The following is a 56,785-nucleotide window of genomic DNA, read 5'->3' as shown; positions in this document are numbered from 1 at the left end:
GTTCCGGCCAGCTCGGAGATCATCCGGGCGATGTCCGGAAGACCCGCCCCCTCGATGATGGTGCGGGTGAGCATCTCATTGACCTGGAGGGTGCTGCGCAGCAGGGCGGTCTGGCGGCGCAGCAGCTCGTCGGAGACGCCTTTGGTCAGCTCGGAGAGCTGTACCGAGGCGGGCAGCTCCAGCAAGGGCAGGCCATAGGCGTCGGCCTGCTCCACCATGAAGGACGGGATTTCCTTGAGGTACTGAGCCGGCTTGATACAGACGGCGGAGATCCCCTTTTCCGCCAGATTGGGGAGAAAGGCCCGCACCGCCTCCGGATCGTCGTGGATGGCATAGCAGGTGGTGGCCATCAGCTCCCCCTTGCTGAGCCATTTGTAATACTCCGGGGTATCGCTCAGGTTGATGCCCTCCACAGTCCGGTTCAGGCCCGCGCTTCCGCCCAGCAGCCTGGCGCCGTGGAACACTGGAAGGCTGATGACCTCGGACACCTCCGGAAAGTATGAAATTTCCTCAATCTCTGTCATGATACCCATCTCCTGTGCCGGAAAAATTCTGACAAAATTATAAAATCGCATTTGTAAAATGTCAATATAGAAGCGCCGTATGGCGACTTTTATAATGTGGATTGTAACAAAGCAAAGGAAAATCAAACTGGAAATAACCACAACCGGAGGTGATGCGCGGCGGGACTGCCGCCGGATTTTTGACTGTCGGAACCACACCGGAACGATGGGAAAGGAGGAGAGGGAATGCCGGTCAGAGCGATGAAAATCTGCGCGTCGCTGTGGGGCTCCCTGCATCAGGAGCCGGGTCCTGCATCGCTCCACTCCGCCTTTCAGCATGCCGCCAACCTGTCTGCCGGCGCCGGGATGCTCACGCTGCTTTCCCCCGGAAAGGGGCTGCAGCCGGGCTCGGCGGTGCTGGAGCGGGCGATGGATTTCTCCAGGCTGGGTGCGTATTCTCTGACCATCGGGCGGGACGGCATTTTCGCGGACGGCGCCAAGCTGATTTCGTTTCAACAGGCGCAGAGACTGGAGCTGCGGCTCGACGAGGCATTCCTGCCACCGGGGAGCGAGCGTCCCGTTCTGGATTTTCTCTCCGGGCGCCGGGGCACTGGGTTGGTCTCCCTGGCTTTTCAGGAGGCGGATAACCCCTGGACCGAATTTCTGTCTCCCCGGCTGCTTGCTTTCCGAAGGGCGGTCTGGGCAGGCGGAGCCGACGGGGCGCGCCAGGCGGCGCGCCGGATCGCCGGTTGTGGGCCCGGCCTGACCCCCTCCTCGGACGACTGGCTGTGCGGCTACCTGGCCGCCCTTCCGTCTGCTTTTCGGAGGGATGGAACGGCCGCTCTCCTGGCGGAAACGGCGGCGGAAGCCACCAACGACATCAGCGCAAACCTGCTCCGCTGGGCGGGGAAAGGGTATTTTTCCGAGGACATCCTGGCACTGAAGCGCTGTCTCTGCCATGACAGCGGGGCGGCGGAACGCCGGACCGCGATGGAGCGGGTAGCCAGCTTTGGGAGCAGCTCTGGATGTGATTTTCTGACAGGCTTCTATTTTGGACTTCTGGACACCAATACAACTGGAGGGAAACGACTTGAAGAAACTTGAGGTTCGCAAGAACACGTACTACGACTCGGTGACCCTGATGATCATCTCCAAGGAGGTCAAGACTGTGGACGGGGTCAACGAGGCGCTGGTGGGTATGGGCACCGACCTGAACCAGGAGCTGGTAAAGGCCCTGCACCTGGCAGCCCCCGGCTTTGAGGAGGTCACCGCCAACGACTTCTTCGTGGCCGCTGACTGCGACAGCGACGAGGCCTTTGCCGCTGCGGTGGCCAAGGTGGATGAGCTGCTCAGCAAGAAGGCGTCCAAGGGCAAGAGCGACTACTTCCCGCCCACGCTGGAGGGCGCGCTGAAGGTCAACCCCGATCTGAACATGGCCATCATCTCCGTGCCTGGCCGCCACGCCGCCGGCGTGGCGCAGAGCTGCCTGGACCACAACATCAATGTGATGCTGTTCAGTGACAACGTGACCATCGAGGAGGAGAAGGAACTCAAGGAGAATGCCGCGGCCAAGGAGCTGCTGATGATGGGCCCCGACTGCGGCACCGCCATCATCAATCATGTCCCCCTGGCCTTCGCCAACGTAGTCAAGAGCGGCGACATCGGCATGGTGTGCGCCTCCGGCACCGGCGCCCAGGAGGTGTCCTGTATCATCGACCAACTGGGCGGCGGTATCTCCCAGCTGCTGGGTACCGGCGGCCGGGATCTGCGCCGTGAAATCGGCGGCATCATGATGAAGCTCTGCCTGGATGCGCTCATCAACGATCCCAAGACCAAGGTCATCGCCATGGTCTCCAAGCCCCCCGCACCTGAAATCGCGGCCCAGATCCTGGATCAGGCAGCCGCCGGCGGTAAGCCTGTGGTGGTTTGCTTCATCGGCGGCGACCCCACCGAGATCGAGAAGCGGGGCCTGGTGGCGGCCTGCTCCCTGGAGGACTGCGCCCACAAGGCCGTGGCCCTCTCCAAGGGCGAAGCGCCGGAGACCTTCGACACCTTCTCCATGGGTGTCCAGCAGGCCGAGCAGATGGCAGCTGCCGAGGCGGCCAAGATGGCTCCCACCCAGAAGTACATTCGCGGCCTCTATACCGGCGGCACGCTTTGTGACGAGGCCATGAAGCTGCTCATCGGCGAGCTGGATCACATCCAGTCCAACATTCCCCTGAACCCGGAGGACAACCTGGAGAACGCCCGCACTGCTGCGTCCGTCCGCCACACCTTCTTAGATTTCGGCGACGACGCCTTCACTGTGGGCCGTCCCCACCCCATGATCGACCCCTCCCTCCGCGCCGAGCGGGTGGTGCAGGAGGCGTCTGACCCCGAGGCGGCCGTGATCCTGGTGGACTGTGTGATCGGCTACGGCTCCCATGAGGATCCCGCCGCCGACCTGGCTGACGCTATCCGGGCGGCCAAGACCGAGGCCTCCAAGAATGGCCGCCATCTGGCCATTGTGGCCTCCGTCTGCGGTACCGAGGGCGACCCCCAGAGCCGTTCCGCCACCCAGATGAAGCTGGCGGATGCCGGGGCCATCGTCCTGCCTACCAACGCCCAGGCCACCCGCTTCGCGCAGCTGATCCTGCGCAGACTGTAATCCGTCAGGAGGTTTGGAAATGAGCAAGGTTAACGAGCTGTTTGAACAAAAACTGAACGTAGTCAACTTCGGCATCGAGTCCTTCTATCAGGATCTGGTCAAGCAGGACAAGCCCGCCGTCCACGTGGACTGGAAGCCCATCGCCGGCGGAGACAAGAAGATTGCCGGCTATCTGCGCAAGCTGAAGCAGCCGGAGCTGTATGAGAAGATCCAGGCGGCCAACCAGGAGGCTCTCTCCCGCATCCTGTCCGCCCAGCCCGTGCTGGTGGGCATGTCCACCGCCGGCGAGGCCATCCCCGGCATGACCCCCACCACCATTCTCCACGCCGGCCCGCCGGTGACCTGGGAGAACATGTGCGGCCCTGTCCGGGGCGCTGTGATGGGCGGCCTGATCTACGAGGGCCTGGCCAAGGATCTGAAGGAGGCGGAGGAGCTGGCCGCCAGCGGGAAGATCACCTTCTCCCCCTGCCATCACCACAACGCGGTGGGCCCCATGGCCGGCATCGTCACCTACTCCATGCCCGTGTGGCACGTGGTGAACAAGACCTTCGGCATTGACGCCTACTGCACCATGAACGAGGGCCTGGGCAAGGTGCTCCGCTTCGGCGCCTGCGACCAGGAGGTGTTTGACCGCCTGCACCGGATGCGGGAGGTGTATTACCCCGTGCTGAAGGAGGCCCTGGAGCTCCACGGCGAGATCGACCTGAAGGTCATGATCGCCCAGGCCCTCCAGATGGGCGACGAGGGCCACAACCGGAACAAGGCCGGCACGTCCCTGCTCCTGCGGGAGATCGCCCAGGACATCTACAACACCCACTTCCCCAAGGAACAGCAGATGGCCGCCTTCAAGTTCCTCAACGACAACGACCATGTGTTCCTCAACCTGACCATGCCTGCCTGCAAGAGCACCATGGACGCCATCTTCGACATCCCCTACAGCACCGTGGTGGCCACCATGTGCCGCAACGGCACGGAGTTCGGCATCCGCATCGCCGGTCTGGGCAAGGATCAGTGGTTCACCGCCCCCTCGGAGTTCATCCGCGGCCTCTACTTCCCCGGCTTCACCGAGAAGGACGCCAACCGGGACGTGGGCGACAGCTGCATCACCGAGACTACCGGCATCGGCGGCTTCTGTATGGCCGCCTCCCCCGCCATCGTTCAGTTCGTGGGCGGGCAGGTGCAGGACGCCATCAACTATTCCTCCCAGATGTATGAGATCACCGTGGGCGAGGGCAATGCCTACAAGATCCCCGTCCTGGACTTCCGGGGCAGCGCCACCGGCATCGACATTATGAAGGTCATCGAGACCGGCATCCGTCCCATCATCAACACCGGCATCGCCCACAAGGACTACGGCGTGGGACAGATCGGCGCCGGTCTGGTCAATCCCCCCGAGGGCTGCTTCACCAAGGCCATCGCCGCCTGCGCCGAGGCCTGGGGTTGAGCATATTCCACTCATTCACAAACCAAACCGCTTAAAACAAATGGAGGTATTCTTATGAGCAAGTGGTCTGACATCAAAATGTACGATCTCACCATCCCCCTGGGCATCAATACGCCCCCCTGGCCCACCTATGAGCCCCTGCAGATGAAGTTCTTCAAGCGTCTGGCCCCCAACGGCGCCAACGGCCAGCTGATCACGCACTCCAACCACGTGGGCACCCACCTGGACGGCCCTCTGCACTTTGACACCGCCGGCCGCGACATCGCCTCCCTGGAGCTGACCAAGCTCTGCGCCCCCGGCGTGGTGGTGGATCTGCGGGATCAGATGGAGGACTTCGGCATCTACACCGCCGAGGACATTGAGAAGCGGGTGGAGGTCAAGGAGGGCGACATCCTGATCATCAACACTGGCTACCACATCTACGGCTGGGATTCCCCCACCGCCGATGAGCGCCGCTACATGCTCCGCCACCCCGGCCCCTCCCTGGACTTCATCCAGTGGGTTCGGGACAAGAAGATCAAATGGATCGGCGTGGACTGCGGCTCCGCCGACCACCCCATGAATACCAAGATCCGCGACTGGGAGCCCATGGAGGCCGAGAAGTGCGACAAGATCTTCCAGGAGCGCTACGGCAAGACCCTCAACGAGGTCTACCCCTGGCCGGAGCACTACCAGGCCATGCACATTGAGCTGTTCTGCAAGCCCTACGAGGCCATCCACGCCGAGTGCATGGGCGGCGACATCGACCAGCTGTCCAACAAGCGCGTGGTGATCGGCTGCTTCCCCTGGCGCCTGGTGGAGGGTGAGAGCTGTATCAGCCGCATTGTGGCCTTTGACGGGTTCGACGACGTGTAAGCCGGAATCCGGATAGACTGTAATACCCGAACCTCCAGAATACCATACCCAAATCCCGCATGAGGAAAGCCCAGGGCGACAGTTTCATAATGCTGTTCCCTGGGCTTTCTGCATTGCAAACGCCAGAAATTAGAGAGAAATGGAGGAAAAAACTGTGAAAAAGATCCCAACCGGATACACGCTGAACGAGTGCCCGCCCGTCGGCGAGTCCATCCCCCTCAGCCTCCAGCAGATTGTCGTTCTGGTATTCAACGTACTGCCCGTGCCCCTGCTCATTGGCAGCGGCGTGGGACTGAGCGCGTCAGAGATCACCATTCTGGTGGCCGGCTGTCTGCTGGTCACCGGTATTGCCACCATTATCCAGACTATTGGCTTCGGCCCGGTGGGCGCCCGGCTGCCCATCCCCCTGGAGTGCAGCTTCGTGTTCGTGGCCCCCGGCATCGCTTTGGGCTCTCAATATGGGCTGGCGGCTTATACCGGCGCCTGCCTGGTGGGCAGCATTGTCACCGTCGTGCTTTGGACGGTGTTCCATAAGCAGCTCTCTAATATTTTCAAGCCCTATATCACCGGTTCCGTGGTCACGGCTCTGGGCCTGAGTCTCTGCGGCGTGGGCATTGGCTATTGCGCCGGCGGGGACGGCTCCGCCGACTACGGTGATCCCATCAATCTCCTCCTGGCCGCAGGCACGATTATCATCATGCTGGTGCTGAACCACTACGGCCGGAAGAATTTCCTCTCCAAGGCATCCCCCCTGATTGCCATTGTGGTGATGTCCTGCGTGGCCGCCGCCTTTGGGAAGCTAGATCTCTCCGGCATCGCCAGTGAGCCCTGGTTCCGCGCCCCTCAGCCTCTGCACTTCGGCTTGGAATTTGAGCTTGGCCCCACGGTTACCATCACGGTGCTCTGCTTCTTCGCGCTGGTAGAGCTCATGGGCGACCAGGCCACGGCGGCCATGCTGGCACAGAACCGTCTGGCTGACAGCAAGGAGACCCGGGGCGGCATCCTGGCCCAGGGAATCAGCAGCATCCTCTCCACTCTGTTCAACAATGTGCCCGTAATCTCCGGCAGCGCCAACATCGGCCTGTGCGGCGTTTCCGGCGTCACCAGCCGCTATATTACCGCCATCGCCGGCGTCGTGGTTGCCCTGTGCGGCCTGTGCCCCAAGCTGTGTGCCGTGTTCTCCGCCATTCCTGAGCCCGTGCTGGGCGGCGTGGCCCTGACTGCTTTTGGTACCATCCTGGTGTCCGGCATGACCGTGATCATGAGCAGCAAGCTCACTCCCCGCACCACCACCATCGTGGGCGCCTCCCTGGCCGTGGGCATCGGCTTCAGTATGACCGCTAACGCCCTGGCTGCCTTCCCCTTCTGGGTGTCCACCATCCTCAGCGGCGTGCCTGGAACGGCTATCACCGCGGTCGTGCTCAGCCTGATCCTCCGGGAGGACAAGGAGGAGAAGGCAGAGACTGCCAATCAGTAAGCCAGCCGCAGCCAGCGGACAGGAGGAAAAACACAGATATGAAACGTACTTTGTATAAGAACGCAGATTGGATCATCACCATGGACGAGGCGCGTACCCGTTACCGCCACGGTGACCTGCTCATCGAGGGGAATCAGATCAAGGCCGTCGGCACGGATCTGGAAAAGAGCCTGGCCGGCACGGTAGACATCGACGAAGTGGTGGATGCCAGCGGGCGCGTGATTCTCCCCGGCTTTGTCAATACCCACCACCACACCTGGCAGACGCTGATCCGCAACATCAAGGCTACCCAGGGTCTGCGGCTGGAGCCGTGGCTCACCACCATGTACGAGATTTACAAGGATCTCAACACTGATGTGGCGCGGGCCGGTATCTATGCCAGTCTTGGCGACGGCCTGAAAACCGGCGTGACCACCTCCAACGACCTGTGGTATCCCCACCCCGTGGGGGTAACCGGCCTGGTGGACGCGGAGATTGAGGCCGCCCGGGAACTGGGTATCCGCTTCCACCCGGTGCGGGCCTACCACTCAGTGACCAGCGACATTGTTCCCCCCGAGGTGGTGGACACCACCGAGGGCGTCATGGCCGACGCCGAGCGTCTGGTCAAGAAATACCACGATCCCTCCCGCTTCTCCATGTGCCAGGTGGGCATCGGCCCCAGCATCGCCCAGTATGAGACCGAGGAGATCGTCCGGGCCACGGTAGATCTGGCGGAGAAGCTAGACATCATGGTACACGGCCACCTGGCCGAGAGCCAGCACGAGGTGGAGTACACCATCGAGCACTTCGGCTGCCGGCCAGTGGAGTGGTTCCGTCGCCACGACATGCTGGGCGACCGGTTCTACTATGCCCACTGCATCCACCTGAACGACGAGGAGGTGGAGCTGATGGCCAAGACCAACACCGGAATTTCCACCTGCCCCATCTCCAACATGTACCTCAGCTCCGGCTCCTGCCGGGTGCCCGATTTCCTGCGGGCCGGCGTCACCCGCTTCGGCATCGGCGTGGACGGTGCGGCCAGCAGCAACTCGGCCAACATGATGGAGGAGATCCGGGTATCCTACCTGCTCAACCGTCTGAGCTGGGGAGACAGCTCCGCCAACGCCGAGGACGTGCTCTATCTGGCCACCGCCGGCGGAGCCAGGGTGCTCAACCGCGACGACATCGGCTACCTGGCCCCCGGCATGGCCGCCGACTTCACCCTCATGAACTGGAGCCAGCTCCAGTACGCCGGCGGCTGCAACGACCCGGTGGACTGCATTGTGCTCAGCGGCGACGCCCGCATGGTGGAGGAGGTTGTGGTCAACGGTGAGCTGGTGGTGCATAAGGGACACCTGACCAAGGTTGATGAGGAGGAGAAGCGGCAGTACGTCACCCAGGTGGGCCGCGAGCTGCTGACCCGCGCCTCCGCGCGCATTGAGGGCCTGAAGGCGGATCTCTGCTGACAGACCCGGAACGAGGAGAAAGAAAGAGAAAGGAGACGTGTATCCTATGGCAACCAAGCAAGCCGGCCCCCGGCTGAACGACCCCATTGAAGATGCTTCCACCCTTCCCGTACCAAAGCGGCTTTTGCTGGGCCTGCAGCACCTGTTCACCATGTTCGGCTCCACCGTGCTGGTCCCCCTGACCACCGGATTGGATGTGGCCACGGTGCTCCTGATGGGCGGCGTCGGAACCCTGATCTGCCATCTCTGCACGAAGGGCAAGGTGCCGGTCTACCTGGGCTCCTCCTTTGCCTACATCACGCCCGTCATCATGGCGGCACAGATCATGGGAGGCGGCGCCGACGGCTTGGCTTATGCCAGAGGCGGAGTTTTCCTGGTGGGTATCGCTTATATCGTAATCTCCCTTCTGGTTATGGCCGTGGGGGCCGACCGGGTGCGGGCCGTGTTCCCGCCTGTGGTCACCGGCTCTATTATCACAAGCCTCGGCCTGATGCTGGCCCCCACTGCCATAGACATGGCATCGGAGAACTGGGCGCTGGCCATCGTGGGCATGGCGACCGTTATCATCGTCACCATGTTCTTCAAGGGCTTTGTCCAGGTGATCCCCGTGCTGATCGCCATGATCGTGGGCTATCTCGTCTCCCTGGCCGCGGGGCAGGTAGATCTGACAGCGGTGAAGGAGGCGGCTTGGATCGGCCTGCCGTCCTTCGCGGCTCCCAAATTCTCCCCCGTCGCCATCGCCCTGGTCACGCCGGTATGCATTGCCACCATTGTGGAGTGCTTTGGCGATGTGGCGGCCATCGGTGAAACGGTGCGCAAGGATTTCTACAAGGATCCCGGCGTCCACCGGGTCATGCTGGGCGACGGCATTGCCACCGCACTCTCCGCCGCTGTGGGCGGCTGCGCCCTGACCACCTACTCAGAGAACACCGGTGTGCTTGCCCTCACAAAGGTATGGGATCCCCTGGTGATGCGCATTGCCGCCGTGTTTGCCATCCTGCTGGGCTTCTGCCCCAAGGTCTCCGCATTGCTCCAGACCATGCCCGGCTCTGTGGTGGGCGGCATCTCCATCATTCTGTTCGGCTTCGTGGCGGGCACGGGCCTGCGCACCCTGCATCCGGTGAATTTCGGCAATTCCAGGAACCAGATCATCTTTGCGGCCGTCCTGATTCTCTGTATCGGCGGAGCCGCCGTGTCCTTCACCATCGGCGAGGTGGCCATCAGCTTCGGCGGTGTGGCCCTGGCCGCTGTGGTGGGTTTGGTGCTGAACCTGGTTCTGCCCAAATTCGGGGATGAGATGCTGGAGGAGGACGGCAAAGCCTCCTCCGACAACTGAATCAACTATAACTATAAAAAGTAAGGAGACGAGATCATGACCTATGACATTCTGATTACCAATGCCAAGACCCGCGCCTCCGGCAAGGAGACCGTGGACATCGGCATCCGGGCGGGTAAGATCGCCGACATCGGAAAGAACCTCTCCACCGACGCGGCCCAGACCATCGACGCCAAGGGCTGCCTGGTGACGGAGTCCTTTGTCAACGGCCACCTGCACCTGGACAAGGTGTTCACCCTGGAGATGGCCGGGCAGGAGGCCCTGGGCGAGTACCACACCGGCGGCATGGGCGGCGCCATGACCGCCATCGAGCGGGCCGCCGACTTCAAGGCCTGCTACGACGAGAAGTGGATCATCGAGAACGTGCGCAAGGTGTGCCAGATGGCGCTCAAGCACGGCAACACCCACATCCGCGCTTTTGCCGATGTGGATTCCAAGGCCCGGCTGGAGGGCGTGAAGGCCCTGCTGAAGGCCCGGGAGGAGTTCAAGGGCAAGGTGGAACTGCAGGTGGTGGCTTTCCCGCAGGACGGCGTCATCCGGGAGCCCGGCACCGAGGAACTGGTGCGGCAGGCGGCTGAGATGGGGGTGGACGTGATTGGCGGCATCCCCTGGATGGAGTATACCGAGGATCTGGAGCAGTCCCACGTGGACAAGATGTGCGCCATCGCCAAGGAATTCGACAAGAACATCTCCATGCTGCTGGATGACGTGGGCGACCCCGGTGAGCGCACCCTGGAAATGCTGTGCAAGAAGTCCATTGAGATGGGCTGGCAGGGCCGGGTGACCGCCCAACACTGCCGCGCCATGGAACTCTACAACGAAAACTACTTCCGCAAGCTGGTGGCCCTCATGAAGCAGGCGGGTGTCGGCCTGGTGTCCGACCCCCACACCGGTCCGCTCCACGCCCGTGTCCGGGATCTGCTGGCCGCCGGCGTCCCCGTGGCCCTGGGCCAGGATGACGTGGCCGACGCCTACTACCCCTTCGGTGAGTGCAACATGCTGCAGATTGCCTTCCTAGCCAGCCACCTGCTCTGGATGACCACCTTTACCGACATGGAGCTGCTCTACGACATGGTGACCACCAGCGCCGCCAAAGTGCTGGGCATGCAGGGCCACAAGTTGGAGGTGGGCGGCAACGCAGACCTGGTGGTTCTGGACGAGGAGGACGTTTACCACGCTATCTGGCACCACCGTCCTCCGGTCTACGTCATCAAGGACGGCGTGGACGTTACCCTGAAAGATTGATTCCATCCAACCGCATGTATCGGCGGCCCGCCCGGGAACAGCCCGTCCCCGCCGGCGGGCCGCCGCCGTTCATCATCCGATATTCTGACAGGAGGAACCAAAATGGGAAAACGAATTGTCATCGCCCTGGGCGGCAACGCTCTGGGGAATAACTACCAGGAGCAGCGGGTGGCGGTGCGCAACACCGCCAAGGCCATCGTGGATCTGGCTGCAGAGGGCCACGAGGTAATCGTCGCCCACGGAAACGGCCCCCAGGTGGGCATGATCCAGAAGGCCATGACTGCCCTTCATAAGCAGGAGCCGGACAAGTACACCCTCTGCCCTCTGTCCATTTGCTGTGCCATGAGCCAGGGCTACATCGGCCACGATCTGCAGATCGCCATCCGGGACGAGCTGGCCCAGCGGGGGCTTGTCAAGGAGGTCAGCACCCTGTTGACTCATGTAGTGGTGGACCAGGCTGACCAGGCATTCCAGAATCCCACCAAGCCCATCGGTACCTACGTGAGCCGGGAGGAGGCAGACCGCCTCACCGCGGAGCGAGGCTTTACCTATGCAGAGGATGCCGGCAGGGGCCTTCGCCGGGTAGTACCCTCCCCCCAGCCCGTCTCCATTGTAGAGCTGCCCGCCATCCGCGACTTGGTGCAGGCGGGGCAGATTGTGATCGCCTGCGGCGGCGGTGGGATCCCGGTGGTTCGGACAGAGGAGGGCAACCTGGAGGGTGTGGAGGCTATCATTGACAAGGACTTCGCCTCCTGCCGCCTGGCCCAGGAGCTGGAGGCCGACTTCCTGGTAATCCTTACGGCAGTGGAGAAGGTGGCCATCCACTTCGGCACCCCCCAGGAGAAGTGGCTGGATTCCATGACTCCGGATGAGGCCAGAACCTATATCGCCGAGGGGCACTTCGCCCCAGGCTCCATGCTGCCCAAGGTGGAGGCCGCCCTCCAGTTCGCCGAGTCCGGCCAGGGACGCAGTGCCCTGATCACTCTGTTGGAAAAGGCCAAGGACGGAATCCAGGGCAAGACCGGAACCAGAATTGGGAGTTGAGTGATATGACCACATTTCCCATCATGGAATGTACCATCCGCCAGGTTCAGCAGGCCATGCTGGAGGGAAAGCTGACCTGCCGAGAACTGACAGAGGCCTATCTGGCGCGCATGGAGGCCTATGATCAACAGGGCCCCGCCCTCAACGCCATCATTGCCGTCAACCCACGGGCGCTGGATGAGGCGGATCGGCTGGACCAGGTGCTCCAGGAGACCGGGGCCCTCTCCGGCCCACTGCACGGCGTCCCCGTCCTGCTGAAGGACAACGTGGGCACCTGCGATATGCCTACCACGGCGGGCTCCCGCGCCCTGGAGGGCTTTGTCCCCCATGAGGACGCCTTCCTCACCAAGCGCCTGCGCCAGTCCGGGGCCCTGATCCTTGCTAAGACCAACCTGCACGAGTTCGCCATCTGGGGGGAGACCGTCAGCTCCATCCTGGGGCAGACCCGAAATCCCTACGACCTGACCCGGACGCCAGGCGGTTCCTCCGGAGGTACTGGGGCGGCCATTGCCGCCAATATGGGTCTCATCGGCATTGGTACCGACACCATCAACTCCATCCGCAGCCCATCTTCCGCCAACAGCTTGGTGGGCATCCGGCCTACCATGGGGTTGGTCAGCCGGGATGGCATCGTGCCATACAGCATGACCCAGGACACCGCCGGCCCCATCTGCCGTACAGTGGAGGATGCCGTCCGTACGCTGGATGTGATCGCGGGCTATGACCATGCGGACCTCAAAACTGCCTGGTGTGTGGATCGTAAGCCGGAGAGCTACCTCTCCTTCCTGGATCCGGACGGAATGCGGGGGAAGCGCATCGGCGTGCTGGAGAGCTTCTTCGGCACCCAGCCCGCCAATGAGGCGGTCAACCGGGTGGTCCGGCCCGCCCTCCGCTATTTTGAAGAGGGGGGCGCGGAGCTGATCTCCATCCTGGAACCCATCGACTCCGCCTGGCTGACCGGGCATGTCAGCGTCCACCTGGACGACTTCAAGCATGATCTGAACCATTACCTGGCCCAGCAGGGGGATTCCGCACCCATCCACTCCCTGGAGGACGTGGTAGCCAGCGGCAAGTATCACCCGGCCCTCCGGCAGCATTTGCTGGAGGCAGAGGAGAAGGAAGTCGGCACACCGGAATACAACCAGAAGCGGCTGCTCCAGATCAGGGTGCAGGACCAGGTAATGAGCCTCATGGCGGAGCTGGGACTGGACGCCATCGTGTATCCCCACCAGCAGCAGCTGGTGTGCAAAATAGGTGAATCCCAGCAGCAGCGCAACGGCGTGCTCTGCTCGGTGACCGGGTTTCCCTCTGTTGTGGTGCCCGCCGGGTTTGCCCCCAGCGAAGATGCCCCCATCGGTGTGCCGGTGGGCATGGAGATTATCGGCCGGCCTTTCAGTGAGCCCGTCCTGATTGCCATCGCTTATTCCTTCGAGCAGGCATCTCGGCTCCGCCGGCCGCCACAATCGGTACCGGAACTTCCTTGATTTCCTGTCTGCGGTGAGCCTCCGCCACTTCCTGTCCGCGGTATACAGATAAAGGAGAGAAGAACATGTATCAGCCAGAACAACCGATCTTTGAAGAACAGCCGGAGTCTAATATTGAAGTGACCATCGGGATTGAAGATGTACCGAAGCCGTGGTGGAAAAGCTGGTATTTTGCCCTGCAGATCACACTGGTGGATTTCACACCGTTTATGTGGGTCAGCGGGTTCGCGTCCCTTGCGGGTATTCAGTCCGCCAGCTTTACCGCCACGATGCTGAGTGCCTGTTTCTTCTGCATGGGTATCTGCACCTTCCTTCAAACCACCATTGGAAACCGCCTTCCGATTGTACAGGGCACCTCATCCTCCCTGATGTCCTCCATGGGCAGTATTGCCGGCGTGTACGGGCTTCCGGCCACCTGGGGCTCCATCCTGGTGGGCGGCTTCCTGGAGTTCTTGCTGGGTGCCACCCGGATTATCAGCAAGATTCGGAAATTTCTGCCGCCGGTGGTACTGGGTACGGTGGTCACATCCATCGGGTTTGTGGCTGCCCGAATTGCGGTGCAGTGGACCTTCTCCAACACTGAGCCGGTCTATATGGTGTTGGCGGTCATCGCATTTATCTTGGCCCTGCTGCTGAAGTTCTTGGGCAAGGGAATTGTATCTCAGGGATTTATCCTGATCAGCGTCGTGCTGGTGGGCGTGGTGGGATCCTCCGCCTTGGGCCTGTTTGATTGGCAGGCTGTCAAGGAAGCCCCCTGGTTTGCGCTCCCGCAGCTCTTCCCGTTCCGGGATATGCCCAACCCCTCCGGCGAGTCCGGCCAGCTGATCGCCTTCGTAGGCGCGGCCATTCTGGGTGGATTTTCCGGATATATCGGCTCTATCTTTGAGTCGGTAGGCGATTACGGTGCCACTTGTGCCGCCTGCAAGGAGGTCTACCGGGTCAAGCACATTGACCGCGGCATCATGGCCGAGGGCCTGGGATGTATGATCACCGCATTCTTCGGTGCGCTGCCCTGCACCTCCTATACCCAGAACATCGGCATCGTGGCGGCCACCGGTGTGGCCTCCCGCCGTGTGACACAGGTTGCGGGAATCCTGTTTCTGCTGTACGGCCTGTGCCCCAAGATGGCGTATGTACTGGCGGGGATCCCCAAGCCAGTCATCGGCGCGGTTTTCCTAATTACAGCAGCCTCCATCATGTTCTCCGGTATCGACACAATCGTGTCCTCCCCCAGAACACTGCGAAACACGATCATTGCTGGAACCACGCTTTCAGTGGCGGTCATGCTTCCATATCACTGCAGTTCCACATATGCGGAGTGGGCCAGTTCCCTACCTCCCTTCCTAAATATGGTATGCACTTCCAATGTATTTTTGGCGGTGATCTTTGGTGTCGGTTTGAATATCATTCTGAACATCATTTTAAAAGATAAAAGTACAAATATTCCCCAAAATGAAGGTTAAACAAAACTACCGCCACTGACGCTAACCACCAATCTATAGCCAGGATATCAAAAGGCATAATGCGACACAGCTACTAGCAGTGTCGCATTATGCCTTTCAGCGAAAATAGAAATCATGTTATCTGCTGACGTTTACAAGAATTATCTGTTACAGTTCAGCAAGTTAACCCACATTAGCGAGTTCACTTGCTATATTAGGTAATAAGTGTTAGATGTGCAACTACCATTATTTCGAAATCTATGCTGTACATTTATTCGTTTTTGACGGACCAATTCCGCCAAGGCCCGCTTTATACTGGAGCGAGAGAGGCTTAGTTCCCTGGCCATGGTGTTGATGGCGTACCAGCTTTCACCCTTCTGGTTGGCACGGTCATGTAAGTAGAGCAGCACCATTTTAGCTTTGCTGCTCAGTTCAGGGTCACCGTAGATTTCATTGAAGTAACTCATAGTGTCATCTGTCCCTTCTTGGGGTATGATAGCCTTTCTGCCGCGAGTTTTCTGCGATAGCTGGGAATTCCGGTAAGACCGTGTGTAGGAACTCCTTTTTGTCTGCATAGTACACCTTCCGGGCAGCCTTTTCCGGCACATGGTACGGTTTTCCAAAGGTGATACCCCACTCCAGGAACAACCGCAGCCGGGTACGCATGGGGTGAGTGCCGGTTTTCATGACAATGAAGTGACCCTTGGGAAGTGATTTGAGTTCGTCCGGCGTCATGAGAGGGCGTTGGATCATCTGCAGTGATTGGCCGGACTCGCTCTTGCCTCTGGAGATGGTTCCGCTCATAACCGTGCGGTTGCCCAGGGCTTTGGAAAGAGCCTCGGCGGTTTTGCTGTTGGGGGCAAAGCCGCCGAAGATGGTGTCCTGCACATTGTCCTGGATGATCTCCGCTCCCTCTTTCCCGTAGTTCTTCTCCAGCTGTGCCAAGGACTGAATGATGGGCACCAGGGTGAGCCGGCGGGAGCGGCCGGCGGAGAAGAGGGGCAGGATGTCAAAGGCGGGCATGGTACCTAGCTCGTCACAGAAGAACACCACCCGGTTCTGAAGCTTTCCGTCGTGCTCGTCCGCCACGGAGAACAGTTCCCGGCTCAATGTCTGTATCATCAGCCCGGCCATGAAGTTCTTGGTGGTGTCCTCCTCGGGCAGAATCAAGAAGATGGCGGATTTCCTTGATGCAAAGCTCTCCGCGTCCATGGCGCTGTCAAAGCACAGCACCTGCTCCAGCTCGCTGTCCAGGAAGGTGTTGAGCCGGGCCAGGACGGTGGACATGACGGAGGCCATGGACTGTTCCGCAGCGTTAAGGGCGGAGCCGGAGAACCACTTGGCCTTGTGTTCCTCCGGCAGGTGGTCCATGAGGAATTGAAACTCATTTCTCCCCGGCACCATGCTGGGAGCCAGCAGTTCCTGCACCAGCTTGAACACGGACACGATGTGCCTCCGCTCCCGAAGTTCTCCGTCAATCTCCTTGGGCGGCAGGTATTCGGCCAGCAGCAGGATGACTGCGGTGAGCACACCCTCGGCGGCGTCGTAGAAATACTGGTTCTGGGCAAAGCTCTCCCCCTCGGGATTGATGATGGTCTTGGATAAAATCTTGGCGTACTTCTCCGACCTGGCCCGGGCCGCCAGATTGTCCGGCTTCTGCCTGCACACGTCCATGTAGTGGTTGATGAGGGTGAGCAGGTTGTAGCCGTCTGAGCGGGTGGGGTTGCGCAGATCCACCACCGCCACCTGGTAGCCGTAGTATTTGGTGGCAATGGCGCCGTAGTTTCTGGCCAGATCCCCCTTGGTATCCAGGGCCAGAAAGCTCATGCCGCTGGCACAGGCATATTCCATGTTGGGGTACAGAAAGTAGGCCGTCTTGCCCACACCGGAGGCGCCGATCATCAGGCAGTGGATGTCATCGCAGTCCACCAGAGCGGCCAGCCTGTCCTTTTTTCCAATGCAGCCCAGCACCAGGCCCTGGGCCTCTGGGAGCTGCTCTCCCTTTCTCCACAGGGCCGGCCGGAAGGGTATCCGCCGGTAGCTCTTGCGGATCTCCTTCTCGGTGGCCCAGCGGGCAGTTCCGTACTGGCCGTCACCCACCGTCTTGTTCTTGATGCTGTTCAGGCTGCCCCGGTTGGAGAGGGCAGCTATCGCAACCAGAGCTCCAAATACCAGGGCCAGCAGTCCAATCAACATCCAGTTTTCGTCTATCATGGTTCGGTCTCCTTTCTCGTTCTCTGTATTTGAGCCCTCTTCCAGTGTGACCTTCTGGGTGGTCCACGGTGAACCGACCCCCGGTCCAGGAAAAGGGCATACTTCTCCCTTGGCGGAGGCTGTCATGGTTCCGGCTCATAAGCTCTGGACCGCAGTCATGGACAGGGATGCTGTAAGCGCACCAGCCACCAGGTCTTCGTTCCAGTCTTTATATACGGGAAGGAGGATACCACAGTGGTATCCTCCTTCCTGCAATTCTGTCTGGAGCCGTCTGGCGGCAGACTGTCCCGGCCCGTCACTGTCCAGGCAGAGCACCACGTCCCGCAGGTGTTGATTCTGCTCCAGCATCCAGTGCATGGCCTGCCCTCCGGTGCCGCACAGGGCCACATAGTGGAAGCCATCCTGCTCAAAGTCTGAGCGTGGAATGCCCGCCGGGTCATCCTCCGGCCCCAGGTCGTAGATCTTCTTCAGCTCCGTACCGTCCTCACTGCGGGTGATGGAGGTGGGGTAGCACACCTGGGCGGAAGCACCGGCACCCATCGATTCCGCTGCCAGGGCTGCGGGGCATATCATACTTCCACTGTGTCACAGCTCCGGCGATTTGGGTCTCAAAGCAATCCTGATGAAACGTGGTACTGCTGAACTCCGTGCCGGGCAGCGCCCGCCGCCGGGCAATATAGCCGTTCAGCCAATCCTGCTTCCACTGTACTACCAGCAGAAAAACGATCACCACTCCGTTGGTACCCACATACCAGGGATCGTCCCAGGACGCATAGATGGACAGCAGGCAAATACCAATCAAAACGGCACAGACGACTTTAAGCCATAGATTCATCTTGACCCGGACTGTTTTCCGCAGTGCTCTGGCCATGGCGGTCAGGGTCTTTTGGGAATATCGGGTGCTGCATACAAACTCCATAACAGCCCTCCTCCATCCTGCAATTCTGATGTAAGCAGTATATCAGATGGCAGGCAGGGATACAGAAAGGTTTTCTGAAGGCTGTCTTAACAATCCTAAAGGTTGCCCCTCCTGTGCCGTTCCCCATTCTTGCACCGCTGTAGAAACTATGGTATCATACCATTTCACAGGAGGGATCGCCATGCCAGACTCCACCATTACCAAAAAAGCGCTGGCTCAGGCGCTGAAGGAGCTCATGCGGGAAATGCCCATTGAAAAAATCAACGTGGCCTTTATCTGCCAGCGGTGCGGCATGAAACGGCAGAGCTTCTATTACCATTTCCGGGATAAATACCACCTTATTAACTGGATCTTTGATTCTGAAATAGGCGCGGTACTACGGGACAGTCCTGACGCCGCTCAGGAAGATCCCTGGGATAAGTTCCAACAGCTATGCGACTATTTCTATGAAAACCGGGTCTTTTATCGCTCCGCGCTGCAAGTGAAGGGGCAGGACTCCTTTCTCGTTCATTTTCAACGAAGCGTCTTTTCCATTTTCAAACACTACTTCTCCTTCCTGCCGGCAGACGGAAAATGTGACGAATTTACCGCCAACTTTTTTGCTGACGCTATTGTCTGCTGCATTGCACGGTGGATCCTGTCAAGAAACGGGATGCTACCCGAAGAATTCACCCGGAACGTAAAGCAGCTGGGCGCCGTGATCCGCTTTGCGGAACAGCGTTCCTCATTTCCCGCCGAATCTTTTGATTTGTAATGTTTATAGAGAAACTGCAACAAAATCGGGATATGTCAAAATTTTTGACATATCCCGATTTTGTCTCATGACAGTCTCTGCCGGTTCCCGTTATAATGGCAGAAAACTGTGATGCAGTACGGAAAGGATGAATTATATGAGCAATCCCGTAAAAGACGCCATGCAGCGGTTTGCCATCAATCAGGTCCTTCGTTATCTGGACGGCAATCCGGAGGAAAACATCCCCAAGCTCATGGAGCTGTTTGACAAATATACCCCGTCCGACTGGTACCGGCCTCAGCGGGATGCCTTCCGCAAGGCTATTCAGGAAAAGAACAACTGGTATCAGCTGATCCTGCGGTTCTTCCAGCTGGATGTGGGGGTGCGGAAGGCCTTTGCTGAGAACTTCCTGCTCAATGCCAGTCTGAAGGGCAGCGCCATTCAGGAGGAGATCAGCAAGCGGGAGGACTGCAACATCCCCTGGGCCATCCTGCTGGACCCCACCTCCGCCTGCAATATGCACTGCACCGGCTGCTGGGCGGCGGAATACGGTCACCAACTCAACCTGAGCCTGGAGGATCTGGACTCTATCATCACCCAGGGCAAAAAGCTGGGCACCTATATGTACATTTACACCGGCGGCGAGCCGCTGGTACGCAAAGGGGACATCATAAAGCTCTGCGAAATGCACCCGGACTGTATGTTCCTGTCCTTTACCAACGGCACTCTGATCGACGAGGCTTTCTGTCAGGAGATGCTGCGGGTGAAAAACTTTGTCCCCGCCATCTCCCTGGAGGGCTTTGAGGCCGCAAACGACTCCCGGCGGGGAGAGGGTGTCTATCAGAAGGTCCACGCGGTCATGGCTCTGCTGAACTCCCACAATCTGCCCTTCGGCATCTCCACCTGCTATACCAGCCGCAATGTGGACGACGTAAGCAGCGAACGGTACTTTGACCAGCTCATTGACAGCGGTGCCCTGTTCGCCTGGTTCTTCCACTATATGCCCGTGGGCAACGACGCCGCCGTGGAGCTGCTGCCCTCCCCGGAGCAGCGGTCCAAAATGTACCATGCCATCCGCGCCTTCCGCTCCACCAAGGCCATCTTCACCCTGGACTTCCAGAACGACGGCGAATATGTGGGCGGCTGCATCGCCGGCGGCCGGCGGTATTTCCACATCAACGCCAAAGGCGATGTGGAGCCCTGTGTGTTTATCCACTATTCCAACGTAAATATCCACGATGTAAGTTTGCTGGACGCCCTGAAATCTCCTCTCTTCCAGGCCTATCACCGCAGTCAGCCCTTCAACAATAATATGCTCCGCCCCTGCCCTATGCTGGAAAACCCGGAGTTCTTACCCAAAATGGTAGCCGAAACTGGGGCTGTCAACACCGACTACCAAAGTCCGGAAAGCCCGGAGCATCTGTGCGAAAAGACGATTCCTTATGCCCAACGGTGGAAACCGGTAGCCGATGCGCTCTGGCAGGAATCTCATTCCCAACAGCCTTCATAATCCATATCCAGCCCTTCTCTCCAAAACGATCCCCCCAGCGCGTCTGCAAACAGCCGCGTTGGGGGGATCGCCGCGTTACGTGGTAACCGTGCCCCTCACTCTTTTGCCCGATACAGGCGGCAGGGGCGGCCGCCTGTATCGTAATTGATGGTGCTGAAGGCCTCTCCCCGCTCCACCAGGTAGTTGGCATAGCGGCGCACCGTCACCACCGACAAATTGGTCTGTTTGGAGAGGGCCTCGCTGGGCAGTCCCTGGGGCGGCGCGGCCCGGAGACAGGATCGGATGAGCCGCAGGGTGCTCTCCTGGAGGCCCTTGGGGGCGCTGTGCTCCCCGGATTCCGGCGGGGCAAACAGTTTATCCAGCTCTCCCTGAGTCACTTCCTCCCCCATGACCGCCTCCCGGTGGCGGCAAAAGGTATCCAGCGCCTGCTGGAATCGCTCGTATGTAAAGGGCTTGACCAGATAGTCCACCACTCCCATTTTAAGCAGCTGGTCCACGGTGGCGGCATCGTTGGCGGCAGTGACCATGATAGCGTCTACAGGGATGGCCCTCTCCCGGAGGGCGTGAAGGAGCTCCACCCCGGTAAACAGCGGCATATAGACATCCAGCACCACCAGATCCGCCGGATTCTGAGCCAACCACTCCAGGGCGGCCCGTCCGTCCTGAAAGGTCTGGATCACCCGAAACCGTGGGTCTTTCTCTGTAAAAGTCCGGTCCAGCAACGAAACCATGGGATCGTCTTCCACAATCACAACGCGATACATCCAAACTCACTCTCCGTCCTCCGGGACCTCCTCCCGGCAAAAGCTCACAAAAAACGATGTGCCCACTCCCGGCTCCGATTCCACCCGGATCTGCCCGTGATAGGCCTCCACCACCTCCTGGACCAATGCCAGGCCGGTACCCCGGCTGCGGCCCTTGGTGGATACCCCCCGCTGAAACAGAGTCTGACGCAGGGCCGGGGAGATGCCGGGCCCGGTGTCCTCCACGCACAGCAGCAGACTGTCCTCGCTCTCCCGGATGCTCACCGACACCTCTTTGATGGCACGGCGGGACTGGTTGAGCACCTCGATGGCGTTTTCGATCAGATTGCCCAGAATGGTCACATAGGCCTCCGGCGGCAGCCAGAGGCTCTCCTCACTGAGGGTGCTCTCCCGGTCCAACCGCAGATGGATACCCAGTTCGTTGGCCCGGCTGGTCTTACCTACCAGCAGCGCCCCCACCGAGGGCTGGCGAATCTGGTTCATAATGCGGCTCACCGCCACCCGCTGGGTCCGGGTGGTATCCATAATGTACTCCTGGGCCTTTTCCGGCTCTCCGATCTGGAGCAGACCCAGGATCACATGGAGCTTATTCATAAATTCATGGGTATAGGCCCGCATAGCCTCCACCATATGCTGCACACCCGTCAGATCATCCGCCATACGGGTCAGCTCGGTGCGGTTGCGGAAGATGCTCACCGCACCGGCCAGCGTTCCATTCTCATACAGCGGCATCCGGTCAGCCAGCACCCGGATCTCCTTCAGGGAGTTCATACTCACGTTGTACTCCGACTGGCCGGTGCGGAGGATGCGGTCCAGAGTGGAACGGGGATAGACCTCATGGAGGGGCCGGCCTACGGCAGTCTGCCGTTCAATGGAGAGCATCTCCGCCGCCGCCTTGTTGAGAAAAATCACCTTCTGCTCTGCATCGATGGCCAGGATACCCTCCTCAAGCGCGTCCAGGATATCCTCCCTCTGGTGGAACCGGCGGGCAAAGGCGTCCGGCTCATAACCCATCAGGGACTGCTTGATGCTGCGGGACAGGCGCATGGCCAGCAGAGAACCCAGCACTGCCGCCACCACACCCACCGCCAGCAGGCGAAGCACCGTGTGCAGACCCACCAGAGCCACGCTGCGGAAGTAGACTCCTACAATGACGAAGCCGATCACTTCCCCCGCCTCGTCCCGCACAGGGGCATAGGCGGAGTGGTCCGAGCCCATGGGCCCGGTCTCATTGGAGGTATAGGGGGCCGCACCGGCCAGCGCCGCCTGCTGGGCCGTCCCCACATAGGAGGTGCCGATCAGGGTGCTGTCCGGCACATAGAGCAATTTGGACTGGGTGTCTCCCACCAGGATCAGGTCAATATCGGAAGTACGGCTGGTGGTTTCGTCCAGATAATCGGACAGCTCCTCTATGGTACGCTCCCCCTGCAGGGCCTCTTGGATCATAGGTACCTGGGACAGAATGGACGCGGAATTGAGCAGATTGTTGTCCAGAGCCGTCTGCTCACTGCGCAGGGTAAAATAGAGGGTCCCTCCTATGGAAAGAGCAATGGATACGATGACAATCACCAGGTTCATCCGCATCAGCCGTGCACGGATGGAGGATCTGGCCTGTGTGGACATAGACACCCGCCTCCTTTGTTACCAGTATAGGAAAAACCGCGAAGCCTGTCAAACAAAAGCCGGCAGCCGTCCCAGGCATACTTTTGCGCCAAAGCGCAAATGATGCGGATAAGCCCTGACAGCGCCTGCTGTGGAACCATAGCATCTTTTTCCATTCTTTTGCGCTTTCCTTTTGGTAACTCTCATTAAAAGCTTATTTTCCGTGTATTTTCATTACTTTTTTTACTTTCAAAAGGGTTACAGAAATTTGGACCAGGTAGTAAGATAAGGCCTGCGAAAACGAGGTGATGTGTTTGGATGCATTCAAGGAATCCCTGGTGGAGGAGTTGGGAAACCACACCGCTTTCACCATCCCGCTGTTCGGAGGCATTCCGGTGGCGGAGTCGGTGGTGGTGACCTGGATCGTCATGGCTGTACTGGTCATTGCGGCGCTGCTGCTGACCCGGAACCTGAGCGTACGCAATCCCGGCAAGGTCCAGATCGCCCTGGAGAGCGCGGTGCAGTTCCTCAACGGCTTCGTCAAGACCAACATCGGCAGTCACTGGCGGCCCTTTGCCCCCTATCTGGGCACGGTGGCGCTGTATATCGGTTTTGCCAATATTATTGGCATCTTTGGTCTGACGCCGCCTACGAAGGACATCAGCGTGACCACCGCCCTGGCCCTGATGAGTATGCTGCTCATCTATGGCTCCCAGTTCCGGTACAACGGTCTGCTGGGCGGACTGAAGAAGTTCGCCGCGCCCATGCCGCTGCTGCTCCCCATCAATCTGATGGAGGTCATCATCCGGCCCCTGGCGCTGTGTATGCGTCTGTTCGGCAATGTATTGGGCGCATTCATCATCATGGAGATGCTCAAATTTGTGGTCCCGGTATTTCTGCCGGCGGTATTCAGCATCTACTTCGACCTGTTTGACGGGTTGATCCAAATGGTCGTCTTTGTGTTCCTGACCACACTGTTCACCGGCGAGGGCATTAAAGAGGAAGAGTAAGGCACATTCATCCAAGAAACATTTGATTTACAGGAGGAAATTATCATGTCTATGGCTATCATTGCTGCCGCAATCGCAGTCTTCACCGGCATCGGCGCCGGTATCGGCATCGGCTTCGCCACCGGCAAGGCCAGCGAGGCCATTGCCCGTCAGCCCGAGGCCTCCGGCAAGATCAACAGCGCTCTGCTGCTGGGCTGCGCCCTGGCAGAAGGTACCGCCATCTTCGGCTTCATCACCGCTCTGCTCATCATCTTCGTCGGTTAAAGGGGGCGCCCCCAATGCTGGAGTTCCATCTTTCCACCATTCTCTTCACCATTATCAACCTGCTGGTGCTCTTCTTCCTGCTGAAGAAGTTCCTCTTCGGCCGGGTCAACGCCGTGCTGGAACAGCGGGCCGCTCTGGTGAAGGGCGAGATCTCCTCCGCGGAGGAAAATAACCGTCAGGCCGAAGCGCTGAAGGCCCAGTACGAGGGCAAGCTGACCGACGCCCGGCATGAGGCCGCCAAGATCGTGGCCGACGCCCAGAACCGGGCCCAGCGGGTCTATGAGGGCAAGATGGCCGAAGCGGAGACCGACGCCAAGCGTCTGCGCAGCGAGGCTGAGGCCCAGATCGCCGAGCAGCGGGACGCCATGCTGCGGGGCGCCCGGAACGAGGTGGCCTCCCTGGCCCTGCTGGCCGCTGCCAAAGTGGCCCAGCGGTCTATGGACAGCGACGACGACAAGGCCTTTGTGGATACATTCCTGTCGGAAGTGGGTGAGCAGGCATGAATGAGTTGGCCCGCCGCTATGCAGAGGCGCTTTATGCCGTCTCCCCCGACGAGGAGACCCTGCAAGCCACCGCTCAGGCCATGATGGCGGACGCCCCTCTGTGGGAGGCCCTGTGCTCCCCCGCCGTCCAGGCCTGGGAAAAGGAGCGTGTTCTGGACCGGCTGCCCATTCTGGACGGCCACGGTCTGCTGATGCGTTTTTACCGCCTGCTGGCGGAAAAGGGCCGTATGACTCTGCTGCCCGACATTCTGGAAGCCTTCCATGACAAGGCCCTGGCTCAGCGGGGGGCGGTCCGCTGCCGCCTGACCTGCGTCCGTGTCCCCGATGAAGCGGAGCAGGAAAAGCTGAAACAGGCCCTGTGCCGGCTCCACCACAAGGCTGATGTGGTCTTTGAGATCCGCATGGATCCGTCTCTGCTGGGCGGATTCACGCTGGAGCTGGAGGGCGTAACCTATGACAAGAGCGTCCGGGGCGCGCTGGCCGGTCTGAGCCGGCAACTGGAAGAGAGGCGAATGGCATGAAAACCAATCCCGAAGAAATCGTCTCCATCCTGCGGGAGGAGATTCAAGGGTATGATACCCGCGTACGGCGGGATGAGACCGGCACCGTGCTGGAAGTAGGCGACGGCATTGCCACCGTCTACGGCCTGGACAAGGCGGTATACGGCGAACTGGTAGAGCTGGACACCGGCGTAAATGGCATGGTCATGAACCTGGCCCGGGACAGCGTGGGCGTGGTACTGCTGGGCAGCGACGCCGGTGTCCGGGAGGGCACCGTGGTACGCCGCACCGGCCACCCTGCCGACGTGCCCGTGGGCGACGGCCTGATCGGCCGCGTCGTGGACGTGCTGGGCCAGCCCATCGACGGTCTGGGCCCCATTGAGGCCACCGAAACCCGCCCCATTGAGCATGAGGCCAGCGGCGTGGTCAGCCGTGAGCCGGTGAACGTTCCCCTTCAGACCGGTATCCTGGCCATCGACGCCATGGTACCCATCGGCCGGGGCCAGCGTGAGCTCATCATCGGCGACCGGCAGACCGGCAAGACCGCCATCGCCGTGGACACCATTCTGAACCAGAAGGGTCAGGATGTGATCTGCATCTATGTGGCCATCGGCCAGAAGGCCTCCACCGTGGCCCGTATTCAGGATACCCTGAAGAAGCACGGCGCCATGGACTACTCCATCATCGTCTCCTCCACCGCCAGTGAGTCCGCCCCCCTCCAGTACATCGCCCCCTATTCCGGCGCGGCCATGGGCGAGTACTTCATGAGCAAAGGCAAGGACGTGCTCATCGTCTACGACGATCTGAGCAAGCACGCGGTGGCCTACCGTACCCTCTCCCTGCTGCTCAAGCGGTCCCCCGGCCGTGAGGCCTATCCCGGCGACGTGTTCTACCTCCACTCCCGGCTACTGGAGCGGGCCTGCCGCCTTACCAAGGAATACGGCGGCGGCTCTATGACTGCCCTGCCTATCATCGAGACCCAGGCCGGTGATGTGTCGGCCTATATCCCCACCAATGTCATTTCCATCACCGACGGCCAGATCTATCTGGAGAGCGACCTGTTCTTTGCCGGCCAGCGGCCCGCCGTCAACGTAGGCCTGTCGGTATCCCGTGTAGGCGGCTCCGCCCAGACCCGGGCCATCAAAAAGACCGCCGGTACCCTGCGTATCGACCTGGCCCGGTTCCGTGAGCTGGAGGTCTTTACTCAGTTTGCCTCCGATCTGGACCCCGCCACCCAGCAGGCTCTGGACCACGGCCGCCGCCTGCTGGAGCTGCTGAAGCAGCCTCTGTACAACCCCATGTCGGTAAGCCGTCAGGCCATTATCCTCTATACCGCCACCAACGGACTGCTGGACGACGTGCCTCTGGACAAGGTACGCTCCTTCGTGCTGGACTTTGCCCAGGAGATGGAGCAGGAACACGCCGGCGTGGTGGACGAGATCCAGTCCACCGGCAACCTGAGCGGCCCGGCCATTGAGACCATCCGCTCGGTGCTGGACAACGCCAAGAAACGGGTGAGCGCCACATGGCAAGCATAAAAGAGATCCGCACCCACATCAAAAGCGTGGAGCAGACCCTGAAGATCACCAACGCCATGTATCTCATCTCCTCCTCCAATCTTCAGAAGGCCCGGAAACAGCTCACCGATGTGGAGCCCTACTTTCAGAAGATCGAGACCACCATCTCCGACATTCTCCACCACTCCCCTGAGATCAGCCACGTCTTTTTTGACAAGCGCCCCGACGTCCAGCCGGAGGACCGCAAGATCGGCTATATCGTCATCACCGGCGACAAGGGCCTGGCAGGCGCCTACAACCACAACATTCTGAAGCTGGCCGAGCAGAAGATGAGCCAGCATCCCCATACCAGTCTCTTCGTGGTGGGTCAGGTGGGCCGCTCCTACTTTCAGGAACACGGCATCCCCATCGATGTGGAGTTTCTCTATACCGCCCAGGACCCCAACATGGGCCGGGCCCGGGATATGGCCGAGCTGATGATCGACCTCTATCTGGAGGAACAGCTGGACGAGGTCTATATCCTCTTCACCCGTATGGTAAATACCTTCCGCATGGAGCCCACCGTCCACAAGCTGCTGCCTCTGGACCCAGACGTCTTTCCCGACTATGAGAAAAACCGGGACACCTACAATCGGGACGTGGTATACGTCCCCTCCGTCAAGGCGGTTATGGACCGCCTTGTGCCCGGCTATGTGAAGGGCGACATCTTCGGCGCTCTGGTGGAATCCTACTGCTCGGAGCAGAACGCCCGTATGACAGCCATGAAGTCCTCCAGCGACAATGCCCGGGCCATGCTGCAAAATTTGAATCTGTCTTATAACCGGGCCCGCCAGGCCGCCATCACCCAGGAGATCACCGAGGTGGTGGGCGGCGCCCAGGCCGCACTGTAAAAAGTCCAAGGGAGATTACGATATGAAGGAAAACAAGGGAACCATTGTACAGGTCATGGGACCTGTTGTGGACGTTGCCTTTGACCAGGGCAGCCTGCCCGAGATCAAGGAGGCCCTGGAGGTCCAGCTGAACGGTCAGCGCCAGGTCATGGAAGTGGCGCAGCATATGGGCGGCGACACCGTCCGCTGCATCATGCTCTCCCCCAGCGAGGGCCTGGGCCGCGGCATGGAGGTCATCGCTACCGGCGCTCCCATCTCCATCCCCGTGGGCGAAGGCGTGCTGGGCCGGATGTTCAACGTCCTGGGTGACGCCATTGATGAGAAGGGGCCGGTGAAGGCCAAGGAAAAATGGTCCATCCATCGCCAGCCCCCCGCCTTTGAAAACCAGCGTCCCGTGGTGGACATTTTTGAGACCGGCATCAAAGTCATCGATCTGCTGGCCCCCTACGCCAAGGGCGGCAAGATCGGTCTGTTCGGTGGCGCCGGCGTGGGTAAGACCGTGCTCATTCAGGAGCTGATCCACAACATTGCCACCGAGCACGGCGGCTACTCCATCTTTACCGGCGTGGGCGAGCGTACCCGTGAGGGCAACGACCTGTGGCGGGAGATGACTGAGTCCGGCGTCATTGAAAAGACTGCCCTGGTCTTCGGCCAGATGAACGAGCCCCCCGGAGCCCGTATGCGGGTGGCCCTTACCGGCCTGACCATGGCCGAGTACTTCCGGGATCAGGAGAAGCAGAATGTGCTGCTCTTCATCGACAACATTTTCCGTTACGTTCAGGCCGGCTCCGAGGTGTCCGCCCTGATGGGCCGGATGCCCTCCGCCGTGGGCTACCAGCCCACCCTGGCCAACGAGATGGGCGCTCTCCAGGAGCGCATCACCTCCACCAAGGACGGTTCCATCACCTCGGTGCAGGCCGTCTACGTCCCCGCCGACGACCTGACCGACCCCGCCCCTGCCACCACCTTTGCCCACCTGGACGCCACCACCGTTCTCTCCCGTAAGATCGTGGAGCAGGGCATCTACCCCGCGGTGGACCCCCTGGAGTCCACCTCCCGTATTCTGGAGCCCGACGTGGTGGGTCAGCGGCACTATAAGATCGCCCGCGGCACCCAGGAGCTGCTCCAGCGCTACCGGGAGCTTCAGGACATCATCGCCATCCTGGGCATGGAGGAGCTGAGCGAGGACGACCGGCGCACCGTGGAGCGGGCCCGCCGCATCCAGCAGTTCTTCTCCCAGCCCTTCTCTGTGGCCGAGCAGTTCACCGGCCTGGAGGGCCGTTATGTAAAGCTGGAGGACACCCTCCGCTCCTTTGAGACCATCCTGGGCGGCGAGCTGGACAAATACCCCGAAGCCGCCTTCAGCAACGTGGGCAACGTGGACGAGGTCATTGCCAAGGCCAAGAAGATGGGGGCGGTATAAATGGCCCAAACCGGTACCTTTACCCTGGAGATCATTACCCCCGAGCGCCAGTTCTACATCGGCCCCGCCGAAGCCCTGGTTCTTCCCGCTGTGGACGGCCAGATGGGCATCTACCCCGGCCACGAACCGGTGGTCACCGCCGTGGAGCCGGGGGAGCTGCGCTACAAGGTGGAGAACAAGTGGGAGCCTGCCGCGGTGGGAGCCGGCTTTGCCGAGATCAAGCCGGACTATGTGATCCTGCTGGTGGGTTTCGCCGAACATCCCGAGGAGATCGACCGGAAGCGGGCCGAGGCCGCCAAGCTGCGTGCCGAGGAGCGCCTACGCCAGAAGCAGAGCGTCCACGAGTATTACCATTCCAAAGCCGCCCTGGCCCGGGCCATGGCCCGCCTGAAAACCAGACGCTGAGATACCCCTCTCTATTTTGCTTTGACAAAAATCCTGTAACCCATAAGGTTACAGGATTTTTGTCATCTCTTTTCCCTGTTCTATTCTTTTTTAACAATCTTGCATATTGCACATTGGGTAAACTTTATATAAAATGGGACTATAGAAGAAATCCTTCGTATCAAATCATTTTATCCCATATTGTTACTTCAGATTGCTTGCGCGATGCCGCTCCATATCAAGATAGAGAGAGAGGCTGTATTTTATGGAAAAAAGAAGGAACAGATTGCTGAAGCAGCTCTGGGCAGAGCAGGACAAGGCCTATGCCTTGATGGAGGAATATGATTCCCTTCCCCACCACTACGGCAACTACATCCTTTTTCAGGCGGAGGGCGACATCATCAGTCTGATTGCCGCCTATCCCGGCATTACGGTCACGGATCTTTCCAATATTCTGAAAAAGACCACCAGCGCCTGCTCCCAGAGCGTACGCAAGCTGTGCGACAAGGGCCTGGTGGAACAGCGGCGCAATTCCGCCAACAAGCGGCTTTACAACCTGTTCCTCACCGCCGAGGGAGAGGAGCTCAGCAAAGCCCATCAGAAGTTCAACCGCACCAGCCAGAAGATTACCTTTGACCTGCTGTCTGATTTTACAGAAGAGGAACTGGAACATCACATTGCCGTCCAGAAGAAGCTGAATGAGGCATACCAGGGTGATATTCAGCGCAGTCGGGAAAATTTCTTTGTCTACCGGAAAGAGGAGGATTGACCTCTTTCCTTGATCGCCATGTTCCAAATACTCCCTGCTGCATGGCAGCGGGGCCTTTATAGCTGCAATAGGACGGGACCGGATCAAATAATGATCCGGTCCCCTTTTATTATGTCATAAAAATATGGATGCCCCATTGAATATTACCAGCATTGGTTTATAATGGACTTAAACATTAAGCAGCTTTATAATATATAGGGAAGGTGTCTCTCCATGACATATGACTTTACATCCATTATGGACCGGCATAACCTGGACGCAAGCGCGGTGGACTGCATCGGGGATGATTACTACGGCATGGAGCCTTCGCTGCCCAAGGAAGGCTTCGACGCCATTCCCATGTGGATCGCGGACATGAATTTTCCCGCCTGTCCCTCCATTGTAAATGCCCTGATGGAGCGGGTCAAACACCCCGCCTTCGGCTACTTTGTACCCAGACAGGCCTACTTTGATGAGATCATCCAGTGGCACCAGCGCCGCAATGGGGTTTCCGGGCTGAAGGCAGAGCACATCGGCTACGAAAACGGTGTACTGGGCGGGGTCATCAGTGCTCTGAACGTACTGTGCTCCAAAGGGGATCATGTGCTGGTCCACGCCCCCACCTACATCGGCTTTACCATGTGCCTGGAGAACAACGGCTACCATATTGTCCACTCTCACCTGGTGAAAGATGAAAACAGGGTATGGCGCATGGACTTTGAGGATATGGAGCGCAAAATTATAGAGAACCAAATTCACGCCATGATCCTGTGCAGTCCCCACAACCCCTGCGGCCGGGTGTGGGAGCGCTGGGAGCTGGAACGTGCCATGGCCATCTTTGAAAAGCATCATGTCTATGTCATTGCCGACGAGATCTGGTCCGACCTGCTGCTGGACGGACACAGACATATCCCCACCCAGTCCGTCAACGACTATGCCCGGCTCCACACCGCCGCCTTTTACGCCCCCTCCAAAACCTTCAATCTGGCCGGTCTGGTGGGGGGCTACCACATCATCTACGATCCCTGGCTCCATGACCGCGTTCTGAAAGAGTCCTCCCTCTCCCACTATAACGAGATGAACGTACTGTCCATGCACGGATTGATCGGGGCCTATCAGCCCGAGGGCTACGCCTGGGTGGATGAGCTGTGCCAGGTGCTCTCGCAAAATATGCATTACGCAGTGTCCTTCATTCACGATCGCTTCCCCGGTCTGGACATTACCATGCCGGAGGGCACCCATATGCTCTTCATCGACTGCTCCCAGTGGTGCGAGGCCCACGGAAAAACCCTTGACGATGTGCTCCACGCCTGTTGGGATGTGGGGGTGGCGCTTCAGGATGGCCGGATGTTTCATGGCCCCTGTCATATCCGCATGAATCTGGCTCTTCCCTTCTCCCGCGTTCAGGAGGCCTTCGACCGACTGGCACACTATGTATTTCTGCCCTGAAAAACCATCCGGGCCAGTGGGATACCCCCACCGGCCCGGATGGTTTCTTATGCCGCGGCCCGCTCAGCCAGCAGTTTACAGATCCTGCGCAGTCCTTCCTCCAGTATAGATTTGGGACAGGCCAGATTCAGGCGAATAAAGCCGTCGGAATTGGTCACAAACATATCGCCGCCTTCCAGCAGCACACCTGCCTCCCGGGCAAACAACATGGGCAGATCCTCGTCGGGCGACACATAGGCCGACACATCCACCCAGCCCAGATAGGTGGCCTCGGAGATCCGGTACTTGGCTAGCGGCAGATTCTGGGCCAGGTATTGGCCCACAAACCGGAAGTTCTCATCCAGATAGAGCTTCAGCTGGGTCAGCCAGTCCTCGCCGTACTGATAAGCTGCCTTGACCGCCTCCACACTCAGAGGATTCTGCCAGTCGTAGTGCCGCTCCTTCCAGACTTTCATCACCTTCAGATTGGGAATAACGATGTTGGCCAGCATAAAGCCCGCCATATTGAAGGTCTTGCTGGGGGCCATACAGGTGATAATCTGATCACTGTCGGGATACAGCTTGGCCAGCGGCGTGTGCTTCAGCCCTGTGCGGATCAGATCGCAGTGGATCTCATCGGAGACGATGAGCACGCCGTGGTCAAAGCAGATCTCCGCCACCCGTCTCAGCTCCTCCTCCGTCCAGATGCGGCCGGAGGGATTGTGGGGATTACAGAAGAAGAGGAGCTTCACCGCAGGGTCTGCCGCCTTGGCCTCCAGATCCTCAAAATCTATGGTGTAGTAGTTATCCCGATTGATCAGGTTGCTGCACACCAGTTCAATGCCGTGATAGTCCGCCGCGTGCTTGAAATAGCTGTAGGCCGGGGTAAGGGTGAGAATCTTCTCCCCCGGCTTGCAGACATACTCCGCCAGCTCATACAGAGCCGGGACCACACCGGCGGCGGTAAACAGATGCTCCTTTTTGCAGGACCAACCGTACATCTTTTGGGTCCACCCCGCAAAGGCCTCATAATATTCCGGGTCAAACACCTTGGTATAGCCGAAGATCCGCTTGTCCAGGCGATCTTTGACGGCGTCAATAATGACCTGGGGGGTAGCAAACTCCATGTCGGCGATCCACATCCGGATAAACTGGTCGTCCGGGAAGGGGAACTTCAGGCTTTGATCGGCGTGGAAAATATACTCCCGGAACCCTTCCAGATTCATGGCGTTGGTATTCCGCCGGTCAATGATCTCATCAAAATTATATTTCATGGGTCAGATACACCTTTCAATCTCAATCGAGCTGGTTTGAATCTGGACCGTCAAGTTTCTTCCAGATAGCGTCTCAGGTTATCAAGTACTTTTTCCCGCAGCAGCTGCCCGGACTGCACCGACTCGCCGGCGATCCGGTCGGGGCAGATCACATTTGGCAGGGAGAAAATGGGGCCGTCCACTCCGCCTATGGCGCCGGCGGTATCTCCGATGTAGAAGTTCCCCGGCTGCTTTAGCCAATGCTCCAACGCCTCCAGCGGATAGGGCAGTGTAAAGGTGGTATTGATCAGCACCTTGCCGTTGCCCAGTCTGGCCAGCGCCTGCTCATCCATCAGCACCGTGTGCTTATGCAGGTGGGTGGTCACCACGTCACAGCGTTCCAGCAAGTCAGGCAGCGGAAGATAGCAGATTCCTCTGGCCTCTGCCTCCGGTTTTCGGGTACGGCTGAAGTAGCAGACATCTGCGTGGAAGAAGCGCAGGGCATCCGCTACCAGGCTTCCCACATCGCCCATGCCGATCACGCCTACCCGCGCCCCGGCAAGCTCCATGGGCTCCGGCCGGAACTGCACGCCGCCAAATCCGTGGAACAGGCGAACCAGCTCGCTGATGATAAATTCCGGTACGCCCTGATCCCCATAGCGACGTATCCCTGTAACCGTGATGCCTCTGGCATGGGCCGCCTGAATATCCACATTGGCGCTCTCTGGTGTGTACAAACTGCAGCACATTCCGATGTAGCGCAGGTTGGGGCAGCGTTCCATGACCCAGGCCCCGATGGTGCTGGTGTAAAAGACCAGCACCCCATCCGCATCGCCGATCCGGCGAAGTATTTCCTCCTGACTGGCCGGGCTGTCCTGGTAACAGATCACCTCGTCCGCCACCTGAGAAAGCTTCTGCACCGCCTGCCGGTCAAACCGGATGGGTTCCACCGCCACCAGTTTGCGAAACTTGTTGGCCATGGTTCTCACCCCTGCTTCTTCAGGGTAAGGGCCTTGGTATACAGGCGGATAAAGTCCTCTTTGGTGGTCATACGGGCATTATTAGGCCGGTCGCCGCCCTTCATGGCCTCATCGGCCAGCTGATCCAGAGACTGGAGAGTGACCCCCCAATGCTCCAGAGGCTGAATGGGCAGGTCCTCCACCAGGCGGTAGACACACTCCACGCCTTTGCGGGCCCCGTCCAGCACGGACAGGCCAGACACATCCTCACCGAAGAAGGTGGCAATGTCCGCGTAGCGCTCAGGCCAGGCGCCCATATTGAACTCCATCACCATCGGCAGGCAGATGGCGTTGCCCACACCGTGGGGCACATGATACATAGCACCCAGAGGGTGGGCCATGCAGCGGGAGATACCCAGGCTGGCCGAAGTAAAGGCATAGCCGGCCAGCATAATGGGAGATTCGATGGAGGGAATACGGTAGAACTGGGTCACCAGTCTGGCCCGTTCCACCGAAATGGACGGATTTGTGTTGCGCAGACGCGCCTTTAAAAATTCCACTCGTTCAGATGCCATGACAGATTCCTCCTTTGAAAAGCAGTTTTATCTTGAAGGATCACCGGAGCGATCCAGCTATCCCATTGCCAGACTTACTCATCGTAGTCGTTGTTCAGGTTATAAAAGCATTTCTTCCCTGCCGGAGCCAGCACCTCGTTGGCCACGTCCACCAGATGGAACATATGCTCTGCCGTCGGCTCCTGAATCTCCTCCAGCAGATAGGGCTTGCCCAGCAATTTGTATTTGTTGACGCCCAGTTTATGGTAAGCCAGCAGCTCATACTTCTGGACCGACGCCAGGGGCAGGATGAACCGGGCGGTCTCCCGGATATTCTCTTCTGAATCGTTGATACCCGGAATCACCGGTGTACGGACGATGATCTCATTGCCGTGTTGGCTGATCCGGCGGAGATTTTCCAGAATACGCTCGTTGCGCTGACCCGTCCATTTCAGGTGCTGCTCACTGTCCATATGCTTCAGATCAAAGTAGATAAAATCGATGTAATCCAGGCAGGGGGCAAATTTCTCATAGTCGCCGCAGCCACAGGTCTCAATGGCCACGTTGACGCCATATTCCCTGCACTTTTTGCTGATCGCCAGCAGGAACTCCGGCTGCATCAGCGCCTCTCCGCCGGTAAAGGTCACGCCGCCGCCGGAATGCTGAAAGTAAAACCGATCCTGATAGATCCGTTTGAACAGCTGCTCCACCGTATAGTCCTGGCCGTTCAGCTTTCTGGCTTCGGTAGGACACAGGTCCGCGCACCGTCCGCAGCTGGTGCACTGGTCCCGCTGGTATACCGGCGCCCCATTCTCATCCAGCCGGGAAGCACCCGTGGGGCAATTTCGCATACACCCGTTGCAGGCGATGCAGTTCTGAGGATTCAGCGTGATTTCCGGTTCAAAGGAAATTCCTTCCGGGTTGGCACACCAGAGGCAGTGCAGGCCGCAGCCCTTGAAAAAGACCGATGTACGCATCCCTCGTCCATCACGAATGGAGCACTTCTGAATGTTAAAAATCCTTCCGGTTTTCATGCGCAGCCCCCCTTTTCTCTCTTATTTGCCTCGCCTCAAAAAAGTCATTTTACGCTGTTATTTTTTCCGTATTTGAAACCGCCAAATATTTCTTTTTTCTCAAATCTTCAATAAATATTGACACGTTTTTCTTTTTGTCTTATTATTAAATAGACAGGCTTATTAACAATCATCTTAACAATCAAGTCGCAAAACCTTTGTTTCTTTGTCACAAATATTAGCACAGAGTTTGCCCAAAATCTAGCGAATATTTCCGATAGTTCCCATCAAAGATTTTCATACTTTACCGTATGAGCACGTCAGGAGGCGCAAGCTGTGGAAACCGACAAATACAAGGTATTTTTAAAGGTCGTTGAGTGCGAAAGTTTCTCCCGTGCCGCTGCAGAACTGGGCCATACCCAGTCTGCTGTCTCCCACTGTATCTATAGTCTGGAGCAGGCCCTGGGCTTTCGCCTGCTGACTCGGGAAGGACGAAAAACCAGATTGACCAGCGCAGGCCAGGAAGCTATGCCGTTTATCATCAAGATCGTAAACAGTCAGACCACGCTGGATCAATGGGCCTCCTTCTACCTGGGTGTAGGCGCCGGTAAGCTCTGCATTGCCTCCATCCCCAGCCTGGCCATCCATACCTTTCCGGATATGGTCAAGCGCTTCAATGACCGCTGCCCCAATATTCAAATTCAGCTGCTCCATGGCAACTACAGCGACGTGGAACGGCTTTTGGCCAGCGGCACCGTGGAGTTCGGTTTTCTCTCCGTCTCTTCCCAAACCCCATTTCCCTTTGTGAATCTCTATCGGGAAAAGCTGGCCGCCATCCTGCCTCCAGGCCACCCGTTGGCAGAAAAGGAACGTCTTTCCCTGAAAGATCTGGAACCGGAGTCTTTTATCATGCCGGGAGAAGGACCGCGGCATCAGGTAGGTGAACTGATTAAGAACTACAACCTCAACCTGAACGTTAAATATTGCATCAGTGACGATGACATCACCATCTCCATGGTTTCCCGGGGACTTGGTGTGACCATCCTGCCGGAGATGTCCTATCGGGACTACCTGAACTTTGAATTTGAAGTCCGGGATCTTACAGAGGCCCCCTACCGGGATATCGGCATCGCTTACACCGCCTGGGATAATATCTCCCCCATCGGAAAAGCATTTATCAAACTGGCAAAAGAGTCCTTTGCTCCGCTCACTCCTTAAGGTCTCAATCATCTTCTACATAGAAAAAACCACTGGAAATTCTAGTGAATTTCCAGTGGTTTTTTCTTTTTTGATTTGTCCGCTTATCCAGCCCGCTTCTTTTTCTTCCCCAGCAGCAGGGAGGCAAACAGGGAAACCAGCGGCACGGTCAAGATAATGCCCACCGAGCCGGGGTCATCTTGGCCGTGTTCCTGAAGCGGCGCTCCAAAAAATAGTCCCGTCCGCAAAAACGCGGCGCTGCCGGTGGGCAGCGCCGCGTTCGTTACAGGTCGTACAGCTGTGAGAAGCTGTCTCTGAGGGCGGGATAGAGTTCCGTATACAGCCGGTAGAAGGGCTCATACCGGGCGCTGTCCCCGCTGTTGGGGGCGCAGGACTGATCGGGATGAACGATGGCGTCGCAGGCAGCGGGCACGTCGGGATACACCCCGGCGCACACACCTGCCAGGATGGCAGCACCTAGGGCGGGACCCTCCTGGGCCGCTTTAGCGGTCTGGACGGTGCAGCCCAGCACATCAGCCAGCATCTGCCGCCAGAAGGAACTGCGTCCGCCGCCGCCGCAGGCCATGATGTGGTCGGGGGCCACTCCCATCTCCCTTAAAATGTCCAGACACTGGCGCTGGGAGTAGGACACGCCCTCCATCACCGCTCGGATCAAATCTCCCCGGCCGTGCATGGCGGACAGGCCGATAAAAGCGCCTCTGGCCTTCTCGTCCAGCAATGGGGACCGCTCACCCATCAGATAGGGCAGGTAGAGCAGCCGGTTGGCCCCAATGGGGGACTGGGAGGCCTCCCGGGTCATGATGTCGTAGGGGTCCACCCCCTCTGCCTCCGCCTGCCGCCGCTCCTCGGCGCAGAACTGGTTGCGGAACCACTGGAGGGACAGACCGGCGGCCAGGGTACAGCTCATGACTGTCCACGCCCCGGGCACGGCGGCGCAGAAGGTATGGACCCGTCCGCCGGGGTCGATGCTCACCTGATCGGCGTGGGCAAATACCACGCCGGAGGTGCCCAGCGTGACAAAGGCGCGCCCCGACCGCACCACGCCGGTGCCCACCGCGGCCGCGGCGTTGTCTCCCGCGCCGCCCGCCACCGGTGTGCCGGGCGCCAGGCCGGTAGCAGCAGAGGCAGCCGCCGTCACCGTGCCGGTCAGATCAACAGATTCATACAGCTTACCCAGCAGGGCCGGGTCGATATCCAGCTTGTCCAGCACCTCCCGGCTCCAGCAGCGGTGTGCCACGTCCAGCAGGTTCATGCCGGAGGCGTCGGATACCTCGGTAGCAAACTCTCCCGTCAGCTTATAGCGCAGGTAGTCCTTGGGCAGCAAGATGTGACGGCACTTGGCGTACAGCTCCGGCTCATGGCGGCGCACCCACAGGATCTTACCGGCGGTAAAGCCGGTGAGGGCCGGGTTGGCGGTGAGCTGGATGAGCCGCTCCTTCCCTATCAGTTCCGTGATCTCTTGGCACTCCCGGCCGGTGCGGCCGTCGCACCACAGGATGGAGGGGCGCAACACCCTCCCCTCCCCGTCCAGCATGACCAGACCGTGCATCTGGCCGGACAGGCCCACGCCTTTTACTTCGCTGGGTGAGACACCGCTCTGGTCCAGTACACCCCGGATGGTCTCGCAGGCAGCCTGCCACCAGGCTTCCGGGTCCTGCTCCGCCCAGCCGTTATGGGGTTGGTCCAGCGGATAGGTGGCGGTGCAGGAGGCCACCGTACGGCCTGTCTCATCAAACAGGGCGGTCTTGGTACCGGAGGTACCCAGGTCCACGCCCATCAGATATGCCATAGCCCTTCTCCTTTCCAAAAACAAAAGGGGCGTGCCGAGTATGGCGCGCCCCTCCGCGCACAAGCGCTCAGCGGAACATTACGTTGTTGACAATGGTCTCCAGATACTCCTGCCGGCCGCTGGGCACATCGATCTTCTCCAGGCCCATGGCATAGTCGGACAGGGATTCCAGGGTGGCGGTACCATCCACGATGGTCCTGCCCACGCCGCTGCGGTAGCTGGCGTACCGGTCGGCCACAAACTGGTCCAGTCGGCCGTCGGCCTGGAGGGCCAGGGCCTTCCGCAGGCCCAAGGCGAAGGAGTCCATACCGGCGATGTAGGCCAGCAGGATGTCCTCCAGAGTGTTGGAGGGACGACGGGTCTTGGCGTCGAAGTTCAGGCCGCCGTTGGTGAAGCCGCCGGCTTTCAGCACTTCCATCATGCAGTAAGTGGTGTTGTACACGTCGGTGGGGAACTGGTCGGTATCCCAGCCCAGGAACAGGTCGCCCTGGTTGGCGTCGATGGAGCCAAAGGAGTCGTTGACAATGGCGGTGCGCAGCTCATGCTGGAAGGTGTGGCCCGCCAGGGTGGCGTGGTTGGCTTCAATGTTCATCTTGAAGTCGCCGGTGAGGCCGTACTTCCGCAGGAAGTTCATGCAGGTAGCCACATCGAAGTCGTACTGATGCTTGGTGGGCTCCTTGGGCTTGGGCTCGATGTAGAAGTCGCCCGTAAAACCGTGGGCACGGCCATAGTCCCGGGCCATGGTGAGGAAGCGGGCCAGATTATCCAGCTCCAGCCCCATGTCGGTGTTCAGCAGGGTCTCATAGCCTTCACGGCCACCCCAGAACACATAGCCGGTGGCTCCCAGCTCGATGGCGGCATCCATGCAGGCCTTCACCTTGGCGGCGGCCACGGCATACACATCGGCACAGCAGGAGGTGGCGGCGCCCGCCATGAATTTCTTGTCGCCGAAGTTGTTGGCAGTGACCCACAGGCACTTTTTATGGTGCTTCTCCTGGAGCTGCTTCAGGTAGCCCACCATGACCTTGAAGTTCTCGATGCTCTCCTTCACAGTGGCGCCCTCGGGGGCAATGTCTACATCGTGGAAGCAGTAGTAATCCAGGTCCAGCTTATCCATCAGTCCGAAGGCAAAGTCTGCTTTGGCCCGGAACTTGGCCATAGGATCGCTCTGGCCGAAACTCTTATCCATGGTGCCGCTGCCGAACATATCCACACCCTCGGCACAGATGGTATGCCAGTAGCTCATGGCGAACTTCAGGTGCTCCCGCATGGGCTTGCCCGCCAGCACCTCGTCCGGGTTGTAGTATTTGAAGGCAAAGGGCTCGTTGCTGTCCGGCCCCTCATAGACAATTTTGTCGATCTCCTCGTAGGTTTTCATAGCGATACCCTCCCTTTTCCATTTTGATTATGCTGTGCGCGCCTTGCGCAGTTTCTGAGTGATGGCGGGCAGCATCTGCACAGCGATGGCCAGCAGCAGGATGGCGCCCTTGATGGTGTCGTTGATCAGCGGGTTGAGGCCCAGAGCGGTGATGATTTTATCGATGATGGTAAAGGACATGGAACCAAACACCACGCCCAGGATACGGCCTCTGCCGCCGCTCATGCTGATGCCGCCGATGACCACGCCGGCGATGGAGTACAGCTCATAGTTCTTGCCGCTGGTGGCCGGGTCCACGGAGCCCACGTTAGCCACATAGAGGAAGGATGCGATGCCCATCAGCACGCCGGCGATGACAAAGACCAGCACCCGGGTCATGCTTACATTGATACCGGAGAGCTGAGCGGCCCGCTCGTTACTGCCCAGAGCGTATACCCGCTTGCCAAACTTGGTGCTGGTGGACAGGTAGGTCATAATGGCCACTACCACCACCAGGATGAGCACCAGAATGGGGATCTGGAACACCGACTGATTGCCGATGACCCACAGAGGCTGCCACTGGGACAGACCGGCGTCCAGCTGATAGATGGTCCAGTTGTTGCTGTTCATCACGGTCTGGGCGATGGAGCGGTACATCAGCATGGTGGCCAGGGTGACGATGAAGGCGGGCATTTTCACAAGGCCGATGAGCACGCCGTTGATGAGGCCCAGGATCACGCCCATAAAGACGGCGAACAGAAAGGAAAGGGCGATGTTGTTGGTGTTATTGAACACCATGACGGTAAGACCGCCCACCAGCGCCAGCTGGGAGCCCACCGACAGATCGATGTCGCCGGTCAGGATGATCAGGCCCATACCCAGGGCAATGATGCCGATGACCGTGGAGTGACGGGGAATATTCATCAGGGTGGTCATGGTGGTGGCGCCGTGGTTGATGATAAGGAATACCACCAGGATGGCCAGGAAGATCAGGATGAAGTTATATTTGTGCCAGATACTTTTGACCAGAGCGGCCGCTTTGTTCTTCTCTTTCATGGTCTCACACCTCTTGTCCCTGCTCCGCACGGATGGCGGATGCGTTGGTAGCCAGGAGCATGACCCGCTCCTCAGTGATCTCGCTGCGCTCCAGCACGGCTTGCACGCCGCCGTGGTAGAACACCACGCAGCGGTCGGCCACCTTTTGGATCTCCGGGATCTCCAGGGTATTGACGATGACGGTTTTGCCCGCCTTGGCCAGTTCCTGGATCAGCTTGTAGATCTCGGTCTTGGCGCCCACATCGATGCCCTGGGTGGGATTGTCCAGCAGCAGGATCTCCGCCTCGGTGTTGAGCCACCGGGCCAGGATCACCTTCTGTTGGTTACCGCCGGAGAGGCTGACGATCAGGTCCTCATGGCTCTCCGCCTTGATGTTGAGCATCTGCTTGAGCTTGTTGTACTTGGCCACCTCCCGCTTCACATGGATATGGGGATGACGGCCGCTGAGGGTGTGCTCAGCGCAATATGTATTCTCTAGAAGCGTCATATCAGGAATGACGGAGTTTTCCTTCCGATTGGCGGCCAGCATGGCCACCTTGTCCTTCATGGCCTTATGGATGGTACCGGAGGCTACCGGTTTGCCCCATACCTTCAGCTTGCCGGCAGTAAAGGGAATGGCCCCAAAGACAGCCTGCATCAATTCGCTGCTGCCGGCGCCTTTCAGGCCGGTAAAGCCCAGCACTTCGCCTTTGTGGACGGACAGGGTCACGTCGTGGAAGCCCTTGCCGGTCAGTCCTTCCAGCTCCAGGATGGGCTCACCCAGCTTGCGGGCCTCATAAACCTCCTGGTTTACATAGCCCTCACCCACCATCTGCCGGGTCACTTCCTCCGGCGTGATGTCGGCGATGCGGCCTGAGGAGATGAAAGAGCCATTGCGCAGGATGGTATAGCGGTCGGCGATCTCAAAAATTTCCGGCATCTTGTGGGAGATGAAGATAAAGGACTTCCCCTCCCCTCTCAGCCGGCGCACGATGCCGAAGAGATGTTCGATCTCCTCGGTGTTCAGAGCCGTGGTAGGCTCATCCAGGATAAACAGCTTGGCCTCGGCGTGGAGTGCCTTGGCGATCTCCAGCAGCTGCTTGCGGCTGGTGTCCAGGCTGCCCACCATATCGGTGGGGTTGATGTCCACGCCCAGCCGGTTGAACAGTTCCTGGGACTGGCGGATCATCTCTCTTTTATTCAGGTGACGGAACTTGCCCAGGATCTCCTTGTTCAAAAACAGATTCTCGTAGACGGTCAGGTCGTTGATGACGTTCAGTTCCTGGTGGACGAAGGCGATCCCTGCCTCGTCCGCCGATTTGACTGTGATGGAATCCATCTGCTTCCCGCAGAACTCCACGGTGCCTCCGTCCCGCTGGTGGACGCCGCCCAGGATGTTCATCAGGGTGGACTTGCCGGCGCCGTTTTCGCCCAGCAGTGCGTGTACCTCCCCCTCCTCCACGTCAAAGCTGACCTTGTCCAGCACGGTGACGCCGAAGAAGCGTTTGGTAATATCGGTCATCTGTAATATTTTCATGGTCAGGCACCCTCTTTAAGGAACGGCGGTCCCCACAGGCGGCACAGCGCCCGCGGGGACCGCCGCTCGGTCTGGTTTAGAAGCCCTCGTAATCGGCCACGTTGGTGGAATCGACTACGTCGACGGTGATGGTATGATCCTTTTCCACGGTCTCGCCGTTGAGATGGCTGATCATGTCATCCACGGCGTTCTGGATCATCTTGGGAGGATAGGTGACGGAGAACAGGTCGAAGTTGGCCACGATGTCGGGATAGGCGGTGTTGGCGTGGGTGCCGGACAGAACCTCATACATCTCGCCCAGGCCGGAGGAGGAGCCGATGGAGTTGATGGCCTCCAGGAAAGCGTCCTTCTTGGCCTGCTCGATCTCGGTGCCGCTCAGAGCTTCCAGGATGCCCATGCCGATCTCGTCGTCGTGGGTGAAGATGTAGTGATACTCGCCCAGCTCCTCAACGGTCTTGCTGTTGATCCAGTCGATGAACAGCTGCTTGCCGGTGGAACGGCTCCAGCCGGTGGCGGCGGAGTACTCGATGGTGGCCAGCTGTTCCTCGGTCCAGCCGTTGGCAGCCAGAGTCTCAGTGAAGCCCTTGTTGCGCATCTCGGGCACGGAGGAGGTGTCGCCGATCATGACGTACAGCTTGTCGCCGGGCTGCAGGCCGTCAGCGATGAAGCGCTCGGCAGTGGCCTTGCCGATACCCTCGTTATCGCCCTTCACGTTGGCAACTACCTTCTCCTGCACCACGGGGTTGTCAATGATGCGGTCCACCATGATGAAGGGGATGTCGGTGGCGGCGATGTTGTTCATGGAGGATTCCATGGTGTTGTCATAGGGCAGGATCACGATGCCGGCGGGAGGAGTTGCAGCGGCCAGAAGGTCGTCGATCTGCTCCTGCTGGTTCTTGGCGTCGGTAGCGGCCTGCACGATCACATTGTAGTTGCCCTCGGCGTTGACTTCCTCAGCCTTCTGCTGCGCGTAGGTCAGCACAGCGCCGGTCCAGCCGTGGTCGGCGTTGGGAACCAGGACGTAGATGTCGCCGCCGGAAGCGGTCTGGCCGCCGCTCTGGGTCTCACCGCCGCCGCTGGGGCTCTCGGTGCCGCCGCCTCCGCCGCCGCAGGCGACCAGGCTCAGGGACATGACGATGGCAAGAATGAGCGCAAGATACTTTTTCATGTTCATTGTCCTCCTTGTCAATTTATTTTCCGCAGCTTCTACTGCAAAAAATGCCATATGTTGGTTACAGCTCCACCCAAGCGGAGTCCTTCTCGGCGCTCTCCACCACCGCGTGGACAAACTTCACGCCGTCCACGCCGGCGTCCACCATGGTAATGGAGCTGGTGTCATAGGGCCGGCCCGCCTTCTTCTCAATGAGCGCGGTGACATAGTCCCGATAGATGTTGGCGAAGGCCACATACAGGCCCTCGGGATGGCCCACAGGCAGACGGCTGTAGCCGCCGGCGGGCTGGTCGATGCCGTTGCCGCCCCGGGTAAGTACCTGCATGGCCTGACCCTTGGGGGTGTAATACAGATAGTCGGGCTGCTCCTGACGCCACTCCAGAGCACCCTGGTCGCCGAAGACCCGGACCACCAGGCCGTTGTAGTGGCCGGCAGCGATCTGGGAGCACCAGTAGGCGCCGTTGACGCCGTTGTCGTACTCCACCAGGATGTTGGCGTTCAGGTCCAGAGCGTGGCCGTACTTATTGGTGGTGGCGGCCAGGCGCTTGATCTTCAGACCGGTGACGTAGTTCACATAGGCCTCGATGTGGGTGCCGATGTCGCCCACGCAGTTGGAAATGCCGGAGAATTTGGGGTCCTTCCGCCAGACGGACAGGTTCTCCTTGGCTCCCTCCTGGGGCTCCAGCTCGTTGATGAGCCAGTCCTGCACATACTCGGCGTTGACGGCGGCGATCTTGCCGATCTTGCCGGCGGCGATCATGTCCTTCATAACCCGGCTCATGGTGTAGCCGGGATAGGTATAGGTCACGGCAAAGAGCAGATCCTTCTCCTTGGCCAGGGCCTCCAGCTCCTCCGCCTGAGCCACCTCGAAGCACAGGGGCTTCTCACACACCACGTTGATGCCCGCCAGCAGGAACTCCTTGGCGATCTCATAGTGGAGGAAGTTGGGGGTGCAGATGGAGACGAAGTCGATGCCGTCCTCCCGGGCGGCCTCCGCCTTGGCCATCTCCTTGTAGTCGGCATACATCCGGCCGGGATCGATGCCGTAGGCCTTGGCAGTATCCTCGTTCTCCGACGGGATGTTGGAGAAGCAGCCGCACACCAGCTCCGCCCGGGGATCAAAGGCGATGGCCTTGCGATGCACTTCGCCGATGAAGGCGTACACGCTGCCGCCCACCATGCCGTATCTCAGTTCTTTTGCCATGCTTTCAGACCTGCCTTTCCTCAGCCATTGGAGATGGCGTCGTCAAACTTGATATCAGACTTCTTGAAGTCCACCTTGCGGACAAAGGCGGCGGCCTCGGTGGCGCCGTCGATGCGGTCCATACCGCTGTCCTCCCACTCCACCGACAGGGGACCGTCGTAGCCCATGTCGTTGAGCACCCGGATAATCTCCTCGAAGTTCACGTCGCCGTGGCCCAGGGAGCGGAAGTTCCAGCCCCGGCGCAGGTCGCCGAAATCAATGTGGGAGCCCAGCAAACCGCTGCGGCCGTCCAGAGTGACGGCGGCGTCCTTCATGTGAACGTGGTAGATGCGGTCACGGAAGTCGGAGAGGAACAGGTGGGGCTTGATGCCCTGCCAGATCAAATGGCTGGGATCGAAGTTGATGCCGAACTCCAGCCGGTCGGAGAACTTCTCCAGCAGGCGCTTGGTGGAGTAGTAGTCAAAAGCGATCTCGCCGGGATGGACCTCCAGCGCAAACTTCACATCGTTCTTCTTGAACTCGTTGAGGATGGGGGTCCACAGCTCCACGATCTTGTTGTAGCCGTCCTCGATCATCTCCTCGGTGGTCTGGGGGAAGGAGTAGAGGTAGCGCCAGATGGGGGAGCCGGTAAAGCCGGTGATGATCTTGATACCCATCTTGTTGGCCACCACGGCGGCCTTCTTCATGGTATCGATGCCCCACTGGCGGATGGCGTCGGGCTGATCGGCCAGAGCGGCGGGCGCAAAGTTATTCAGCCGGGGATCGGGCGCGTCGCCCACACACTGGCCGATGATGTGGGTAGCCAGGGCCTTGCAGATCAGGTTGTGCTTCTTCAGGGTCTCCTGCACCCAGGGGATGTAGCTCTCGTCTTCCAGGGCCCGGTCCAGATCCAGATTGCTGCCCCAGCAGGCGATCTCCAGGCCATCATAGCCCATCTTCTCCGCCAGCGCACACAATTCGTCCAGAGGCAGGTCCGCCCACTGACAGGTACACAGAGTAACAGGTCGCTTGCCCATAGCTGGTTCCTCCTTTTCCTTATCACCGTTACGCTATAGTAAATCTATTTTATAAAATAGATTTACTAAAGTTCTTGCCATTAGATTACACTCTCAAATATGAAAAGTCAATCCCCTTTTTGACATTTCTCCCAATTGCCTAAAAGATTGTATAAAGTGCTATGTGCCATTTGCCAAAAAGGGACGCCCGGCAGCACTGCTGCCGGGCGTCCCTTTTTTCTTATTTCATTAAAAGGAATCCAAGAAGCGGTTCACATCGTGCAGGGCCGTGCCCACACAGGCGCTGTGAGATTTGAACCGGTCCAAGGTCAGAAATGCGCCATCTTCGTCAAAGAGGGTCTTTTGGCATACCTCCTGCCGGATCAGATCCAGCTGGTCCTCCAGATAGGCCGCCAGCATTCCGCCCAGCACAATATCACAGTCCATGCCCATCCGAATGATGGCCAGGCCGTCGGTCAGGTGATGGCGATATTGCTCCCAGGTCAGGGCAATCTGGTAGTTGCCGCACTTCAGCATGGAGAAAAACTCCTCCAGGGTAATGCCCAGATCATCGCTGAGCCGGGATGTGGAGCAGTAGGCTTCCAGGCAGCCCCGCTTGCCGCACCGGCAGGGTCTGCCGTCAGGCACAATGCAGATATGGCCGAATTCGCCGCTGCGGCCGTTGTCCCCGACATAGGGCTTGTTCCCCATCAGGATGGCGCCGCCCACGCCGCGCTCCAGAGAGAGATAAATCAAATTTCTGCTCTCGCTTCTTGCCCAGCTCTCCGCATATCCGCTGGCATTGGCGTCGTTTTCTACGCGAACCGCGTAGGAAAAGGCCCCTGTGATTTCAGCCAGAGGGATATCCCGCAGTTCCAGCGTGGGGGCAAACACCAGCCGCTCCCGCTCCGCATCCACAATGCCCGGAACGGTGATCCCCACACCCAGCAGTCTTTTTCGATCCAGCCCCAGCGCGTCCAGGAAGTGCTCCAGCAGCTGGGCCACCTCCTGATAGTAGCGGGGACCATGATTGAATTTCTTATAGATCTTTTGGTATCCCAACTCCTGAGCCCGGATGTTGATGGCCACCAGCCGCACCGCGTCATCCATAACGGAGATGCCCACAGAAAACCGCGCGTCCGCCACCAGGGAGATGGTCCTGGGCTTCCGCCCGCCTGTGGAGGCCTGGGTGCCGGAATAGGACAGCAGGCCCTCCTCCAGAAAATCGTTCAGATTACCGGATACCGTAGGCAAACTCAGCCCCAGGGCCCCGGCAATCTCCTGCTTGGTCACCGGCTCCCCATTTTGATAAATATATTGATAGATTCTTCGCCGATTGGTTTGTTTCAGGGCCGCAGACGTCAACGCTTTTTGCATACGCCACCCCTTCTTTTATAAAAGTATTTTCTATTACTATCAACCTATCATATTCTGGTCTAAAATGCAAGGGGCACCTGAAAGAATTTTTCAGCTTGTGAAGGAAAGGGCACCTCCTCCTGCTTTCCCCAGCCGCCGGCTCTATTAACTATTTAGTTAATATCTTCTTGACTTCCCGTTCGAGATGCGCTATAGTCTTATTAGACAAATAGTTAATGGGGGTGTGGTATGGAACGCAGTGTATCTCTTTCTCACAGCGAGTGGCTCATCATGCAGGAGATCTGGAAACGAGGGACTGCTACCTTTCGGGAGATCTGTGACGGTGTTGCGGCCCAGAACTGGAGCAAGCCGGCGGTAGCCGCCTTCCTGAAGCGTATGGAGAAGAAGGGGGCCATCTCCTGTGAAGAGGCCAAGCCGGTAAAGCTCTACCGGCCACTGATTCAGAAGGAAGCAGCGGTACAGGAGGAGACCCGGCAGATTTTGGACCGGGTATACGGCGGGGACGTGGCCCTGCTGGCCCATTCTCTGGTGAGCTCGGAGGCGCTGGACAGCGCAGAGGTAGAAGAGCTGATCACGCTTTTGCGGAAAGGCAGGGAAGGCTCATGACGCAGCTGCTGCAAATGACCGTACAGGGGACTTTACTCATCGCCGTGCTGCTGCTCCTGCGCGCACTCTTCCGCAGGCGCATCTCCCCTGTGATCCTCTACGCCCTGTGGCTGCTGCCTGCCGCCCGGCTGCTGATTCCAGGCAGCGTGGAGAGCGCCTTTTCCCTGCAAAACTTCGTTCCTGCCCCGGCGGAGCAAGGGATGGCAACCGTACTTGGGCAGGGATCAGCCCAAGTACCTCAGCTGTCCCAGGCACAGACCACTCTCCCACCTGCTGCGGCAGACCTTGCACAACAGGCTGCCATACCCAGTGGTGCTGCTCTGGACGTAGGGACTCTACTTACAGTCAGTATGTATTATGATGGCGGTCAGGAGGACACGCTGTCCTGTGTCTTTGTCACCGGCGACGGCGGCAGAACCTGGGCGGCCATCACCAGCGGCGGACCGCTCCAGCCGGACCGATCCCAAACATAAAAGGGCCCCCGGAACAATGTTCCGGGGGCCCAAACGTTTGGCGTTGGATTAGTACATACCGCCCATGTCGGGGGCAGCGGGAGCAGCAGGAGCGGCCTCCTTCTTGTCGGCCCTCCCCACGGAATCCGCAATTCCGCGGGGACCCCCATTTTATCTGCTGGGGCGGAATGAATCCGCCCGGCATCAAGGTTTTGCCTCCGGCAAAACGCTTGTACTGGTGTCCGACAAGAAAAGGCCCCCGGAACAATATTCCGGGGGCCCCAATGTTTGGCGTTGGATTAGTACATACCGCCCATGTCGGGGGCAGCGGGAGCAGCGGGAGCGGGCTCCTTCTTGTCGGCCACCAGAGCCTCAGTGGTCAGCAGGGTGGCAGCGATGGAAGCAGCGTTCTCCAGAGCGGAACGGGTCACCTTGGTGGGATCCACAATACCGGCGGAGATCATGTCCACATAGGTCTCGTTGTAGGCGTCGAAGCCGTAGCCGGTCTTGTCGGCCTTCTTCACGTTCTCCAGCACCACGGAGCCGTCGATGCCGGCGTTGGTGGCGATCTGGCGCATGGGCTCGGTCAGAGCCTTGGCGATGATGCGGACACCGGTCTTCTCGTCGCCCTCGGTCTCATTCAGCAGCTTCTCCACAGCGGAGACAGCGTTCACATAAGCGGTACCGCCGCCGGCCACAATGCCTTCCTCAACAGCGGCGCGGGTGGCGTTCAGAGCGTCCTCGATGCGGAGCTTCTTCTCCTTCATCTCCACCTCGGTGGCAGCGCCCACGCGGATGATGGCCACGCCGCCGGCCATCTTGGCCAGACGCTCCTGGAGCTTCTCGCGGTCATAGTCGGAAGTGGTGGTCTCAATCTGGCTGCGGATCTGGTTGGTGCGGTTCTTGATGGCCTCGGAGGAGCCGGCGCCATCCACGATGATGGTGTTCTCCTTGGAGACCTTCACCTGGCGGGCCTTGCCCAGCATATCCATGGTGGCTTCCTTCAGCTCATAGCCCATGTCGGCAGTGATGACGGTACCGCCAGTCAGAACGGCGATATCCTCCAGCATCTCCTTGCGGCGGTCGCCGAAGCCGGGGGCCTTGACGCACACCACGTTCAGGGTGCCGCGCAGCTTGTTGACGATGAGGGTGGACAGAGCCTCGCCCTCCACGTCCTCGGCGATGACCAGCAGCTTCTTGCCGGACTGCACCACCTGCTCCAGGATGGGCAGCAGCTCCTGAATGTTGGAGATCTTCTTATCGGTGATGAGGATGAGGGCGTCGTCCAGAACGGCCTCCATCTTCTCGGTATCGGTGACCATATAGGGGGTGATATAGCCGCGGTCGAACTGCATACCTTCCACGACCTCGCTGTAGGTCTCAGCGGTCTTGGACTCCTCAACGGTGATAACGCCGTCGTTGGAAACCTTCTCCATGGCCTCGGCAATCAGCTTGCCCACGGTCTCGTCGCCGGAGGACACGGTGCCCACGCGGGCGATATCGTCGGAGCCGTTGACCTTCTTGGAGTTGGCCTTGATGGCCTCCACGGCGGTGGCGGTAGCCTTGGCAATGCCCTTCTTCATGACCATGGGATTGGCACCGGCAGCCAGGTTCTTCAGGCCCTCACGGATGATGGCCTGGGCCAGCAGGGTGGCGGTGGTGGTGCCGTCGCCGGCCACGTCGTTGGTCTTGGTGGAAACTTCCTTCACCAGCTGAGCGCCCATGTTCTCAAAGGGATCGTCCAGCTCGATCTCCTTAGCGATGGTCACGCCGTCGTTGGTGATCAGGGGAGCGCCGAACTTCTTGTCCAGCACCACGTTGCGGCCCTTGGGGCCCATGGTGATCTTAACGGTATCGGCCAGCTGATTGACGCCGCGCTCCAGAGCGTGACGGGCTTCCTCACCGTAGCAAATGATCTTAGCCATAATGAATTACCTCCATGCAAATTCCGCCTGAGCGGAATTAAAATCAAAATTTGTCCGGAGCAGGACACGCGCCTGCGCAGGACACCTATGCTTGCTCCGCCACCGGCGGGCAACCGCCTTTGTGTACAAAGGCGAGGGGGGTATCGAAACCGCTGTGCCGCCTGCGGCGCGGCGGTTTCGTATCTAGGGGGGATGCAATCCCCCCTGGACGTTCTTTACTCCACGATAGCCAGGATATCGGACTGACGAACGATGGTGTACTCCTCGCCGTCGATCTTCACCTCAGTACCGGCATACTTGCTGGTGATGACCTTGTCGCCCACCTTCACGGTCATGGTGACTTCCTTGCCGTCCACCAGGCCGCCGGGGCCCACCTCGATGACCTGAGCCACTTCGGGCTTCTCCTTGGCAGAACCAGTCAGGATGATGCCGCTCTTGGTCTTTTCTTCGGCCTCAACCAGCTTGATGACCACACGGTCGGCGAGAGGCTTGAGTTTCATAATGGGTTCCTCCTTATATGATTCATTTTCTTATTAACCAATCCAATCTGTTAGCACTCATTTTACCGGAGTGCTAACCACGTGTATGATAATACCTCTCTCCGCACAAAAAATCAACCCCCTTTTTTGAAAAAAGGGGGTCAGTTTTGGAAAAATTCAAGTTTTGTTCACAAACTCACAGCAGGAGTGCTAATCCATGCTCTCACATCTGGCTCCAGTAATGCTTGGAACGCTCCAATTCCTGGGTAATCCTGATCTCCTTATTCTTTTCGTCCAGGTCCATGCCCTGACCCACCGTGCGGCAGGCTTTGCTGTTGATGGCGCACACAAAGACAGTGACCGCCACAAAAACCGCATAGAGCAGCCACGCCAGCAGACTCGTACGCAGGGCAGTCAAAAATGGGACCAGAAAGACGCAGGGAAGATAGAGGACGCTCAAAATAATCATGGTCCACTTGACGATTCTGTACATAATACCCTCCTTTTGAGCGGATAGGCCTATATTTGTACATCTCTATTTTACCATACACGCTTTCTCTTTACAAGCTCGCGCCCCCTGCCATGTGGCCCCGGCGGGATAGAAAAACTGCACCTTCTGATCGGACAGGCGGATGGACAGGTCGGTCCCTTCCACCAGTTCGCCGTCCACATTGACTGCGGTGAGCCGGTCGCACCGCACATTCATAGTCCGGCCCCGGCGCAGAATGGCCTGCGGGATGTCCCCGATCTCCCCCCGGGCAAATTTTTTGATGAGTGCCAGGACCGTAAAACGGGACACTGCCGGGATTACAATGAAGTCCAGCATCCCGTCGTCGGGCATAGCCGTGGGACTTGGATTGAAACCGCCGCCGTAGTACCGGCCATTGCAGGCGCACAACAGGGTGAACCGGTCGCCGGGCATAGGTTCGCCATCGATTGACACCTGATAGGGCAGGTGAATCCCCCGGATGATGGTGCGCAGGGCGGACATCTGATAGGCCGCCGTGCCGCTGACCAGAGGCAGCTTCTTGAAGTCAGCCGCTCCAAAACCGATGCGGGCGTCAAAGCCCACCGAACACACATTCAGGGAGTATCGCCCGTTGCATTCGATTAAGTCCATGGCGGTCTGCGGCCCATCCAGCAGCTGCTCCAGCTGCCAGAACCGGGCTGCATCCTGGCCGAATATGCGCAGAAAGTCATTGCCCGAACCCATGGGGCAGTGGGTCACCGCTACATGGGCCTGTCCCGCGGCTCCGTTGACCACCTCATTGAGGGTACCATCTCCGCCGCAGGCATATACCCGCAGCGGGTCTCCCTGTTGGGCGGCCTCCTGCACCAAACGGGTGGCGTGGCCGCTTCCCTCCGTCCGCACCGCCGACCACTCCGACCGGCGGCCAGCCATAATGTGGCGTATCTTCTCCAGCATCTCCTGGCTGCGGTCAAACTTCCCCGCATGGGGGTTCATCACGAACAGGTGCCGCACAGGCACCCTCCTCTCTCTCTTTCAATCTGCTCCAACTCATGCGGCAAGGACATTGGGATTAAATGTCCCCCAGAGGGTCAGCCGCTGCTCCGCCCTAGCCATACGGGCCACAATGGCCGCCGCCTCCGCCCGGGTCACCGTTCCCTTGGGGTTAAAGGTCAGTTTGCTGTCCACACCGGTGAGCACGCCCTTGGCATACAGGCTGTAAATGGCGTCCGCGCCAGGATCGCCCGGCTTGACGTCGGGCACGGAGACCTTGATCCTGGACAGATCGTTGATGTTCTTCATGTGCTTGGCCTGGCTGGTAGCCGCAAAGATCTGGGCGATCTCCCGCCGGGTAGCCGGGCGCAGGTAGTCCTTTTGGCTGAAGGTGCCGCTCTGAATGATGCCGCTGGCCAGACAGTAGTTCACCGCGCCGGAGTACCAGTAGGGTCCGGTGGAACTGCTGGTATGGAAGCTGTCATCTTTATAGCGGCTTTCCATGGTGGCGGCCAGCTTGAGCACCTCAGCCACCGTCAGGGTCTGCTCCGGCGCATACCGGTTGCCGCCCACACCGGAGGTCAGCCCCACATTGTAGGCGATATCCACCCATACCGCAAACCAGTCCCTGGGAGACACATCGCTGAAATCGGGCAGCTTGCCCCGGGTCAGAGAAAACCGGGCGGAGGGCACCCCCTTCTCCACCAGGATGCGGGGCAGCTCAAAGACCGGGATCTTGGTGACCTCTCCATCGCGGGTCAAGGTAAGGACCCGGGTCCCTCCCTGCTCCGTGATGGTGGCACTGTCATAGATCAGGTCGTACAGCAGATTGGTGGTCCCCTCCTGGCCGTCGGAGAAAGGCAGGATACTGGCCACACCCCAGCGGGTACCCTTCTGCACCACATAGAGGCCGCAGTCCAGGGGCAGCAGCGTGCCGTACTCCGGCTGGATCAGGTAGGTGCCGTCCGGCCGGATCACACCCAACTTTCCATCCAGATTGACGGCGGCCAAGCCCATGGAGAAGGATACCACACTGTTGTATTTCAGGGGGATGACTACCCGCTTCTGAGCGTCCACAAAGCCCCACTTGCCGTTATACTCACACTGGGCCAGTCCCTCGCTGTAGCCCCACACTGTAGCTCCCTCGGGTGCGGCCAGAGCCTGTCCACCCAGCACGAGGCAGAGCGCCAGCATCAAACAGGACAATCGCAGTGTCCGCTCCTTTTTCATATCCTACCTCCGTCTGTCAAGGCCATACTGGAACAGGTCGCATTTCAGCATACCGTTATACAGCTTCCGTTTCTTGTCCGCCGTCCGGCCAAAGGTCCGCTCAAACTCGGTATGGGAGGAGAGTACGCTCACCTTCCACCCCTCCGGCAGGGTGCGCACTGCCTTGCCGAAGGCCCGGTACAGGTCCTCCGCCTCCCGCTTCTCCAGAATGCGTTCACCGTAGGGGGGATTGGTGACCACCCGGCCCACGGGGGCGTCCCGGTGGAATTTGGTGGCGTCGGCCACCTCAAAGCGGACCACATCCTCCACATCGGCCTTTACCGCATTGTCCCGGGCAACGGCTACCGCCTTGGGGTCGATGTCCCCGCCCCAGATGTCGTAGTCACCATGGAACTCCTTGTCCATGGCCTCGTCGGCGGCCTGGAGCCACAGCCCGCTGTCCAGCCACTTCCAACGCTGGGCGGAGAAGGCCCGGTTCAGTCCGGGGGCCCGGTTCTTGGCGATGAGAGCGGCCTCAATGGCGATGGTGCCCGAGCCGCAGAAGGGATCGCAGAAGGGATCTTTCCCCCGGTAGCGGGAGAGGAGCACCATAGCGGCGGCCAGGGTCTCCCGCAGAGGCGCCACCACGCCCACCGCACGGTAGCCCCGCTTGTGGAGCCCCGCCCCGGTGGTATCCAGCATCAGGGTGACCTCATCGTGCATCAGAGAGAACTGGACCTGATAGAGGGCGCCGGTCTCCGGCAGGGTATCCAGGCCGTACTTCTGCCCCAGCCGGGCAGCCAGAGCCTTTTTCAGCACAGACTGGATGGCAGGCAGGGCATGGAGCTGGGAGTTGAGGGAATAGCCCTTCACCGGGAAGGCCCCCTCCCGAGGGATAAAGTTCTCCCAGGGCAGGGCTTTGGCCCCTTCAAACAGGGCCTCAAAGTCGGCAGCATGGTACCGCCCCACCACCAGCAGCACCCGCTCGCCGGTACGCAGGTTCAGATTCACCCGGGGGATGTCCGCCGGCCGGGCCTTGCAGCCCACCCGGCCGTTCTCTGCCTTCACCTCCGGCAGACCCAGCCGGCGCAGCTCCTCGGCACACAGGCCCTCCAGGCCAAACAGCGTGGGGATCAGCAATTCCAGTTCTTTCATGTCAGGCTCCTTGTCACAGCAATCGTTTGGTCCAGTATACCCTATTTCGCTCCGCTTGGCAAACTGTAACGGAATGTCACTTCCCTTTTTTATGGAACTATGCTAGGATAAGCGTAAGAAAGGAGGTCCGTCTATGCCAATACCCAGTATTTGCTGGCTGGTGGCGCTGGTGGTTCTGGCCGTTCTGGAGGGAGTGACTGTGACTCTGGTCTCCCTGTGGTTCGCGCTGGGCGCACTGGCCGCACTGATCACGTCCTTTTTTGTGGATAACATCTGGATTCAATTTGCGGTATTCCTGGTGGTCTCTCTGGTCACCCTATTGGTGATCCGTCCCCTGGCCCAGCGCTATGTGACCCCCAAGCAGGTGGCCACCAACGCCGACCGGGCGGTGGGCGCCGAAGGTGTGGTCACCCAGGCCATCGACAACCGGGCCGCCAAGGGTCAGGTCACCGTAAGCGGCGCCGTCTGGACCGCACGTTCCGAGTCGGAAGAGCCCATCCCCGAAGGTACCCCTGTGCGGGTCCTGCGGATCGAAGGGGTTAAGCTCATTGTAACCCCCTCGAAAGAACGCTGTGTTTCTCATTAGTAATAAGGAGGAATGGAGTATGTTTGACAATATCCCCATCATCCCTATCATTGTTATCATTTTGGTGGTATTGATTATCCTGCTGCTGGCCGCCAACCTGAAGATCGTCCAGCAATCCAAGGCCTATGTCATTGAGCGTATGGGCGCTTTTCACGCCGTATGGGGCGTGGGCGTCCACTTCAAGCTGCCCTTCGTGGAGCGGGTGGCCAAGGTGGTCTCCCTCAAGGAGCAGGTGGTGGATTTTGCCCCCCAGCCCGTTATCACCAAGGACAACGTCACCATGCAGATCGACACGGTGCTCTACTTCCAGATCACTGACGCCAAGCTGTATACCTACGGCGTGGAGCACCCCATGAGCGCCATTGAGAACCTGACCGCCACCACCCTGCGCAACATCATCGGTGAGCTGGAGCTGGACCAATCCCTCACCAGCCGCGACATCATCAACTCCAAGATGCGCTCCATTCTGGACGAGGCTACCGACCCCTGGGGCATCAAGGTCAACCGGGTGGAGCTGAAGAACATTATCCCGCCCAGAGAGATCCAGGACGCCATGGAGAAGCAGATGAAGGCCGAGCGGGAGCGCCGGGAATCCATCCTCCAGGCCGAGGGCCAGAAGCAGAGCCAGATCCTGGTGGCTGAGGGCGAAAAACAGTCCCTCATCCTCCGGGCCGACGCCGCTAAGCAGGCCGCCATCATGAAGGCCGAGGGTGAGGCTGAGGCCATTTTGAAGGTGCAGCAGGCCACCGCCGAGGCCCTGAAGCTCCTCAACGAGGCCAGCCCCACCGACCAGGTACTGAAGATCAAGGCCTTGGAGGCCTTCCAGGCCGCGGCCAACGGCCAGGCCACCAAGCTCATTATTCCCTCGGAGATCCAGGGACTGGCAGGCCTGTGCGCCTCCGCCAAGGCGGTGTTCGAGTCCTCCGCCGACGCCCCCAAGAAGTCTTAACATCCCTTTTTATGAAAAAGAACGGGACGCCCGCAGGCGTCCCGTTCTTTTTCAGTCGCACCATGTAATGTTGTCGTTTTTCCGATCCGGAGCGGTTGGATGCTCCCCGGCGGCATAGCCCAGGGCTACACCGATCAGGGGCTCGTAGCCCTCCGGCAGGCCCAGTCTGGCACGCAGAGCCGGGTCGCTGAAGGCAATCATGGGACCCATGAGGAAGCAGGAGCCCAGCCCCAGCTCGGTGGCGGCCAGCATCATATTCTCCGCCGCGCAGGACACATTGGCCATGTTGAAGCCCTTTTCGTCATTTCCGCCCGGGGCGGAGAGCACCACCAGGGCCGCCGCGCCATAGAGGGGATGGAAGCCCTCCTGGGCGGCCAGATCCTCCAGGAAAGGCACACCGGAGTGGGCCATCCCCTCCACCGCCGCGGTGTCCACGGCACTGATCTGCTCCGGCCCCACAAACACACTCATATGGAACTGCCCGAAGATGGGCGCCTGATTGCCCGTGCGGAGCACCGCCTCCAGCTTCTCCCGCTCTACGGGCCGGGCCTCATAGGCGCGGATACTCCGGCGGGTCTCGATCGCCTGCTGTACATTCATTGAGAAATACCCCTTTCTTTTTTCGTGCTTGTGGCTATAATTATAAATATCGTCTAAAAATGCGCAAGTACGCAATTTTTCTTTACTCAGTAAGAAAAAACTTAGTGAGGAGGGGTATTGATGGAGGGCTGTCCCGTCAAATTCGCCCTGGGACTGGTCAGCGGAAAGTGGAAGCTACGCATCCTCTGGGAGCTGAACCAACAGGAGATCATCCGTTTTAACGAGCTTCAGCGCAGGCTTTCCGGCATTTCCAGCGTCATGCTCTCCAAATCCCTGGAGGAGCTGGAGCAGTGCAAGCTGGTCCACCGGGAGCAGTACCCGGAAATTCCGCCCAAGGTGGAGTATTCTTTAACCGAGCTGGGCCGTTCCATTGACCCCGCCCTCCGGGCGCTGGGAGAATGGGGAACGCACGCCTACGAGGAGATCCATGCCAACTGAATGCAAAAGAACCCCCGGAACCAGTGGTTCCGGGGGTTCTTTTGTAAAGGAATATAATGGGTTATTTCTTTCTGCTAGGCGGGGGAACCACCGGCGAGTCGTGCTCGAAGGCGTCGAAGTAGTCCTCGTTC

General features: G+C 59.3%; 56 protein-coding genes (2 of these 56 only partly in view). 29 read left to right on the top strand and 27 right to left on the bottom strand.

The genetic code is table 11. The annotated features are described in order from the left end of the window. Window positions 1-524 carry the 5' portion of a PucR family transcriptional regulator gene (locus tag B5E56_RS04415; RefSeq protein WP_158098665.1) on the bottom strand. 1,099 nt of this gene lie to the left of the window's left edge, so the window shows 524 of its 1,623 coding nt (coding positions 1-524); the start codon lies at window positions 522-524; its stop codon lies off the left edge, out of view. Window positions 525-749: 225 nt separating this feature from the next. On the opposite strand from B5E56_RS04415, the gene B5E56_RS04410 reads away from it, so the two are divergent. The 11 genes from B5E56_RS04410 (at window position 750) to B5E56_RS04360 (ending at window position 14,943) form a co-directional block, all read left to right on the top strand. Then, window positions 750-1,607 carry a DUF2877 domain-containing protein gene (locus B5E56_RS04410; protein WP_087388823.1) on the top strand — a complete coding sequence of 286 codons (858 nt, stop codon included), beginning with the start codon at window positions 750-752 and terminating at the stop codon, window positions 1,605-1,607. Beyond that, entirely contained in the window at window positions 1,594-3,150 is a 1,557-nt protein-coding gene (gene fdrA, locus B5E56_RS04405) for an acyl-CoA synthetase FdrA (protein WP_242958763.1), read from the top strand. Before B5E56_RS04410 ends, fdrA begins: the two co-directional genes overlap by 14 nt. A 19-nt stretch (window positions 3,151-3,169) precedes the next feature. After that, window positions 3,170-4,594, top strand: coding sequence for a DUF1116 domain-containing protein (locus B5E56_RS04400; RefSeq protein ID WP_087238033.1), 1,425 nt, complete (start codon window positions 3,170-3,172; stop codon window positions 4,592-4,594). Between the two features lie 54 nt (window positions 4,595-4,648). Next, a complete protein-coding gene (locus tag B5E56_RS04395; RefSeq protein ID WP_087388801.1) occupies window positions 4,649-5,449 on the top strand; it encodes a cyclase family protein in 801 nt (266 codons plus the stop codon). A gap of 154 nt (window positions 5,450-5,603) precedes the next feature. Next, a complete protein-coding gene (locus B5E56_RS04390; protein ID WP_158098664.1) occupies window positions 5,604-6,926 on the top strand; it encodes a uracil-xanthine permease family protein in 1,323 nt (440 codons plus the stop codon). A 38-nt stretch (window positions 6,927-6,964) separates the two neighbouring features. Then, window positions 6,965-8,371: an amidohydrolase family protein gene (locus B5E56_RS04385; protein WP_087388799.1), complete on the top strand. Its 1,407-nt coding sequence runs from the start codon at window positions 6,965-6,967 to the stop codon at window positions 8,369-8,371. Window positions 8,372-8,417: 46 nt separating this feature from the next. Then, the gene (locus tag B5E56_RS04380) at window positions 8,418-9,707 is read left to right on the top strand and encodes a uracil-xanthine permease family protein (RefSeq protein ID WP_087388798.1); all 1,290 of its coding nucleotides are present in this window, start codon (window positions 8,418-8,420) and stop codon (window positions 9,705-9,707) included. 36 nt (window positions 9,708-9,743) lie between these two features. Further along, the gene (locus tag B5E56_RS04375) at window positions 9,744-10,952 is read left to right on the top strand and encodes an amidohydrolase family protein (RefSeq protein WP_087388797.1); all 1,209 of its coding nucleotides are present in this window, start codon (window positions 9,744-9,746) and stop codon (window positions 10,950-10,952) included. A 102-nt stretch (window positions 10,953-11,054) separates the two neighbouring features. Further along, a complete protein-coding gene (arcC, locus tag B5E56_RS04370; protein ID WP_087388796.1) occupies window positions 11,055-11,996 on the top strand; it encodes a carbamate kinase in 942 nt (313 codons plus the stop codon). A gap of 5 nt (window positions 11,997-12,001) precedes the next feature. Next, entirely contained in the window at window positions 12,002-13,480 is a 1,479-nt protein-coding gene (locus tag B5E56_RS04365; protein ID WP_087388795.1) for an amidase family protein, read from the top strand. A 65-nt stretch (window positions 13,481-13,545) separates the two neighbouring features. After that, window positions 13,546-14,943 (top strand): uracil-xanthine permease family protein, encoded by a 1,398-nt coding sequence (locus B5E56_RS04360; RefSeq protein WP_087388794.1) that lies wholly within the window; start codon window positions 13,546-13,548, stop codon window positions 14,941-14,943. Window positions 14,944-15,131: 188 nt separating this feature from the next. Here the strand turns inward: B5E56_RS04360 and B5E56_RS04355 are convergent, their stop codons facing one another. From B5E56_RS04355 to B5E56_RS14380, 4 genes are all read right to left on the bottom strand, one after another. Next, on the bottom strand, window positions 15,132-15,389 hold the full coding sequence (locus B5E56_RS04355; RefSeq protein ID WP_087388793.1) for a helix-turn-helix domain-containing protein: 258 nt from the start codon (window positions 15,387-15,389) through the stop codon (window positions 15,132-15,134). A 4-nt stretch (window positions 15,390-15,393) separates the two neighbouring features. Continuing rightward, the gene (locus B5E56_RS04350; protein WP_087388792.1) at window positions 15,394-17,136 is read right to left on the bottom strand and encodes a type IV secretory system conjugative DNA transfer family protein; all 1,743 of its coding nucleotides are present in this window, start codon (window positions 17,134-17,136) and stop codon (window positions 15,394-15,396) included. Between the two features lie 135 nt (window positions 17,137-17,271). Beyond that, window positions 17,272-17,676: a toprim domain-containing protein gene (locus B5E56_RS04345; protein ID WP_242958761.1), complete on the bottom strand. Its 405-nt coding sequence runs from the start codon at window positions 17,674-17,676 to the stop codon at window positions 17,272-17,274. Beyond that, entirely contained in the window at window positions 17,621-18,055 is a 435-nt protein-coding gene (locus B5E56_RS14380; protein WP_143383130.1) for a hypothetical protein, read from the bottom strand. The genes B5E56_RS04345 and B5E56_RS14380 overlap by 56 nt, the downstream gene beginning before the upstream one ends. 46 nt (window positions 18,056-18,101) lie before the next feature. Between B5E56_RS14380 and B5E56_RS04340 the strand changes: the two genes are divergently transcribed. Beyond that, window positions 18,102-18,809 (top strand): TetR/AcrR family transcriptional regulator C-terminal domain-containing protein, encoded by a 708-nt coding sequence (locus B5E56_RS04340; RefSeq protein WP_087188624.1) that lies wholly within the window; start codon window positions 18,102-18,104, stop codon window positions 18,807-18,809. A gap of 136 nt (window positions 18,810-18,945) precedes the next feature. Further along, window positions 18,946-20,298: a radical SAM protein gene (locus B5E56_RS04335; RefSeq protein ID WP_087388790.1), complete on the top strand. Its 1,353-nt coding sequence runs from the start codon at window positions 18,946-18,948 to the stop codon at window positions 20,296-20,298. Between the two features lie 95 nt (window positions 20,299-20,393). Here B5E56_RS04335 and B5E56_RS04330 read toward each other — a convergent pair whose 3' ends face one another. Together B5E56_RS04330 and B5E56_RS04325 are read right to left on the bottom strand one after the other, a co-directional pair. Then, window positions 20,394-21,062 carry a response regulator gene (locus B5E56_RS04330; protein ID WP_087188623.1) on the bottom strand — a complete coding sequence of 223 codons (669 nt, stop codon included), beginning with the start codon at window positions 21,060-21,062 and terminating at the stop codon, window positions 20,394-20,396. Window positions 21,063-21,068: 6 nt separating this feature from the next. After that, the gene (locus B5E56_RS04325; RefSeq protein WP_087388789.1) at window positions 21,069-22,685 is read right to left on the bottom strand and encodes an ATP-binding protein; all 1,617 of its coding nucleotides are present in this window, start codon (window positions 22,683-22,685) and stop codon (window positions 21,069-21,071) included. 287 nt (window positions 22,686-22,972) lie between these two features. Here B5E56_RS04325 and B5E56_RS04320 point away from each other — a divergent pair, with 287 nt between their 5' ends. The 10 genes from B5E56_RS04320 (at window position 22,973) to B5E56_RS04275 (ending at window position 31,352) form a co-directional block, all read left to right on the top strand. Beyond that, window positions 22,973-23,674, top strand: coding sequence for a F0F1 ATP synthase subunit A (locus B5E56_RS04320; RefSeq protein ID WP_191434088.1), 702 nt, complete (start codon window positions 22,973-22,975; stop codon window positions 23,672-23,674). A 45-nt stretch (window positions 23,675-23,719) separates the two neighbouring features. After that, complete coding sequence (gene atpE / locus B5E56_RS04315) at window positions 23,720-23,938, top strand: ATP synthase F0 subunit C (protein WP_207752835.1); 219 nt, start codon at window positions 23,720-23,722, stop codon at window positions 23,936-23,938. A gap of 14 nt (window positions 23,939-23,952) precedes the next feature. After that, a complete protein-coding gene (atpF, locus tag B5E56_RS04310) occupies window positions 23,953-24,441 on the top strand; it encodes a F0F1 ATP synthase subunit B (RefSeq protein WP_087388788.1) in 489 nt (162 codons plus the stop codon). Further along, the gene (gene atpH / locus B5E56_RS04305; protein WP_087188618.1) at window positions 24,438-24,962 is read left to right on the top strand and encodes an ATP synthase F1 subunit delta; all 525 of its coding nucleotides are present in this window, start codon (window positions 24,438-24,440) and stop codon (window positions 24,960-24,962) included. The genes atpF and atpH overlap by 4 nt, the downstream gene beginning before the upstream one ends. Beyond that, window positions 24,959-26,479 carry a F0F1 ATP synthase subunit alpha gene (atpA, locus tag B5E56_RS04300; RefSeq protein ID WP_087388787.1) on the top strand — a complete coding sequence of 507 codons (1,521 nt, stop codon included), beginning with the start codon at window positions 24,959-24,961 and terminating at the stop codon, window positions 26,477-26,479. The genes atpH and atpA overlap by 4 nt, the downstream gene beginning before the upstream one ends. Continuing rightward, window positions 26,467-27,348, top strand: a complete 882-nt coding sequence (gene atpG, locus B5E56_RS04295; protein WP_087388786.1) for an ATP synthase F1 subunit gamma — start codon at window positions 26,467-26,469, stop codon at window positions 27,346-27,348. Before atpA ends, atpG begins: the two co-directional genes overlap by 13 nt. Window positions 27,349-27,370: 22 nt before the next feature. Further along, on the top strand, window positions 27,371-28,771 hold the full coding sequence (atpD, locus tag B5E56_RS04290; protein ID WP_087268044.1) for a F0F1 ATP synthase subunit beta: 1,401 nt from the start codon (window positions 27,371-27,373) through the stop codon (window positions 28,769-28,771). Then, complete coding sequence (gene atpC, locus B5E56_RS04285) at window positions 28,772-29,176, top strand: ATP synthase F1 subunit epsilon (protein ID WP_087188614.1); 405 nt, start codon at window positions 28,772-28,774, stop codon at window positions 29,174-29,176. It abuts the gene before it with no gap. Window positions 29,177-29,420: 244 nt separating this feature from the next. Continuing rightward, window positions 29,421-29,924 (top strand): MarR family winged helix-turn-helix transcriptional regulator, encoded by a 504-nt coding sequence (locus B5E56_RS04280; RefSeq protein WP_087388785.1) that lies wholly within the window; start codon window positions 29,421-29,423, stop codon window positions 29,922-29,924. Between the two features lie 213 nt (window positions 29,925-30,137). After that, on the top strand, window positions 30,138-31,352 hold the full coding sequence (locus B5E56_RS04275) for a MalY/PatB family protein (RefSeq protein ID WP_087388784.1): 1,215 nt from the start codon (window positions 30,138-30,140) through the stop codon (window positions 31,350-31,352). A 47-nt stretch (window positions 31,353-31,399) separates the two neighbouring features. Here the strand turns inward: B5E56_RS04275 and B5E56_RS04270 are convergent, their stop codons facing one another. The 4 genes from B5E56_RS04270 to B5E56_RS04255 all read right to left on the bottom strand — a co-directional run bounded on the left by B5E56_RS04270 (window position 31,400) and on the right by B5E56_RS04255 (window position 35,131). Further along, entirely contained in the window at window positions 31,400-32,605 is a 1,206-nt protein-coding gene (locus tag B5E56_RS04270; RefSeq protein ID WP_087388783.1) for a MalY/PatB family protein, read from the bottom strand. 50 nt (window positions 32,606-32,655) lie between these two features. Beyond that, on the bottom strand, window positions 32,656-33,564 hold the full coding sequence (locus B5E56_RS04265) for an NAD(P)-dependent oxidoreductase (protein WP_087388782.1): 909 nt from the start codon (window positions 33,562-33,564) through the stop codon (window positions 32,656-32,658). A gap of 5 nt (window positions 33,565-33,569) precedes the next feature. Then, window positions 33,570-34,118, bottom strand: coding sequence for an iron-containing alcohol dehydrogenase (locus tag B5E56_RS04260; protein ID WP_087388781.1), 549 nt, complete (start codon window positions 34,116-34,118; stop codon window positions 33,570-33,572). A gap of 74 nt (window positions 34,119-34,192) precedes the next feature. Further along, entirely contained in the window at window positions 34,193-35,131 is a 939-nt protein-coding gene (locus tag B5E56_RS04255; protein WP_087388780.1) for a glycyl-radical enzyme activating protein, read from the bottom strand. Window positions 35,132-35,446: 315 nt separating this feature from the next. Between B5E56_RS04255 and B5E56_RS04250 the strand changes: the two genes are divergently transcribed. Further along, entirely contained in the window at window positions 35,447-36,328 is an 882-nt protein-coding gene (locus B5E56_RS04250) for a LysR family transcriptional regulator (RefSeq protein ID WP_087388779.1), read from the top strand. Window positions 36,329-36,590: 262 nt separating this feature from the next. On the opposite strand, the gene xylB is transcribed toward B5E56_RS04250, so the two are convergent. The 8 genes from xylB to B5E56_RS04210 form a co-directional block, all read right to left on the bottom strand. After that, window positions 36,591-38,117: a xylulokinase gene (gene xylB, locus B5E56_RS04245; protein ID WP_087388778.1), complete on the bottom strand. Its 1,527-nt coding sequence runs from the start codon at window positions 38,115-38,117 to the stop codon at window positions 36,591-36,593. 67 nt (window positions 38,118-38,184) lie between these two features. Beyond that, window positions 38,185-39,495, bottom strand: a complete 1,311-nt coding sequence (gene xylA, locus B5E56_RS04240; protein ID WP_087388777.1) for a xylose isomerase — start codon at window positions 39,493-39,495, stop codon at window positions 38,185-38,187. Window positions 39,496-39,522: 27 nt separating this feature from the next. Further along, window positions 39,523-40,530, bottom strand: a complete 1,008-nt coding sequence (locus B5E56_RS04235) for an ABC transporter permease (protein WP_087388776.1) — start codon at window positions 40,528-40,530, stop codon at window positions 39,523-39,525. 4 nt (window positions 40,531-40,534) lie between these two features. Beyond that, window positions 40,535-42,046: a sugar ABC transporter ATP-binding protein gene (locus B5E56_RS04230; protein WP_087388775.1), complete on the bottom strand. Its 1,512-nt coding sequence runs from the start codon at window positions 42,044-42,046 to the stop codon at window positions 40,535-40,537. Between the two features lie 76 nt (window positions 42,047-42,122). Beyond that, window positions 42,123-43,214 (bottom strand): substrate-binding domain-containing protein, encoded by a 1,092-nt coding sequence (locus tag B5E56_RS04225; protein WP_158098663.1) that lies wholly within the window; start codon window positions 43,212-43,214, stop codon window positions 42,123-42,125. Between the two features lie 64 nt (window positions 43,215-43,278). Continuing rightward, entirely contained in the window at window positions 43,279-44,421 is a 1,143-nt protein-coding gene (locus tag B5E56_RS04220; protein ID WP_087388773.1) for a Gfo/Idh/MocA family protein, read from the bottom strand. Between the two features lie 20 nt (window positions 44,422-44,441). Further along, window positions 44,442-45,437 (bottom strand): sugar phosphate isomerase/epimerase family protein, encoded by a 996-nt coding sequence (locus B5E56_RS04215; RefSeq protein ID WP_087188598.1) that lies wholly within the window; start codon window positions 45,435-45,437, stop codon window positions 44,442-44,444. Window positions 45,438-45,665: 228 nt separating this feature from the next. Beyond that, on the bottom strand, window positions 45,666-46,793 hold the full coding sequence (locus B5E56_RS04210; RefSeq protein ID WP_087388772.1) for an ROK family transcriptional regulator: 1,128 nt from the start codon (window positions 46,791-46,793) through the stop codon (window positions 45,666-45,668). A 228-nt stretch (window positions 46,794-47,021) separates the two neighbouring features. Between B5E56_RS04210 and B5E56_RS04205 the strand changes: the two genes are divergently transcribed. Together B5E56_RS04205 and B5E56_RS04200 are read left to right on the top strand one after the other, a co-directional pair. Then, window positions 47,022-47,399, top strand: coding sequence for a BlaI/MecI/CopY family transcriptional regulator (locus B5E56_RS04205; protein ID WP_087388771.1), 378 nt, complete (start codon window positions 47,022-47,024; stop codon window positions 47,397-47,399). Continuing rightward, window positions 47,396-47,872 carry a M56 family metallopeptidase gene (locus B5E56_RS04200; protein ID WP_087388770.1) on the top strand — a complete coding sequence of 159 codons (477 nt, stop codon included), beginning with the start codon at window positions 47,396-47,398 and terminating at the stop codon, window positions 47,870-47,872. The genes B5E56_RS04205 and B5E56_RS04200 overlap by 4 nt, the downstream gene beginning before the upstream one ends. Before the next feature lie 278 nt (window positions 47,873-48,150). On the opposite strand, the gene groL is transcribed toward B5E56_RS04200, so the two are convergent. From groL to B5E56_RS04170, 6 genes are all read right to left on the bottom strand, one after another. Further along, complete coding sequence (gene groL, locus B5E56_RS04195; RefSeq protein ID WP_087268147.1) at window positions 48,151-49,776, bottom strand: chaperonin GroEL; 1,626 nt, start codon at window positions 49,774-49,776, stop codon at window positions 48,151-48,153. A 215-nt stretch (window positions 49,777-49,991) separates the two neighbouring features. Next, a complete protein-coding gene (locus B5E56_RS04190; protein WP_087188593.1) occupies window positions 49,992-50,276 on the bottom strand; it encodes a co-chaperone GroES in 285 nt (94 codons plus the stop codon). A 202-nt stretch (window positions 50,277-50,478) separates the two neighbouring features. Further along, complete coding sequence (locus B5E56_RS04185) at window positions 50,479-50,748, bottom strand: hypothetical protein (RefSeq protein ID WP_087388769.1); 270 nt, start codon at window positions 50,746-50,748, stop codon at window positions 50,479-50,481. A 42-nt stretch (window positions 50,749-50,790) separates the two neighbouring features. Further along, entirely contained in the window at window positions 50,791-51,738 is a 948-nt protein-coding gene (locus tag B5E56_RS04180) for a diacylglycerol/lipid kinase family protein (protein ID WP_242958759.1), read from the bottom strand. A 36-nt stretch (window positions 51,739-51,774) separates the two neighbouring features. Continuing rightward, window positions 51,775-52,947 carry a WG repeat-containing protein gene (locus tag B5E56_RS04175; RefSeq protein WP_087388768.1) on the bottom strand — a complete coding sequence of 391 codons (1,173 nt, stop codon included), beginning with the start codon at window positions 52,945-52,947 and terminating at the stop codon, window positions 51,775-51,777. Between the two features lie 3 nt (window positions 52,948-52,950). Next, window positions 52,951-54,081, bottom strand: a complete 1,131-nt coding sequence (locus B5E56_RS04170; protein WP_087388767.1) for a THUMP domain-containing class I SAM-dependent RNA methyltransferase — start codon at window positions 54,079-54,081, stop codon at window positions 52,951-52,953. Window positions 54,082-54,214: 133 nt separating this feature from the next. On the opposite strand from B5E56_RS04170, the gene B5E56_RS04165 reads away from it, so the two are divergent. Both B5E56_RS04165 and B5E56_RS04160 read left to right on the top strand, forming a co-directional pair. After that, window positions 54,215-54,667, top strand: coding sequence for an NfeD family protein (locus tag B5E56_RS04165; protein WP_087388766.1), 453 nt, complete (start codon window positions 54,215-54,217; stop codon window positions 54,665-54,667). A gap of 19 nt (window positions 54,668-54,686) precedes the next feature. Beyond that, entirely contained in the window at window positions 54,687-55,616 is a 930-nt protein-coding gene (locus tag B5E56_RS04160) for an SPFH domain-containing protein (protein WP_191434717.1), read from the top strand. A 51-nt stretch (window positions 55,617-55,667) separates the two neighbouring features. On the opposite strand, the gene B5E56_RS04155 is transcribed toward B5E56_RS04160, so the two are convergent. Continuing rightward, entirely contained in the window at window positions 55,668-56,216 is a 549-nt protein-coding gene (locus B5E56_RS04155; RefSeq protein WP_087268158.1) for a nitroreductase family protein, read from the bottom strand. A 120-nt stretch (window positions 56,217-56,336) separates the two neighbouring features. On the opposite strand from B5E56_RS04155, the gene B5E56_RS04150 reads away from it, so the two are divergent. Then, window positions 56,337-56,654 carry a winged helix-turn-helix transcriptional regulator gene (locus B5E56_RS04150; protein ID WP_087268161.1) on the top strand — a complete coding sequence of 106 codons (318 nt, stop codon included), beginning with the start codon at window positions 56,337-56,339 and terminating at the stop codon, window positions 56,652-56,654. A 61-nt stretch (window positions 56,655-56,715) separates the two neighbouring features. On the opposite strand, the gene B5E56_RS04145 is transcribed toward B5E56_RS04150, so the two are convergent. Continuing rightward, window positions 56,716-56,785: the 3' end of a DUF1576 domain-containing protein gene (locus B5E56_RS04145; RefSeq protein ID WP_087388765.1), read on the bottom strand. Its footprint extends 1,247 nt past the window's final position; only the last 70 of its 1,317 coding nucleotides appear in the window; its start codon lies off the right edge, out of view; its stop codon occupies window positions 56,716-56,718.

Origin of the sequence: Flavonifractor sp. An112 (assembly GCF_002161085.1) — a bacterium.
Taxonomy (GTDB): domain Bacteria; phylum Bacillota; class Clostridia; order Oscillospirales; family Oscillospiraceae; genus Flavonifractor; species Flavonifractor avicola.
The sequence above is the reverse complement of the archived record's forward strand: the minus strand, read 5'-3'. Positions and strand labels throughout refer to the sequence as shown.

Bases quoted from the DNA above. Each gene is read 5' to 3' on its own strand.
- B5E56_RS04160 (WP_191434717.1), top strand. From the start codon at position 54,687: ATGTTTGACAATATCCCCATCATCCCTATCATTGTTATCATTTTGGTG.
- atpA (WP_087388787.1), top strand. From the start codon at position 24,959: ATGAAAACCAATCCCGAAGAAATCGTCTCCATCCTGCGGGAGGAGATT.
- xylA (WP_087388777.1), bottom strand. From the start codon at position 39,495: ATGAAAACCTACGAGGAGATCGACAAAATTGTCTATGAGGGGCCGGAC.
- B5E56_RS04170 (WP_087388767.1), bottom strand. From the start codon at position 54,081: ATGAAAGAACTGGAATTGCTGATCCCCACGCTGTTTGGCCTGGAGGGC.
- B5E56_RS04230 (WP_087388775.1), bottom strand. From the start codon at position 42,046: ATGAAAATATTACAGATGACCGATATTACCAAACGCTTCTTCGGCGTC.
- B5E56_RS14380 (WP_143383130.1), bottom strand. From the start codon at position 18,055: ATGGAGTTTGTATGCAGCACCCGATATTCCCAAAAGACCCTGACCGCC.
- B5E56_RS04340 (WP_087188624.1), top strand. From the start codon at position 18,102: ATGGCAGGCAGGGATACAGAAAGGTTTTCTGAAGGCTGTCTTAACAAT.
- atpG (WP_087388786.1), top strand. From the start codon at position 26,467: ATGGCAAGCATAAAAGAGATCCGCACCCACATCAAAAGCGTGGAGCAG.
- B5E56_RS04165 (WP_087388766.1), top strand. From the start codon at position 54,215: ATGCCAATACCCAGTATTTGCTGGCTGGTGGCGCTGGTGGTTCTGGCC.
- B5E56_RS04225 (WP_158098663.1), bottom strand. From the start codon at position 43,214: ATGAAAAAGTATCTTGCGCTCATTCTTGCCATCGTCATGTCCCTGAGC.
- B5E56_RS04175 (WP_087388768.1), bottom strand. From the start codon at position 52,947: ATGAAAAAGGAGCGGACACTGCGATTGTCCTGTTTGATGCTGGCGCTC.
- B5E56_RS04385 (WP_087388799.1), top strand. From the start codon at position 6,965: ATGAAACGTACTTTGTATAAGAACGCAGATTGGATCATCACCATGGAC.
- B5E56_RS04265 (WP_087388782.1), bottom strand. From the start codon at position 33,564: ATGGCCAACAAGTTTCGCAAACTGGTGGCGGTGGAACCCATCCGGTTT.
- B5E56_RS04220 (WP_087388773.1), bottom strand. From the start codon at position 44,421: ATGGCAAAAGAACTGAGATACGGCATGGTGGGCGGCAGCGTGTACGCC.
- xylB (WP_087388778.1), bottom strand. From the start codon at position 38,117: ATGGCATATCTGATGGGCGTGGACCTGGGTACCTCCGGTACCAAGACC.
- groL (WP_087268147.1), bottom strand. From the start codon at position 49,776: ATGGCTAAGATCATTTGCTACGGTGAGGAAGCCCGTCACGCTCTGGAG.
- B5E56_RS04350 (WP_087388792.1), bottom strand. From the start codon at position 17,136: ATGATAGACGAAAACTGGATGTTGATTGGACTGCTGGCCCTGGTATTT.
- B5E56_RS04280 (WP_087388785.1), top strand. From the start codon at position 29,421: ATGGAAAAAAGAAGGAACAGATTGCTGAAGCAGCTCTGGGCAGAGCAG.
- B5E56_RS04260 (WP_087388781.1), bottom strand. From the start codon at position 34,118: ATGGCATCTGAACGAGTGGAATTTTTAAAGGCGCGTCTGCGCAACACA.
- B5E56_RS04235 (WP_087388776.1), bottom strand. From the start codon at position 40,530: ATGAAAGAGAAGAACAAAGCGGCCGCTCTGGTCAAAAGTATCTGGCAC.
- atpE (WP_207752835.1), top strand. From the start codon at position 23,720: ATGTCTATGGCTATCATTGCTGCCGCAATCGCAGTCTTCACCGGCATC.
- B5E56_RS04185 (WP_087388769.1), bottom strand. From the start codon at position 50,748: ATGTACAGAATCGTCAAGTGGACCATGATTATTTTGAGCGTCCTCTAT.
- B5E56_RS04190 (WP_087188593.1), bottom strand. From the start codon at position 50,276: ATGAAACTCAAGCCTCTCGCCGACCGTGTGGTCATCAAGCTGGTTGAG.
- B5E56_RS04400 (WP_087238033.1), top strand. From the start codon at position 3,170: ATGAGCAAGGTTAACGAGCTGTTTGAACAAAAACTGAACGTAGTCAAC.
- B5E56_RS04215 (WP_087188598.1), bottom strand. From the start codon at position 45,437: ATGGGCAAGCGACCTGTTACTCTGTGTACCTGTCAGTGGGCGGACCTG.
- B5E56_RS04365 (WP_087388795.1), top strand. From the start codon at position 12,002: ATGACCACATTTCCCATCATGGAATGTACCATCCGCCAGGTTCAGCAG.
- B5E56_RS04270 (WP_087388783.1), bottom strand. From the start codon at position 32,605: ATGAAATATAATTTTGATGAGATCATTGACCGGCGGAATACCAACGCC.
- B5E56_RS04150 (WP_087268161.1), top strand. From the start codon at position 56,337: ATGGAGGGCTGTCCCGTCAAATTCGCCCTGGGACTGGTCAGCGGAAAG.
- B5E56_RS04335 (WP_087388790.1), top strand. From the start codon at position 18,946: ATGAGCAATCCCGTAAAAGACGCCATGCAGCGGTTTGCCATCAATCAG.
- B5E56_RS04255 (WP_087388780.1), bottom strand. From the start codon at position 35,131: ATGAAAACCGGAAGGATTTTTAACATTCAGAAGTGCTCCATTCGTGAT.
- B5E56_RS04375 (WP_087388797.1), top strand. From the start codon at position 9,744: ATGACCTATGACATTCTGATTACCAATGCCAAGACCCGCGCCTCCGGC.
- B5E56_RS04345 (WP_242958761.1), bottom strand. From the start codon at position 17,676: ATGGGTGCCGGTGCTTCCGCCCAGGTGTGCTACCCCACCTCCATCACC.
- B5E56_RS04380 (WP_087388798.1), top strand. From the start codon at position 8,418: ATGGCAACCAAGCAAGCCGGCCCCCGGCTGAACGACCCCATTGAAGAT.
- B5E56_RS04210 (WP_087388772.1), bottom strand. From the start codon at position 46,793: ATGCAAAAAGCGTTGACGTCTGCGGCCCTGAAACAAACCAATCGGCGA.
- B5E56_RS04200 (WP_087388770.1), top strand. From the start codon at position 47,396: ATGACGCAGCTGCTGCAAATGACCGTACAGGGGACTTTACTCATCGCC.
- atpC (WP_087188614.1), top strand. From the start codon at position 28,772: ATGGCCCAAACCGGTACCTTTACCCTGGAGATCATTACCCCCGAGCGC.
- B5E56_RS04410 (WP_087388823.1), top strand. From the start codon at position 750: ATGCCGGTCAGAGCGATGAAAATCTGCGCGTCGCTGTGGGGCTCCCTG.
- B5E56_RS04275 (WP_087388784.1), top strand. From the start codon at position 30,138: ATGACATATGACTTTACATCCATTATGGACCGGCATAACCTGGACGCA.
- atpH (WP_087188618.1), top strand. From the start codon at position 24,438: ATGAATGAGTTGGCCCGCCGCTATGCAGAGGCGCTTTATGCCGTCTCC.
- B5E56_RS04395 (WP_087388801.1), top strand. From the start codon at position 4,649: ATGAGCAAGTGGTCTGACATCAAAATGTACGATCTCACCATCCCCCTG.
- B5E56_RS04355 (WP_087388793.1), bottom strand. From the start codon at position 15,389: ATGAGTTACTTCAATGAAATCTACGGTGACCCTGAACTGAGCAGCAAA.
- B5E56_RS04360 (WP_087388794.1), top strand. From the start codon at position 13,546: ATGTATCAGCCAGAACAACCGATCTTTGAAGAACAGCCGGAGTCTAAT.
- B5E56_RS04325 (WP_087388789.1), bottom strand. From the start codon at position 22,685: ATGTCCACACAGGCCAGATCCTCCATCCGTGCACGGCTGATGCGGATG.
- B5E56_RS04205 (WP_087388771.1), top strand. From the start codon at position 47,022: ATGGAACGCAGTGTATCTCTTTCTCACAGCGAGTGGCTCATCATGCAG.
- atpF (WP_087388788.1), top strand. From the start codon at position 23,953: ATGCTGGAGTTCCATCTTTCCACCATTCTCTTCACCATTATCAACCTG.
- B5E56_RS04330 (WP_087188623.1), bottom strand. From the start codon at position 21,062: ATGTATCGCGTTGTGATTGTGGAAGACGATCCCATGGTTTCGTTGCTG.
- B5E56_RS04155 (WP_087268158.1), bottom strand. From the start codon at position 56,216: ATGAATGTACAGCAGGCGATCGAGACCCGCCGGAGTATCCGCGCCTAT.
- arcC (WP_087388796.1), top strand. From the start codon at position 11,055: ATGGGAAAACGAATTGTCATCGCCCTGGGCGGCAACGCTCTGGGGAAT.
- B5E56_RS04320 (WP_191434088.1), top strand. From the start codon at position 22,973: ATGTGTTTGGATGCATTCAAGGAATCCCTGGTGGAGGAGTTGGGAAAC.
- atpD (WP_087268044.1), top strand. From the start codon at position 27,371: ATGAAGGAAAACAAGGGAACCATTGTACAGGTCATGGGACCTGTTGTG.